The organism is Rheinheimera sp. (assembly GCF_037442525.1).
Taxonomy (GTDB): domain Bacteria; phylum Pseudomonadota; class Gammaproteobacteria; order Enterobacterales; family Alteromonadaceae; genus Pararheinheimera.
In genome coordinates, this window is sequence record NZ_JBBIQD010000003.1 from 113,528 (window position 1) to 171,198 (window position 57,671).

Here is a 57,671-nt window from a genome sequence, read left to right on the forward strand (position 1 = left end):
GCCAGGGGTCGGGGGAAATACTGTTTTCCCCATCGAGGAAATTGTCAAAGTTGGCGGGAACAAAGACTGAACTTGGAATTTTAAACAGCTCAAATTCACCTTTGGTAAACACAGTGCTGTTATCAAAACTGTAGCCGTCGCGGGTCAGGTAAAAACCGCCGCGGCTGAACTGGCTGGGGTTGGCCGAGGCAAACTGGTTCTGGCCTTTGCTTTGTTCCACGTACTGCACACCTGTGCTGAGCTTGGTAAACCAGCTTTGCTCTGGCTGATAATCAGCAAACAGTTTCACATCGTTGATTTCGTCTTTCACCCCGGTGCCAGAGTTGTAGCTGTAATGCGCGCCGTAATCCTGGTCTGCAGTCAGACCTGGGCCAATCACCACGTCCGGCAGCTTGTTGCCCTGGCTGTAGTCAATGTCGATGGAATCAACAAAACCACGGGCCACGATAAAGCGGTTGTCACCGGCGTTTTTATCTTTGGCTTGCGAGTGCGCCGCATCCAGGTTCAAGGTCCATTCGTGGCTCAGGTTGTATTTGGTGTTCAGGCCCAGCTGATAGGTGTCGGTTTTGCGTGGTGTACTGATATTGAGCAGCTCGACCATGGTGTTTTCACCGGTCTGGCGCATTTTCACCACTCTGTCCATCTCGTCAAACAGAGCGTCGGAAAACAGCGGTGTGCCCGGCGTCCAGCTTTCGTCGTAATTGACAAAACCTATCTGGTAACGGTGACCGTCCGTGTTGTAGCGCGAGTACAAGGCGTCGAAGTTGATATCTAATTTGTCTGTCGGCCGCCATTGCAGTGCCAGGGTGGCGCCTAAGCGTTCACGCACGTCCTGCGCATTGGCAAAGTACATATAACTTGGGATCTTGGACGCATAAATTTCACCGTCATCAATGACGCCATTGCCATTCTGATCCACGGGCACACCAGCGCTGTCGACGCCCCAGCCTTCATCTTCATCAAAAAAACCGTCGGCTGAATAGGTATCTGCCCTCAGGGTTTTCTTCGAATAGACGGCCGAAAACAAGGCTCCGAAGCTATTGTCGTCATTGTTCTGGCCAATGATAAAAGACGCATGCGGATGGGTGTCTTCAGTGCGGCTTTCATAAATGCCTTTGGCCGACGCCGACAAGGTCAGGCCATCCTGATCCAAAGGTTTGCGGGTTTCAATATCAATCACCGCACCAATGCCGCCTTCCGGCAGCTGCGCCTCTGGTGACTTGTACACCTTGAGCACATTCACCAGCTCTGACGCTATGGTGTCAAAGTTAAAATCCCGGCCAGCGTATTCAGACGCCAGTTTGCGGCCATTCAGGGTCGTGACGTTGTAGCCACCACCTAAACCCCGCACCAGAATGTTCTGACCTTCACCGCCGTTGCGGGTAATGGTAATGCCCGGAATACGCTGCAGCGCTTCCGCCAGGTTTTCGTCCGGAAACTTACCTATGTCATCCGACACTACCAAATCCACCACGCTGGTCGCATTCTGCTTCTGGAACAGGGATTCCTTAATACTGCTGCGAATACCAGAAACCTGGATCACCTCCACCTCTTTGTCGTCGGCCTGCTTTTTTTTCTGCTCAGTACTGCTGGCTGCAGTGCTGTCCTGCTGTGACCATACAGGAGCGGCCGTCAAGGCCGCGGCAATCGCCAGGCTCAGTAAGGCTGGCTGTAGTGTTGTGTTCATGACTCCCCCATTCTGTGCTGTTCTCTGCTGGTTCGCTGTGCTTTACCGCATTTTATTTGTGATTAATCGAAAGAATTTATAACAGCTGAAACTTTCGATTATTTACTTATAGCGTTAATTTCGAACAATGATCAATATCGAAGCACAAAAAAACTTTTATTTATTTTCAATATCTGCCATGCTGTTTAAAACTGAAGTCAGGCAGCGACCCCGGTTTCGGGCTACAGGCCGCAGCCAGACTGAAAAAAGCAGATAACAGGTACAGGCTGACACTTTCGAAAGCTTTCGAAAGCACAGGCAGCGTGGTATGTTCAGCGCATCTGAACAAAACGGAATGAGCTATGGACCACCTGAACACCATTGAACGACAACAGGAAATAGTGCGGCTGACCCAGCAGCTGGGCAAAGTCTCGGTGAAAGAGCTGGCCGACCGCTTTCTGGTGTCGGAAGTCACTATTCGCAGCGATCTGGCGATGCTGGATCAGAAAAAACTGCTGGTGCGCTCCCGCGGCGGCGCCATGGTGAACTCGGAGCTGAGCCGGGAATTGTCGTTAAAAGAAAAACGCAGCTGCTACTCAGCGCTGAAACAGCAGCTGGGTGAAGCCGCGGCGGCCCTGGTGCGGGATGGCGACCGGGTGATCCTGGACTCCGGCACCACCACCCAGCAGGTGGCGGCCAGTTTAACCGGCCATAAAGACCTGATTGTGATGACCAATGGTCTGAATATCGCGATGGAGCTGGCGCAAAGCGATGAAGTGGAAGTGATGCTGACCGGCGGATTATTACGCAAAAAGTCGATGTCCTTTTACGGCAATATCGCCGAAAAAAGCCTGCGGGATTACAACTTTAACAAGCTGATCCTGGGGGTGGACGGCTTTGATCTGAAAGCGGGTTTAACCACCCACTTCGAAAAAGAAGCCAGCCTGAACCGGCTGATGTGTGACATCGCCAGCGAAATTATTGTGGTGACAGATTCGTCGAAATTTGACCAGAAGGCCTTTCACGTGATCTGCGCCAGCAGCGCTATCCATGCGCTGGTGACCGACACAGGCATACCGGATGCCTATGCCGAAGCCTTAACCAAACAAGGGGTGCAGCTGCATCTTATTGAAAAAACATAAAAGACAACGGGGGACTTATGTCAGGTTTTGATCGTCGTTCATTTTTAAAAGCATCCATGGGTGCTGCCGCTTTAGGTGCTATCTCCGCCTGTGCTCAGGCCAGGAACAGCAGTATGGGCCTGACCACCAAAGCCAAAGGCCAATCGGTGATGGGGCTGGTGGTGCCAAAAATGGACGAGGTCAGAGTCGGCCTGATTGGGGTGGGTGAACGCGGCACAGGTTATATCAGCCACTTCAGTAATATTGAAGGCGCCCGCATTACCGCTATTTGTGACACAGACCCGCTGACCATTGAACGGGCCAAAGGCATTCTGGCCAAGCTGGGCCGTACCGATGTGGCTTTTTATGGCCAGAACAAGGAGTCGTACCTCGAGCTGCTGGCCCGCCCGGACGTTGATATTGTGGTGATTGCCACGCCGTGGGACTGGCACCACCCGATGGCCAAAGCCGCCATGCTGGCCGGTAAACACGCCTTTGTCGAAGTACCGATGGCGCTGACGGTGGAGCATTTGTGGGATCTGGTCAACACCGCCGAAGCCACCCAACGCAACTGCATGATGATGGAAAACGTCAACTACGGCCGCGAAGAGCTGATGGTGCTGAATATGGTGCGTCAGGGCCTGTTTGGTGAACTGCTGCACGCCGAAGCTGCTTATATCCATGAACTGCGCTGGCAGATGAAAGAAATTGAGCGCAAAACCGGCTCCTGGCGCACTTACATGCATACCAGGTACAACGGCAATATCTACCCGACCCATGGCCTGGGCCCGGTGTCGCAGTATATGAATATCAACAGAGGCGACCGTTTTGATTACCTGACCAGCGCCAGCTCACCGGCGCTTGGCCGCGCCGCCTATGCCAAACGCGAGTTCCCGGCGGACCATGAACGCAATTCACTGAAGTACATTCATGGCGATATCAATACCAGCCTGATTAAAACAGTGAAAGGCCGGACCATTATGGTGCAGCACGACACCACCACACCGCGTCCTTACAGCCGCCATAACCTGATCCAGGGCACCAATGGCGTCTTTGCTGGCTTCCCCAACCGTATTGCGCTGGAACAGGGCGGCTCAGGGTCTTACCACGACTGGGATTACGATATGGACAAATGGTTTAAGCAATACGACCACCCGCTGTGGACCCGGATGGGCCAGGAAGCCGAAAAAAATGGCGGCCACGGCGGTATGGATTTCCTGATGTGCTGGCGCATGATTTATTGCCTGCGCAATGCAGAGCCGCTGGATCAGGACGTGTACGACGGTGCCGCCTGGTCTGCCGTGCTGCCGTTGTCGGTGGCCTCTGTGGCCGATCGCAGCAACTCCAAAGATTTCCCTGACTTTACCCGTGGCGCCTGGCAAACCGGTAAACCACTGGGCATAGTGCGCTAAGGGGTCCCTGATGAGCCGTATCCATCAACTGATTGCCAGCGCCAAAGCAGGCCAGCCAAGCGGAATTTATTCGGTCTGTTCGGCCCACCCTTTGGTGCTGGAAGCCGCCATCCGGCGGGCCAAAGCCGATCAGTCGCTGCTGCTGATTGAAGCCACCGCCAACCAGGTGAACCAGTTTGGCGGCTACACAGGCCAGACGCCAGCGCAGTTTATTGCCACAGTGCAGGCGCAGGCGGCCAGTCTGGGCCTGGCCACTGAGCAGCTGCTATTTGGCGGTGACCATTTGGGCCCTGTGGTCTGGCGTAAAGAAACCGCTGAGCAGGCGATGCAAAAAGCCGAAGCGTTGATTGCCGCCTTTGTCGAAGCCGGTTTTGAAAAAATTCACCTCGACACCAGCATGGCCTGCAGCGACGACCCGGCGGCGCTGCCGGATGAAGTGATAGCAGAGCGCGCGGCGCGGCTTTGTGCTGTGGCAGAACGCAGTGCCCGCCCCGGTCAGACCTTGTGTTATGTGATTGGTACCGAAGTGCCGGCACCGGGTGGTGTGGCAGAGCTGGAGCACCAGCTGCAACCCACACCTGTGGCCAATGTGCAGCATACGCTTCACACCCATCAGCAAGCCTTTGCTGCCGCAGGCTTAGCCGCAGAGGTCTGGCAAAAAGTGATAGCCCTGGTGGTGCAGCCCGGCGTGGAGTTTGATAACCAGTCAGTGCATTTGTACCAGCCGCAGCAGGCGGTTGAACTGAGCCGCTTTATCAAAGCCCAGCCGGGTCTGGTGTTTGAAGCCCACTCGACCGACTACCAGAACACCGCGCTGTTAAGCCAGCTGGTGCAGGACCAGTTCGCTATTCTGAAAGTCGGCCCCGAGCTGACGCTGGCGCTGCGCGAAGCCCTGTTTTGTTTAAGCCTGATCGAAGAGGAGCTGCAACCGGCCACCCCTTCCAGGTTAAGAGCTGTCTGTAAAGAACAGATGCTGGCCTCACCCGGCTACTGGCAAAGTTTTTACAGCAAGCCAGACTGGCAGTTGCTGTACAGCTACAGTGACCGGATCCGTTATTACTGGCCAGAACAGCAGATGCAACAGGCGGTGCAGCAATTGCTGAACAATCTGGCGCAGCCTGTGCCCTTGCCTCTTATTCGCCAGTTTATGCCGGACCTGTACCCGGCGGTTAAACTGGGGCAAATTCCGGCGCAGGCCAGGGCCCTGCTGCTCGCCCGGTTGGATGCAGTGCTCGGCAGTTACGCCACAGCCTGTGGTTTTCATTAAGGATACCTATGTCAGTTGACTCTTATTTAACCCTGCCGGTGGCAGCACTGAAACAGGCAGGCGGTTATTGGACAGCCCGTGAGATCAGCCAGCAACCGCAGATCTGGCGGCAAGTGACGGCTGAGCACCAGCCAAGAAGCGCAGCACTGCAACAGTTTTTACAGCCACTGCTGGCAAAGCCGCTGCTGCGCATTATTCTGACCGGCGCAGGCACTTCGGCTTATATTGGCCAGGCCTTAGCAGCCCATTTGCAGCAACAACTGCAACCGGGCCAACGGGTGGAAGCCATTGCCACCACAGATTTAGTCAGCAACCCGACCTCGTATCTGGACCCGGCGCTGCCGACCTTGCTGGTGTCCTATGGCCGCTCTGGCAACAGTCCGGAAAGTGTGGCCGCCGTCGAACTGGCCGAGCAGTTAGTTCCGGGTTGCCGGCACCTGCTGATCACCTGTAATTCACAAGGCAAACTGGCGCAGTTCAGCCAGCACGATCCAGAGCGTTGTTATCTGTATGCCTTGCCAGACGCCACGCACGACCAGAGTTTTGCCATGACCAGCAGCTTCAGCTCTATGTATCTGGCGACCTTGCTGACTTTTGCCCCGGACAACACGCATTTACAGCAGCTGATCAACGGCGCTGAGCAGCTGTTGCAGCACAGGCTGGCCGAGATTAAACAGCAAGCCGAAACGCCGTGCCGCCGTATGGTGTTTTTAGGCAGCGGGCCTTTGCAGGCAATAGCGCGCGAAGCCGCGCTCAAGTACCTGGAACTGACGTCTGGCCAGATCCTCAGCCATTACGAAAGCCCGCTGGGTTTCCGCCATGGCCCCAAATCACTGGTGGACGCCGACACTCAGGTGCTGGTGTTACAAAGCTCAGATGCCTACACCAGCCGCTACGATTTGGATTTACTGGCCGAACTGCAACGCGACCAGAAAGCACTGCGGCTGGATCTGTTATCCGAACAGCAACTGCTCGGCAGCAGCTCGTTGCCGGACGCCTGGCTCGGCTTGCTGCTGATCCTCTGGTGCCAGGCACTGGCCTGCTTTAAATCGATGCAGCTGGGCATCTCCCCAGACAATCCCTGCCCAGGCGGCCAGGTCAACCGGGTGGTGCAAGGTGTCACTTTGTATCCTTTTGTTAAGGCCTGATGATGCAACAGCTCTGTTATGGCCTGGATATTGGTGGCAGCAAAATGGAACTGGCCATTTTTAACGACCAGCTTGCGCTGCAACAAAAGTGGCGGGTCAGTACCCCGACCCGTCACTATGGCGATTTCTTAGCCACAGTGGTGGCGCAAGTCGAGCAGGCCGACCGGCTCAGCGGCCATAAGGCCAGGGTGGGCATTGCCTTGCCCGGCGTGCTGCGCGAAGACCACACAGTGATTTCCAGCAATGTACCTTGCCTGACCGGCCAGCAGGTTGCCGCCGATTTAGCCGCCTTGTTGAAACGTCCGGTGGCCATTGGCAATGACTGCCGCTGCTTTGCCTTGTCGGAAGCCATAGCTGGTGCAGGCAAAGGCCAAAACAAAGTGCTGGGTTATATTCTGGGCACTGGCGCCGGCGGCGGATTTTGCCTGAATGGTCAGTTATTGGCTGGCCGGCTGGCTGGGGAATATGGCCATATGGCACTGTCGGCCAAAGTGGCATTGCAGCATCAACTGCCGCTGTACCCCTGCGGCTGTGGCCTGACCGGTTGTGTCGAACCTTATATCTCAGGCTCGGGCCTGGCCCGGCTCTACCAGCATTACAGTCAGACTGCAGGCAACAGCCACGATTGGCTGAGCGCTTACCGTGCCGGCGAGCCGGCAGCCCAAACCACCTTTGCGGTGTATCTGGATGCGCTGGCCGCTCACCTGGCCAGCCTGGTGCTGGCACTGGAGCCCGACTCTATTGTGCTGGGTGGCGGTATTTCACAAATCCCTGAACTGCTGGAGGCTTTGCCCGCTGTGATGCAACAACACCTGTTTGCCGGGGCTTCTGTACCGCCCCTCTTCGGCGCCGAAGGCGGCGATGCCAGCGGCGTGCGCGGCGCTGCCATTTTAGCGCTGCAGTTGTCAGCCCCATCCACAGGACAGTGCTGATGACGGATGCCTTTTATCTCACAGCGCCCAAGTTGCTGCGGCCAACTGGGTTCAGCACTGGCTGGCTGCGAATTGAGCAAGGTCGCATCGCCGCGATTGAGGCCAACCCAACAGCGGATTTGCCACTGATCCAGCTGCCATCAGGCCTGCTGTGCCCTGGTTTTATTGACGTGCAGGTAAACGGTGGCGGCGGTGAACTGTTTAATACCAACCCCAGCCTGGCTTGCCTGCGCCAGATGATGGCGGCGCACCGGCCTTATGGCACCACCGCCATGCTGCCCACAGTGATCACCGACGATCTGGCGGTGATGCAACAGGCGGCCGATGCGGTGGCAGAGGCCATCCGGCTGAACGAACCCGGTATTCTCGGTATTCATTTTGAAGGGCCGCATTTATCCGAAGCCAAACGCGGCTGCCACCCGCTGCCCTTTTTGCGGCCTCTGTCAGACGCCGAACTGGCCTTGTACTGCCGCGCCGATGTGGGCGTGGTGATGGTCACTCTGGCGCCTGAGGCCGTACCTGCCGCACAAATTCGCCAGTTAGTTGCTGCTGGAGTGGTGGTGGCATTAGGCCACTCCAATGCAACAGCGGCCCAAGTGCTGGCCGCTTTGGATGCAGGTGCCAGCGGTTTTACCCATTTGTATAACGGTATGTCCACTCTGACGTCGCGGGAACCGGGCATGGTCGGCACAGCGCTGGCCGACGACCGCGCTTATTGTGGGCTGATCCTCGATGGCGAGCATCTGCACCCGCTGTCGGCCCGGCTGGCTTACCAAGCCAAAGGAGCCGAGCGCATGGTGCTGGTGACAGATGCCATGTCCCCGGTGGGGACCGATCAGAGCGAATTTTATTTTGCCGGTGGCCGGGTCACCCGGCAGGGACTGAAACTGACCAATGACGCCGGTTCACTGGCCGGGTCCGTGCTGGATATGCAGTCCGCCGTCCGATATGCCATCACCGAATTGGGGATCAACCCGCTGCAGGCGCTGCAAATGGCCAGCCAGACGCCAGCCCACTGGATTGGCGCGGCACAGTTGGGTCAACTTAAAGCCGGTGCCTGTGCAGATATCCTCTGGCTGGATGACCAGTTTCAGGTGCAACAAAGCTGGATTGCCGGCCTAGCCACGCCTTGAGCGTTAAGAAAAAGAATTAAACAAATCTATAAACCCAAGTCATTGACGTTGCGGGGCGGGCTGGTGCAGTCAGCCAAGTCGCAGCCTCAGGTACGACGGGTATAAAACGGGGAATGTGCCATGCAACACGAAGCTGTTACACCAGCACCTCACAGCAGCCTGCTGCCCATGCTGCTGATTGGGGTGTTATTTTTTATCTTTGGTTTTGTCACCTGGCTGAACGGGGCCCTGATCCCTTTTCTGAAAATTGCCTGCCAGCTCAATGAGTTTCAGGCTATGTTGGTGGCTTTTGTATTTTACATTACCTATTTTGTGATGGCGCTGCCGGTCTCTGGCCTGCTGGCCCGTTATGGTTATAAACAAGGCATGGTGCTGGGCCTGGCGGTGATGGTGGCCGGAGCCCTGCTGTTTATACCAGCCGCGCTGACGGGAGCCTTTGGGCTGTTTCTGCTGGCGTTATTTGTGCTTGGTACTGGGCTGACGTTATTGCAAACCGCCACCAATCCTTACATTATCTGCGTCGGCCCACGCGAAAGCGCCGCCATGCGGATCAGCTGCATGGGCATAGTGAACAAAGGCGCCGGTTTTATTGTGCCGCTGCTGTTCAGTGCCTGGGTGCTGACAGGGATGGACGCCTACAGCGACAGTGCATTAGCAGCCCTGCAACCAGAACAAAAACAACTGCTGCTGGCGCAATTATCAGAGCGGTTAGTACAACCCTATCTGCTGATGGCGTTGGTGCTAAGCGCCCTGACCTTGTTTGTCTGGTGGGCGCCTTTACCTAAACTGGATTTTGAACAGCAGCCTGACCAATCAGCGCGCTGGAGCGAATTGCGGCACTATCCGCAAGTCTGGCTCGGCGCCCTGACGTTATTCTGTTATGTCGGGGTGGAAGTGATTGCAGGGGACAGCATAGGTTTATTCGGACAACAGCTGGGTGTAGCTCAGTTCGGCATTCTGACCTCCTACACCATGGCCTTTATGGTGTTGGGTTATCTGCTGGGCATCACCTTGATCCCAAGATGGATCACCCAGCCGCAGGCTCTGCTGGCCTCTGCGGTGTTAGGCTTGCTGTTCAGTGCCGGTGTACTGTACTCCAGCCCAGAACGTACCCTGCTGGCCGATCTCTTCACTGGCTGGCTCGGCATTGCCGCCATTCCGGACCCGGTGTTTTATCTGGCGCTGCTGGGCCTGGCCAATGCGCTGGTCTGGCCCGCCGTCTGGCCGCTGGCATTGCAGGGCTTAGGCGCCTTAACCGCAACCGCCTCGGCATTGCTGATTATGGGCATAGCCGGTGGTGCCGTGCTGCCGCTTTTCTATGGTTATCTGGCCGGACAGAGCAGCAATCAGGCGGCCTATTGGTTGCTGTTGCCCTGCTACGCGATGATTTTTTATTACGCGCTTCTTGGTCATAAAAGGCGCTGATTTTCAGCCAGGCTTCTGATAAATTCGTCTGTAGGGGTAAGGAGTTAAGTAAGGCTAACCTGATGCGCTGGTGCTGGCTGTTCTGTTGTTGGTGGTTGTGCGCTGACTGCTTCGCCGCAGTGCAGAAGGTCGTTTATGCCTGGCCCAAAGCCATGGCTGCTGACGAGCGGGGCCATTACCCCATTGCCTTATTACAGCTGGCGCTGGCCAAAAGTGGCCAGTCCTACGAAGCCATTCCCTCCGAGCTGCTGATGTCGCAATACCGCACCCTGCGCCAGCTGGAGCTGGCTCAGGGGGTGGATCTGGTCTGGACCATGACCTCACCTGAACGGGAACGACAACTTCGCCCCATCCGTATTCCAATAGACCGGGGCCTGATTGGCTGGCGCCTGTTACTGATCCGTGCCGGGGATCAAACACGCTTTTCTGCCTTGCCACCCTGGCAACTGAAAGAGTTAAGCACTGTGCAGGGTCTGGACTGGCCTGACTACGCCATTCTGAAAAGCAATCACTTCAAAGTATTTAACAGCAACAGCTTTGCCGGTATGTTTGATATGTTGCAGTCAAAACGGGTCGATTATTTCCCCCGCTCCGTGACTGAGATTTGGCCTGAACTGCACAGCAGACCCCAACTGAACTTGCAGGTGGCCCCTCAGTTGGTACTGTATTACCCTGCCGCCTTGTATTTCTTTGTGCAAAAAGACAATAAAGCGCTGGCAGACAGTATTGAAAAAGGGCTTCGGCTGGCGATGCAGGATGGCAGTATGAAACAGCTGTTTCTGCAGCATTTCTCTGAGGTCCTGCAAAAGGCCGACCTGGCAAACCGGATTATTGTGCCATTGACCAACCCCTTGTTACCGGCGGAAACGCCGCTGCAAGACAGAGCCTTATGGTTTGACCCACAGCAGGGCTACTGATGATGCCTCAGTTCAGACTTTTACCTTTCAAAGCCACCAACCAGAGTCTGGGTGCCCGCATGGTGTCGGCTGTGCTGGTCTGGACTTTGGTGACTGCCGTGCTGATCACCGCACTACAACTTTCGATTTATTATCAGAACGCCCGACAGCAGGCCGAACAACGGCTGGTCGAAATTGAACAGGTCTTTGTGCCAATGCTGTCCGAAGCGCTCTGGACTATAGATGAAACCCGGATCCAGTCTCAATTGCAAAGTCTGCAAAGATTACCCGAGGTCAACGGCCTGACGCTGCGCGACGAACTGGGCCGTCAGCTGAGGCTGCAGAAAACTCCGGATGATGACGTACTGAACCAGCGCCATTACCAGTTGTATTACACCGACGTCGACAGCCAGCAACGCCATAAAGTCGGAGAGCTGGAGGTTCAGCTCAGTTCAGAGGCGGTGACAGCCCAAATACAGGGTTATGCAGTGGCTGTGGCAGTCAGTACCTTAACCTCTATGGTGTTGGGTGCACTGCTGCTGTGGTGGTTGTTTCATCACTGGATCAGCAAACATCTGGATCAGGTGGCCAATTACGCAGCGCATTTGGATCTGAATCAACCTGAGCATGAACTGAAACTGGACAGGGAACCACCCAAAAAACCGGATGAACTGGATTTGGTGGTGCAGGCCATTAACCAGATGCAACACCGTATTACGCAGGAATTTACCCAACGTGAGCAGGTAGAACATGAATTGCGTCGACATCAGCACCATCTGGAGCAGTTAGTGACGGAACGCACTCAACTCTTGCAGCAAAAAACCGAGCTGTTGCAGCGCCAATCTCAGGAACTGGAAGAACAAAACGCCGAACTGAATGCTTATGCCCATACCGTCGCTCACGATTTAAAACACCCGCTGACCAGCCTGATCGGCGCTTCGACCCTGTTGTCACAACCTGAACTGACGCTGCAACTGGAACAACAAAAGCAGTTTCTGCTGCAGATTAAAAACTCAGCGATGAAGATGAACGACATTATCAATGCACTGTTGCAACTGGCCAGTATCCGCAGTGAACAACAGTTGGAAACCAGTGTGGTCGATATGCAACAGAGCGCTCAGGAAGCCATGCAACGGCTGGCAGATTTTGCCAGCCAGGAAAACGCCTGCCTGTCGCTGACTGCAGAATTACCCTCGTGCGTCGGCCACTCCCAATGGCTGGAAGAAGTTTGGGTGAATTACCTGTCCAATGCGATTAAATATGCTGGCCCTTCAGCTCGTATTGAACTGGGTGCTACAGCTGCAGGCTCGCAGGTGAAGTATTGGGTGCGGGACTATGGCAGTGGCGTACCGGCTGAGAAAGTGGCAGATCTGTTTACTGAATTTAACCAGTTTCAGTCCAGTGCACACAGCAGCCATGGTCTGGGTTTATCTATCGTGAAACGCATTATGCTGAAACTGAAAGGGGATGCCGGCTATGAATCCGCCCCTGGCGGAGGCAGCCTGTTCTGGTTTAGTTTGCCAAAGGCCTGAATACACCGCTGTGCGCACTGGCACTCCTTTTATCCCACGAAGTCAGCCGTCTATTGCAAAACCTGTTTTTTCAGGGCAGCTTTTGGCATACTCGACCAGTTATAGTGTTACATTATTGCAGCTCGTCCATTACAAAAAAATTTAACCTCATTAAGGTCCAAAGGGAGAATTCAAATGCGCAAAACTCTGATTGCCAGCGCCATTGGCGCCGCGGTGGTATTAGCCGCCTGCTCAAAACAACCAGAACAAACCAGCACCACTGTGGCTGAACAGGCAGCACCAGCACCGGAAGCCGCTGCGGCCACCAGCAGCAACCCATTGCTGACCATGAGCCCGCTGCAGTATGAAGCACCACCATTCGATCAAATTAAAGTGGAGCACTACCAGCCAGCCATTGAAGAGGGCATGAAGCAGCACCTGGCTGAAATTGAAGTCATTGCCAACAGCACTGAAGCTGCGACTTTTGACAATACCATTGTCGCGATGGAAAAAAGCGGTGAACTGTTAAACCGCGCTGCCGGTGTGTTTTTTAATATGACCGGTACTATCAGCAACCCTGAAATTCAGAAAATTCAGGCTGAGCTGGCCCCCAAACTGGCGGCGCACTCAGACAATATCAGCCTGAACCCGAAACTGTTCGCCCGTATCAAAAGCATTTATGACGCCCGTGCCACCTTAGGCCTGGACGAAGCCGCCACCCGCCTGGTGGAAGACCGCTATGAGAGTTTTGTCCGCGCCGGTGCTTTGCTGACTGAAGAGCAAAAAACCCAGATCCGCGCCCTGAATGAAGAACAATCCAAGCTGACCAACAAGTATCAGCAAAACCTGATGAAGATCACCAAAGACATCGCAGTCTTTGTCGACAAAAAAGAAGACCTGGCTGGTTTGTCTGAAGCGGAAATTGCCGCTGCAGCTGAAGGCGCCAAAGCCCGTGGTCAGGAAGGCAAATTCATTATTGAACTGACCAACACCACCCGTCAGCCGGTACTGGCTCAACTGGAAAACCGCGAGCTGCGGAAAAAAATCTGGGAAGCTTCGGCCAACCGCGGTACTTCAGGTGAAACCGACCAGCAACCTATAGTGGCCCGTTTAGCTCAGCTGCGTGCCGAACGTGCCAAACTGTTGGGCTTCAACAGCTGGGCAGACTATCAGTTAGAACCCACCATGGCGAAAACACCAAAAGCTGTCTATGACATGCTGGGCTCTATGGTGCCTGCCGTAGTGGAAAACACCAAAAAAGAAGCAGCGGCCATTCAGGAAATGATCAAAGAAACCGGTGGTGACTTTGAGCTGCAACCCTGGGACTGGGAGTTCTACGCGGAGAAAGTGCGTAAAGCCAAATACGACCTGGATGAAAACGAAGTGCGTCAGTACTTTGAGTTTGACCGCGTCTTTAACGACGGCCTGCTGTTCACCATGAACAAGCTGTTTGGTATCACCTTAAAACCACGGCCAGATCTGCCGGTGTACCACCCGGATGTGAAAGCCTATGAAGTGTTCGACGCCGACGGCACCAGCATGGCGATTTTCTATGCCGACTACTTTGCCCGTGAAGGCAAACGTGGTGGCGCCTGGATGAGCTCTTTCGTGGACCAAAGCGAGCTGCTGAACAAGAAACCTGTCGTGGTCAATGTGATGAATATTCCTAAAGGCGCGGCCGGCGAACCAACCCTGGTCAGCTATGACAACGTCACCACCATCTTCCACGAATTTGGTCATGCGGTGCACGGCCTGTTTTCTGATGTGAAATACCCGTCACAGTCAGGCACTTCGGTATCACGCGACTTCGTTGAATTCCCGTCAACCTTCCAGGAAGACTGGGCGGCCCACCCGGACGTGATTGGTAACTACGCCAAACACTACAAAACCGGCGAAGCCATTCCGGCTGAACTGCTGGCGAAAATCATCAAGTCACGCAGCTTCAACCAGGGCTTCGACACGCTGGAATATATGGCCGCTGCCTTAGTGGATATGGAATGGCACTCCTTGCCAGCCGACGCGCCGCTGCAGGACGTACAGCAGTTTGAAGCCGCAGCGCTGAAAAAACACGGCATTGATATTCCGGCCGTTCCACCACGTTACAAGTCGCCGTATTTTGCCCATGTGTTTGCCGGTGGTTACTCTGCCAGCTACTACGCCTATATGTGGTCCGAAATTCTGGCCGCTGATGCGTACGCTTTTGTACAGCAACAAGGTGGTCTGAAGCTGGAAAACGGCATTAACTTCCGTAAAAACATTCTGTCTATTGGCGACACCAAAGACCCAATGGAAGCCTACAAAGCCTTCCGTGGTCAGGAACCGACCACAGACGCGCTGTTAATCCGTCGCGGTTTAAAAACCGGTATTAACTAAAGCCCGGTTCAACCCCAGGGGCAAGCGCCCCTGGTGATTGTGTCTGAAAGCCAGTCATTTACCTGACTGGCTTTTTCTTTGCCTCTGCTGCGGCTTATGATTGAATAAGGCCGCCACCCACTCCCCTGTAGAAGAGAGACCCCATGACCAACAAAATCACCGGATTAGGCCAGTTGGCGATCACCGTCAGCGATGTCAGTACAGCACTGCAGTTTTATCGCGATCGGCTCGGGCTGGATTTTTTGTTTGCACCCAATGAACAGCTGGCTTTTTTGCAAGCGGGCACTACCCGGCTGATGCTCTCCACACCGCAAGGTGCCGGCGAGGTTGGTAAAAACTCCATTCCATATTTTCAGGTGACTGAACTGGAAGCCTTTTATCAGGCTGCGCTAGCTAAGGGCGCTAATGGCTTTCGCGAGCCGCAATTAACCGCCAGAATGCCTGATCACGAACTTTGGATTGGTTTTTTAAAAGACCCGGATGGCAACCTGGTTGGCTTGATGGAAGAAAAACGCTGAAGCTTAAGTGTTTGGCTGTTCAGCCTGGGTCTGGATTTCATCGCTACACTGAATTCGACAACACAGGAGTCCGGCGATGAACACATTAGGTTTTAGCTTGCTGACCCTTTGGCTCTTATGGGCCCTTGCTGGCTGTGGTGGAGGTGGAGAAACAGCATCCACCCCCACAGCGCCTCCAGTGCAGACGGCGGTCAACTGGCAGGTCAGCCAGGCTCCGGGCTGGCCTGTTCTGTCCGCCCAATCTGCGGCCATGGATCCAACGCGGCTCAATCAGGCTTATCAGCAAGCTGCAGGCTTGCCTTCCTGTTTTGCCATGCTGGTGGCACGACGTGGTGCTCTGGTGGCCGAAGCCTATTTCGCCGGAAAATCCCAGCAGGATTTGTTGCAGCTACGCTCAGTGACCAAAACCCTGCTGGGCGCTTTGACCGGAATTGCCATTGAACGGCAGGAGCTGCAGTCGGTGCAGCAGCCTCTAAGCGAACTGATGCCAGCCCGTTACCTGCCGTTACTCAGCGATAAAGCCGATATCCGCCTCTGGCACTTGTTGACCATGACCAGTGGTCTGGATTGGGATGAAAGTACTGCGGCCGGTTACAACAACTGGGTGTTGGCTGCCGAGCCTGTACTCTATGTGCTGCAACGACCGCAAAGCAGTACCGCAGGCAGCCGTTTTAATTACAACTCAGGCGCCAGTGACCTGATTTCCGTTGCATTGCAGCAGCAAACAGGGCTATCGGCCGAAGACTATGCCAGACAGTTTTTGTTTACTCCTGTTGGAATCAATCAATGGAGTTGGGAAAAATTCGCCGATGGCCATAACAATGGCAGTGCAGGGCTCAGTCTGACCGCCAGGGATCTGACCAAAATTGGGGTGGTGCTGATGCAGGGCTACTGGCAACAGCAACAGCTGATCCCGGCCTATTGGCTGGCAGAAGCAAGTGCACCTCAGGTTCAGCTGCAGCGCACTTTGGGGCCAATGCAACTGACTGGTTATGGGTATCTGTGGTGGGTAGGGCAACTGGCTGGACAGCAGGTTCGGGTCGCCTGGGGTTATGGTGGACAGTTTGTGATCCTGGCGCCGGATTTAGACCTGGTGGTGACCATTTTGCAGAATCATCAGAATGTCACGGCCACACAGGAACAAACTGCCCTGGCTCTGGCCGAACTGGTCCTTCAGGCGGCCTTGTAGTTCAGCGGTGCTGTTCTGGTGATGCGCTGAAACAGGAGGCGGGTCTTGTCGTCTGTCTTGAGACACTCAACCCGCCCCCCTTCCAGAACCCGGTTAACGGCCCTGAATTGGCTGCACTATCAGCTCGTCCACATTGACATCTGCAGGTTGAGCTATTGCATAGGCAATTGCGTTGGCAATGGCTTCAGGTTTTAACGCCACTTTGCGAAACTCTTCCAGCCAGGCTTTGGTCGCCTGGTCTGTGGTGGTGTTTGCCAGCTCACTTTCCACCACACCAGGAGACACTGTGGTCACCCGCACCTTAGTCGTCTCCAGCCGCAGCCCGGTTGAAATAGCCCGCACCGCAAACTTGGTGGCACAATAAACAGCCGCTGTTGGAAACACATTATGAGCTGCAATAGACGCGATATTGATAATATGGCCGCCACGCTGCTCCATTCCCGCCAGCACGGCTTCAATACCATTGAGTACCCCTTTGATATTTACGTCGATCATCTGATCCCACTCCTCGGCATGCAGGGCTGCCATAGGAGCCAGCGGCATAATACCGGCGTTATTCACCAGGACGTCCAACGCGCCATGTTCGGCCTGAATGGCCGCCACGACAGCCTTAAAGTTGTCACGGGATACCACATCAAGGCGATAAGCGCTGGCATTGCCGCCTTCTTGCCTGATCCTCTGCACTATGGCGTCCAGGCGGTCTGTCCGGCGCGCGGCCAGCATCACTTTGTGGCCAGCACGGGCCAGAACCTGGGCTGTGGCTTCACCAATACCGCTGCTGGCACCAGTGATCAGAATGACTTTGGATTGATTAGCTGACATAACAAGGCTCCTTATAATTCGCTGGTTATTCGGGGTAAGCTCAGTGCTTCCCGATGGCTGTTATGCTAAGCCCGCAGCGCCGGATGACGGATACCCAAAGCTGCGTTATGATTGCCTAATTCTCCAAAACTGAAGGAAAAGATGATGAACCCTGCGGAACTGCAGCAGCCATTGCTGCATCTGGTGCAACAGACGGCCATGCAGGAAGGGCTGAATGGCACGCCGGTGCCAGGTTTATTCTGTTACAAGGTGTCCAAACCAGGCACAGTGATGCCGGCTGTCTATGAACCTTGTATTTGTATTATTGTGCAGGGTCGGAAGACAGTGATGCTTGGCCCGGAGCTGCTCAGTTATGGCCCCCTGCAGTTTCTGGTGGCCTCGGTGGATCTGCCTGTGATTGGCACCGTCACCCAAGCCTCTGCAGACGCGCCTTATTATGTGATCCAACTCACTATTGATACACGCCTGCTGTCTGAGTTGTTGCTGCAGCTGCCACAGCTGGCCAGAGCCAGTAAAAAAGCCGGGCCGGCCTTGTTTATCGGCGAAGCGGGCCCGGCCATGACCCAAAGCCTGCTGCGGCTGTTCAACCTGGTCCGGCAGCCTGAAGATATTCCGGTATTGGGAGGAGCCCTGGTGCGCGAACTGCATTACCGTATGCTGCAAAGCGAACACGGCCATGCCATAGCACAGATTTCCCTGCACGGAACGCCCACCCAGCGTATTGCAGCCGCCATTCAGAAGTTGCGTAAAGAGTACCACCAGCCCATCCGCATCGAGGAGCTGGCCAGCCAGGCGGGCATGAGTGTGTCGTCCTTTCACGCCCATTTTAAGGCGGTCACCCATATGAGTCCGCTGCAGTTTCAGAAATCCGTGCGGTTGATGGAAGCCCGCACCCTGATGCTGAGCCAGCGCCTGGATGCAACCCGCACCGCTTACCAGGTGGGCTATGAAAGCCCGTCCCAGTTCAGCCGCGAATACAGCAGGATGTTTGGCCAGCCGCCGGCACGGGATATAGCCCTGCTCAGGCCCTGAAACGGATTGGGCATAGGGTAACCCAAGTCCGTGGCAACTGGCACTCCCCCCCCCACGCACCGAAACGAAGTTAATTTAATGTAACAAAATATTGCACCCATACCACAACAGCACCGGCCGTTGTACATTGGTTGCTCAGCTTGCGCTGCAAGCAACAGTCAACCCAAGGATAAAAAATGGATTATTGGTATATTTTCCGCCGCGACCACGTGCACTATGAAGGGGTGCGTCGCATCAATATTTATTTACTCAGATTATTGTATTTGCTGATGTTTGCCGTCATGGGCCACACAGCCTGGTCTTTTATTCTTTACGATATCAGCACTGTTGGGCCACGTGAGGCCGTGATTTGGAGTGTCTGGGGTGCATTCGCGGTAATGGCATTTCTCGGGCTGTTTAAGCCATTAAAAATGCTGCCTGTGTTGCTGTTGGAAATTATCTACAAAGTGACCTGGCTGATCACTGTCGCTTACCCCCTGTGGTCCCGTGACCAATTGGCTGGCAGTGAAGCAGAAGGCCTGGTGGAAGTCTTTGTCCCTGTGGTATTGGCTATTGTCGCTATGCCCTGGGGCTATGCCGTGAAACACTATATTTATCAGCCGAAAGCAGCGGCCACTGCTGCCGCCTGAGTGCCTGATGTTCCGGGCTGGTTCAGCCAGCCCGGCCTGCATTAGTGCCCGGCAATTTGCATCTGGCCCAGCAAGACGGAGCCGGTCAGCACACCGCCGCGCGGGTCCACGTCTTTACCAATGGCCTGAATGTCCATAAACATCTGCTGCAAGGTGCCAGCAATAGTAATTTCCGACACCGGGTAAGTGATCACACCGTTTTCGACCCAGAAACCCGCAGCGCCACGCGAATAATCGCCCGTCACTGTATTGACGCCCTGGCCCATCAGCTCGGTCACCAACAGGCCAGTGCCCATATCGCGGCACAGCTGGGCTAAATCGGCGTCACCATGCTGCACCAGCCAGTTATGAATACCACCGGCATGGCCCGTGCTTGGCAACCCCAGCTTGCGACCAGAATAACTGGTGGTCAGGTAACCGGTCAGTACCCCGGCTTCCAGAATGGTACGGTCTGTGGTTTTCACCCCTTCGCTGTCGAACGGGCTGGACGCCAGGCCACGCCGGATGTGCGGCCGCTCCAGAATGGTCACTGTGTCCGACATCACCGGCTGACCTACTTTATCCAGCAAAAAGCTGGACTTGCGGTAAATAGCGCCACCGCTGATGGCCGACACCAAGTGACCGAACAGACTGCTGGCAATGTCGGCGCGGAAAATGACCGGAACCTTCTGAGTGCCCAGTTTACGGCCATTTAAGCGGGCGACGGTTTCTTCTGCCGCTTGCCGGCCAATCTGTGCCGGGCTCATCAGCTCGCCCAGCTCACGCGCCACGCTGTAGCTGTAGTCGCGCTGCATATCCTCGCCTTCTTCGCCTATCACCACGCAGCTTAAGCTGTGGCGGCTGGACGGGTAGCCCACCATCTGGCCATGGCTGTTGCCATACACCTTCAGGCCCTGGTGTGAGGTAAAGGAGGCACCTTCGGAGTTGGTAATACGTTTGTCCACAGCAAAGGCGGCGTCTTCAGCGGCTTTACACCAGTCAATCGCCTGCTCTGTGCTGACCGCAGCCGGGTGAAACAGGTCCAGATCCGGCGGGTTATGCTCCAGTGCGGCAGCGTCTGGCAAACCGGCATAGGGGTCTTCGGAGGTATAACGGGCAATATCCACCGCCGCTTCCACTGTGCGTTTTAAGGCTGCCGGGCTTAAATCAGCCGTAGAGGCCGAGCCTTTGCGTTGCCCGACATAGACGCTGATGCCGAGGCCACCGTCCTGGTTAAACTCCACCGTTTCCACCTCACCATGGCGGGTTTCTACACTCAGGCCGCGGGTGCGGTTCATCGAGGCTTCGGCGCTGGTAGCGCCCAAGGTTTTGGCATGCTGCAACACCTGCATTACTGCGGCTTTTACTTCGTCCAGTTCCTGCCAAATCTCAGTGCTTGTCGTACTCATAAGGTCACCCGGAAAAAATTTTGCCAAAGCTTACCACAGCCGCCTGCGGGCCGTCATTTGCCTGCTCGCCGCCAGAACGGCGTTGCGGTATACTTAGCGCAATTTTACCGGCGACAGAGCAAGATTTATGGCAGATATGACCGACTTTACCCATGGCGATGACTGGGATGTCGAAGAAGGCAAAAGCAAAACCCAGGTGAAAAAAGAGATGCACCAGTTGCAGGCTTTGGGGGAAGAGCTGATTGCATTAAGCCCGGTGGCCCGCGCCAAAATTGAGATGGACGACGAACTGAAAGACGCGCTGGCACTGGCCGACAAGCTGAAGAGCAAACGTGAAGCGCTGCGCCGCCATGTGCAGTTTATCGGCCGCCTGATGCGCACCCGCGACATTGAACCTATTGAACGGGCGCTGGCGCTGATCCGCAACACCAACCAGGCCGCCACCCGCAAGTTTCATTTAGTGGAAGACTGGCGCGACAAACTGATTGCCGACAGCAATGCAGTGACCGACTTTATTGCCCAGTACCCGCAAGTGGATATTCAGCAGCTGCGCACCTTAATTCGCAACGCGAAAAAAGAGCAGGAAAAAAACCAGCCGCCCAAAGCCTACCGCGAGCTGTTCCAGCTGATTAAACCCGCCATTCTGGAAGAGTAATTAAACGCACAGGGCCGTCTACTCAGACGGCCTTTTGTTAACTGGCGCTCACCCAGTTATCCAGCCGAAGCCCTGGCACCTGTTCAAACTGCTTGGTGTTATTGGTCACCAGTATGAGCCCCAAGGCTCTGGCATGGCCTGCAATCATTTCATCGTAAGGGCCAATTGGCCGGCCGGTTTTTTTCAGTTCAGCTCTTAATTGCCCCGTATGTGCCGCAGCAGCATTGTCATACGGCAACACCTCCAACCGGGCAGCGAACCCTTCAATATCCCGTAAGTTACGCGCAACAGCTGCTGATTTTTCCGCACCGTAAATCAGCTCCATCAGGGTAATTGAGGAAATACAAAGCTGACCATCATGGGCTTTAAATGCCTCCCTGACTTCGAGCGGTTTATTTTTGATGGTATAGATAGCAATGTTAGTGTCGAGCATATATTTCAGCATCAGAATGACTCACGTTCCTGAGCTTCAGCTTGCTCCCTATCCAGCATAAAGTCGTCAGACACTCCTTCACCATCAAACCAGCTATCCCAGGATTCTCCTGCCGGAGTGATAATGCGGGCACGGCCCTGAATCACAATATCTACCTGCTTCACTGAATCCGGATAAGCCACAGGTTTAGGTAAACGCAACGCCTGGCTTTTGTTACTTTTAAAAATACTGGCCCTTTCCATAAACCCCTCTCACTGTATATACCACTGACATATCCCATGCTAGAAGCCGAGCAGGGATATGTCAATGGTATATACCTTGTAAAGGTGACTGGGAATGCACAGCAGGTGGCTGGCAACTGCGGTGTTCGCCCGCTCAAGTTGGCGCAGTAATCACCTCGCCACAACTGGCTAAGCTAACAAAAGCTCCTGTTCAATGGGCACAAATTGGCTGGCGGCGTTTATAAGTGAGGTGGCTGTTAACTCTGGAACGCCATACACCTCAACCTCTTTGCTGCTGTCTGTGCGCACGCGGTCAACCAGCCGGTCAAAGTCGCCATCTCCGGACACCAGCACCACCACATCGGCATCTGCCGAGTAATCGAGCACGTCTATAGTGATACCGACATCCCAATCCCCTTTTGCAGACCCGTCCGCTCTGGTAATAAATGGCTTTAATTTCACGTCGAAGCCAATGGCCCGCAGAATATTCTGAAACTCCCGTTGCTTCTTGTCGCCCTTATCTATTGCATAGGCAATAGCTTTAACCACCTCTCTGTTTTCGGTCACAACAGCCCAAAACTTGTTGTAATCGAAATTACGCCCATACGCCTGCCGTGTGGTGTAGTAGACATTCTGAACATCGACAAAGATGGCAATCTTCTTCAATTTCTATTCCTATCCAGCGTAACTCCCCAAGCAGCGGAGCTAGCTCCGCGTGCATTGGCTTGTTAAGCATTGCGCTTGATCCTCACATGAACTTTTACAATATCTTTGTCTTGCCAATTTCCAGCTCTAAACTCAAAGCGAGAACGCAAATTGCCAAAGACGTTTGACGAACTTCCAAAATTGGCCGCATTCCATTTTTTTGTTTCTATTCGGCCGTCTTTGTAAGTCGTCTCTATTTCTGCGAGCTTTGTTACTAAAAGCTCTTGCTTGAAAAGCTCAGGATCTCCAGGCTCTAGTGTTATCGGTAGATAATCTGTGCGAGATCTAATCACCTCTGAAAGCGGACCTGTAATTTCCTGCCAGTCCGATATGTCTGCTTTATCATTTACTGGAATACTATTGTCGTAATTTTTATGGCAAGGCTGACAAAGAATCAGAATTGATCTCTCTAAAGGAAAATGTTCGTCTTTGAATCGTTCTTCAAACTTTTCAATATCCACGGTCGCAACACCGTTGTAGGTATAATCCTTGAGGATCAAATCTATTATTTCATTCCTATCTCGTCCATGCACATGAGCAGACTCTAGATTTTCCTTTGAACCACAGTGCTCACAAGCGGAAACTTCAGCTTTATGGCTTTTGGTAAATTGCTGCACAAGGTTTCTCAACCTCGGGCCTATATACCTACGGAATTCTTTGTTGGTTCCTACGAACGATGCCATTTTAATTTCCTAACGCCCAAATTTAGCGCGGAAAGCCGCGCAGCGGGTTGACGTCGCAGCCAGCGCTTTTTGCTGGCGATAAAATTTGCTTGTTAGCACATGAATAACGCTATTTATAAGCTTTTTTGATACAAAATACTGTTAGGAGTAATGATGTGCTGGGGGCAAAACCATAAGATCCTGCTTCCATGACTTTATATCTGCAACTCACATTCACAGCATCACCTAGCTGATCAGATAAAAACCCTAGTCGTGTATCCAGCAATTGGTCGACATCATAACTTCTTGCTGTTGAACCCAATCTGCTAATTGCAGCAATATAACCGGTTTCGAGTCGCTTCGATTGATGTTGTTCCGCAGCTAAAGCCTTTAATCTTTTTGACTCTTTAAGTAGCTGTAGTTTACTTAATGAACGCTTCACTTCAATAATATGCCTCAGTTTCCTTGAGTTTCGGCTAATGATTGCTATATCAAATTTTCCATTTATTCTGAGTTCATTTGGATTTATATAATCCTCTAGGCCAAACTCATTTAAAGCCTCTTTAACAGGCATCTCGAGTCTATAACCAAGTGTCGGAAACTTATTGGAAAGCTCATTTGCTATGAAAACATTTAAAAAATACTCTGGCATTTTACGAATATGAACACCGGATTTTTCGAAAGCTTCACTGGAAGCTCTTTCCAAAGCGTCAATGATAGAATCTTGCAATTGAATTTTTGTTGCTCGAGCCAAGCCATAATCTCCGACAAAAATGCTAACGCTTATTCAAAGGCTAAACGCCCGCAAGTCGGAAGTCTTTTTGCCTTCTTTGCTGATTTTTACTTATACCAAGCTAATGCCGAAGTACCTATTTTTCAACCAATTTTTTCGAATCAGCCAAAGGCCAGCCGGGCAAAATACGCACTCGCTGTACGCGAGTTGTCCGGAATTTAATTCATGGTGGTTGGCTGTTTTTTTCATCAGTAGTTTTGGGACTTATCGAAACTATTTAAGGCAATGCCGATCAGTATTAGTCAGTTGTTGGCACAACGTGACCATCCAGCAAAACAGACATTGGTAATTGCGGAGTAAGCAATATAAAAGTGAGCCCAGAGAACAAAAGGGACAGGCGCGAACGGGCGAACGCAGTAGTTGCCGGAGGCTGGTTTGCGCTGCCACCTGATGGGAATACAAACATCAGCGCTGGGTTTAAAGCATTGGTTTAAAGGGCGCAGGATTAAAGGGCGCAGTAAACTGCGCCCCGACTCCGCCCCCTACCACAGCAACCGGATGGTAGCAGCGGCTTAAATCAGCCGCTTGACCACTAAGGTGCCGCCGATGCGGCCGATGCGGGCCAGCAGCTTTTGCACGGCTTCCGGGTAATCGCTTAAGGTTTCGATGTCGCGGTAATGGTGAATGGCTTTGGCGTGGGCGGTGATCACCGCTTTTTCCTGCTCCAGCACCGGCTTTAACTGCTGCAGCTCGTCTTCCACATAAATGCCATTTTCAAAATCCAGCGCAAAAGCGCGTGGGTTCAGGTTATGGCCGGTAAAGAGGTGCTTGTCACCGTCCACACTTAAGCCCTTCAGGTGGTAACTATTGTCTTGATGTTTCCACAGTTTCACCGTCAGCAAACCTGCATCAATAAACTTCTGATTGGCGCGCAGAAACTTACGCAAAATGGTTTCGTACAGATAAGGCAAAGCACCGATACGGCTAAAACGCTGGCCGGGCGGAATGTAGAAATCGTTGGCGGTTTTGTCGCCCACCACAATAGTCACCTGCACCCCACGCTTCAGGCACTTACGCAGCGCACGCGACAAGGCCAGTGGCGGGTTAAAGTAAGGCGTGTAAATAAACACGTCGCGCTGCGCCAGCGCCAGCATGGCCAGAATACTGGTATTGAGCTCATTGTCGCGCCGGCCCAGCCCCATTAACAAAGCCGCACGCAGCGGCGCGTCGGCATTGTCCGCTAAACCGTAGTGCATGGTTTTGGCGTGTTTCAGCCAGTTGCGGCTTTGTTTTTTGGCAGCGTCTTTTAACAGGCTTTCGTCGCTCAGCAACAACGGTGTTTGTTCGGCGTCGCCAAACAACTGCTGGTGGGTGTGTACCACAGCGTCGGTCAGTGCTTTATTGCTCAGCAGCAAATAACGGTCGGCGCGGTAACGGCCTTGTTGCGCCAGGTAGACATTGTTCAGCGAGGCGCCGCTGTACAGCAGCGTCTGGTCAAACACAAACCCCTTCAAATGCAACACACCAAAGAGCTCACGCTTTTTTACCGGCACCCCAATGATTTGAATAGGCAGCGGGTACTCTTTGGCAATATCACGGTAAAAATCGTTATTGGTGCGGGCGCCTTCCTGCCCTATCAGACCACGCCGGGCTCTGTGGTAATCCACATAAACTGTGACATCCAGCTGTGGGTTGCGCTGTTTGGCTTCGAATAAAGCACGCAAAACCTCTTCACCGGCCTCGTCGGCCTGCAAATACAAAGCGGTGATCACAATGCGTTGCTGCGCACTGCCAATCAGCTCCAGCACTTTTTGTTTGTAGTCCAGCGCCGAGTTCAGCACCGACACGGTTTCAGCCACCAGATTGGTTTTGGCTAACCGGGCGAGACGACGACGGTTTAATAGGGTCTGTAACATACAGGCTCTGTTCTCATTCCATAAAAAGTTTGGGGTCAGAGTAGTACTCTGACCCCAGGATCTTGCCGTAAAACAGCGCTTTGGCCCAGCTTTTTTTCGTCAGGCCGTGCCGCCTACCGTCATCGCGTCCAGTTTTAAGGTAGGTTGCCCCACACCCACAGGTACGCTCTGGCCTTGCTTGCCACAGACGCCCACGCCGCTGTCCAGCCGCAAATCATTGCCGACCATCGACACTTGCTGCATGGCCTGCGGGCCATTGCCAATCAGGGTAGCGCCTTTTATTGGCTGGGTAATTTTGCCGTTTTCAATCAGGTAAGCTTCGCTGGCCGAAAACACAAACTTGCCTGAGGTGATGTCCACCTGGCCGCCACCAAAGTTAGGCGCGTAAATGCCTTTTTCCACCGACGCAATAATTTCTTCCGGCGCGTAGTCACCGGCCAGCATATAGGTATTGGTCATGCGTGGCATCGGCAGGTGCGCAAAGGTTTCACGGCGGCCGTTGCCTGTGGGCGCCACGCCCATCAGCATGGCGTTGTGTTTATCCTGAATGTAGCCTTTTAAAATGCCGTTTTCGATCAGCACGTTGTACTGGCTGGCTGTGCCTTCATCGTCGATATTCAGTGAACCGCGGCGGTGCGCCAGAGTGCCGTCGTCCACAATAGTGCAGTGTTTGGACGCTACTTGCTCGCCAATACGGCCAGCAAAAGTGGACGAGCCTTTACGGTTAAAGTCGCCTTCCAGGCCATGGCCAACGGCTTCGTGCAATAACACGCCTGGCCAGCCGCTGCCAAGTACCACTGGCATAGTGCCAGCCGGTGCGTCCACTGCGGTTAAATTCACCTGAGCCATGCGCACTGCTTCACGGGCATAGCCCATCCAGCGCGGTTCGCCGTTGACCTCTTCGTAAAAATACTGGTAATCCAGCCGCGCGCCGCCACCGGCATTGCCCCGCTCACGGCGGCCATTGTGTTGCAGCAGCACTGAGCAGTTCAGCCGCACCAAAGGCCGGATATCGGTGGCAAAAGTGCCGTCGGAGGCCGCCACCAGCATCTCTTCGTACACACCGCTTAAACTGACACTGACCTGTTCGGCGCGGTTATCCAGGGTGCGGATAAAGGCATCCACCTGCTTTAACAGGTCCACCTTGGCGGTGTTATCCAGGCTTTGTAATGGCTCGACCGGTAAATAAATTTGTGGTGTGTTGCCACGGGAAAAAGCCTTCACCTGGCCTTGCTGACCAGCAGCCGCAATACCACGGGCGGCACTGGCCGCCTGGTTTAATGCCTGCAGTGAAATGGCGTCGGCGTAGGCAAAACCGGTTTTTTCACCGCTGATGGCGCGCACACCCACACCACGTTCAATATTAAAAGAGCCTTCTTTCACCAGGCCATCTTCCAGCGCCCAGGATTCGTGCACGCTGGACTGAAAATACAAATCGGCGTAATCCAGCTGATGCGCAAATAAGTAACCCAGGGTTTGCTGTAAGTCGTCTGCTTTCAGCTCGCTGGCTTCTAACAGGTTAAATTCCACATTGCTCATTTCATCAGCTCACTGTTAAATCTGTTGTGTTGCCGCACTGGCATTTTGTCGGCCAGCTGGCGGCTTTGCTGCAGGTCAACCAGCACTGTCAGCACCATCTCGCTGTTGCTGTCGCCCTCTGCCAAAATATGGCCCCAAGGGTCGATAATCAGGCTGTGGCCATAAGTCTGGCGGCCATTGGCATGGGTGCCGGCCTGCGCCGGTGCCAGCACAAAACTTTGGGTTTCTATGGCTCTGGCCCGTAATAAGGTTTCCCAGTGTGCCTGGCCTGTCACCACCGTAAAAGCCGAAGGCACCGCCAGCACATTCATGCCCTGCTGCGCCAGTTGCTGGGCCAGGCCCGGAAAACGCATATCGTAGCAAATCATCAGGCCAAGCTTAAGCTCGTCCGCCGTAGCCAGTGTGACCTTCTGCCCGGCCGCCGTGCTGGCCGATTCCTGATACTGCCTGCTGCTGTCATTGACCAGCGCGTCAAACAAATGAATTTTCTGGTAGTCGGCAATCAATTCACCAGCCGGGTTGAACAACAAACTGCTGGCAGCAAATTTTAGCGGGTCGTCGCTTTGGGTCGGTAAGGTGCCCACCAGTAAATAACAGCCAAATTCACGCGCAAGCTGTGCATAGCCCTGCTGCATGGGTCCGCTGCCCAGCGGCTCGGCCAATTGCAGGTTGAGGCCGTCCGGCCCGGCAAACACCGCCACACCTTCAGGCAGCGCCACCAGATGCTGCTCACAACGGGGTAATTGCGTCATCAGGCTACGCACCTTGGCCAGATTCTGTTGCCAGTCTGGCCCACTGGTCAGCTGCACAGCCGATAAACGCCACTCAGCCATTGGCTTTGTCCTTCTTCGTGCTGTCGGCCTTTGGCGGCTGGTTCTGCTGCTGTTGCTCCTGCAACTGACGGCGTTTTTCCTGCTCCGCTTTTAACAGCTCAGAGCGCGGAATTTCAATTTCAGTGGTGTGACGCGCCACTTCGGTCACCAATGGGGCCGCAAAATTACCAGTGACGGCAAAGTTCACTTTGGACACCACTTCAGCCGACTCCACCAGCTCGTCCAGCGCCAGCGCCGCCAGGCCTGTAGCCGGGTTAAACTGCAGCAGCGCCACCAATACCGGCAGGCTGGATGTGACTTTGGGTAAAAAGGCCATCTGGTAATCCAGCTGGCGGGTGACTAAATCAGCGTAGCCCTGAATTTCAATATTACCTGCAGCCCCTTCCACTTTACTGTTATTGGTGTGAGCCACCCCTTTGTCCAGCTTCAGGTCACCGGTCATTTCGGTAAAGAAAAAGCCTTTGGAGAAAATATCGCGAAAATCCAGCTTCAGCTTACGCACCAGGGACCCCAGGCTGAACACCGACAATAAACGTGCGCCTTTGTCACTGACCTCCGACAAAGAGCCTTCCCCTAAACGCCAGTGCAAATCACCGCCCAGCGTGGCGTAGTTAAATTGGGTCGGTCCGCCAGCCCAGCTCATTTGTTTAAACTGAATTTCACCGTCACTGCCAGCTATGGCCGACGTCAGGTCGTAGTCCTGCATCAGCTCGCCAAAATTCGGGCTTTTAATTTCCGCATCCACAGTGGTCCGTCCCGCCGCTTCGTCTTTCACCCAGCGGCCGGTCAGGTTCAGCTGATGCTTTTTATAACGGGATTCAAACTGGTCGATGCTCAGGCTCTGGCCGTCTGAACGGGTCTTCAACTTCAGTTGGCCTAAATCATAAGGGCCAAAGACACAGCTTTTGCAATTCAGGCTCAGCGGCGGCAAGTCGGCCAGCCAGGGCATCGGCTCCGGCGGCACCACTTCGGCCAGCGCTTTGGCAATTTGCTGTTCTTTACTCAGTTTCAGCAGCTCTTCTGCTTCAGCCAGTGCTTTGGCTTCTGCGGCTGCCGCGTCGTACGGGAAGAGCTTTAAAAACTCCAGCTCTGCCGCAATGCCGCCCTGCTGCAGGTCTTTAGCCAGCATGGCAACGCCTTTGGTCTGGTCCGACTGCAGTTTCATCTGCCAGTGTTGATCCGCCGGTGTCATCTCCAGTTGCAGATTGGTCAGTTGAATATTATCCGTCACAGTCAAAGTGGCCACTTTGGCGGTCACCTGACTCAGCGCTGGCATAGGCGACGGCTCTTCGGTGGCGGCCGCTTTGATTTGGTGCTGGATCAAGGTCAGCCAGGGCACAAATTCGGTTTGCCCCAGCGTGGCGTTAATGCTGAAACCTGCCGGTGCTGCGCCTGGTTCTGTCCGCTGCCCCAGACTCAAACGGGCCTGACTGACCTGATTTTGCTGATGCTGGTAATTGGCATCAAAAAACAGCAAGTCCTGGTAATTCAGTGTGATCACACTGCTGTCCTGATTACCGGACGTGGAGAGAAACATGGACCCCGGCTGCCCAGGCGTTTTCGCCAGCGGGCTGGGCAGTTTCAGTTCAGTGTCGACAAAATCCAGTGCTAAATCAGACTGATACTGATAGCCTTCCCCGGCCAGTTGCAAATCCAGTTTGAACTGCCAGCTCAGCGGCCCCACCGCATAAGAATCAAACTCAGGCGCCAGTGCCAGCAGCAGTTCCTGGCTGTTTTGCAGGCCCTGACTCAGCAGCGACACCTGATAACCCTGCTCCTGCTGCTCGCCCCTCAGACTGAACTGCACCGGAATGGCGGAAATAAACATGTTCAGCTCATTGGCTTCAATGCGGGCATTGTCGAAACTCAAGCGGCCGGTCAGGTTTTCCCCCACCAGCGCAGGGCCGGATAAATTCAGGCCATTTTGCTGAAAGTCGATATCCCCTTTCACCTGCACGCCAGGGTGATCCAGACCAATCGACAGCGACACATCGCCCTGCACCTGTCCTGTCACTCCTAAGTACGCCAGAGTTTCCCCTACTGAATCATGCAAAGGCGATGCTTGCATCAGGGTCGTCACTTGTTCGGCCAGCAACTGCTGCTTAATATCGATCAGTAAATCTGAGGCATGAAATAAGTCCGGGATCCGCACTGTAACCCCTTGCTGCACTGGGGCATCCACCAGATAACCAGCCTGGCTCTGAATGGTCATACTGGCATTTTCAAACAAGAGTTCAGCAGACAGCTCGGTCAGGCTGGGCCAGTCCGGATCAAACTGAAACTCGGCGCCCACTACAGAAGCCAGCGCCTGGAAAGTGCCATTCCGTTCGCTGTATGGGTATTGAGCAAACTCACCGGACCAGAGCACTTTGCCTGAGCTGACATCGCCCGACAACAAGGCGGGCTTTAAATAGCTAATGACGGATTGTGGCATATGGTGCAGCGGGAAAAAGTGTTCAGCCTCAAGTACCGGCACATTCTTCAGCTCGGCCACTAAATCCATATCCGGCTGTTCGTCCAGGTTCAGCACCATTTCGGCTTCCAGACCAAAGCTGTCGCGCCATAAACTCAGTGAGGGTAACAACAGCTGCCAGTGGCCTGCTCTTTTGCGCCAGGCCATCGACAATTCCAGCCCCTGATAAGGCCAGTTTTGACTGAAGGCATTGCCCCAGCTCAACTCCGCGTCTTTGCCTTTCAACTCCAAAGCGCCAAAATAAGGCGACGCCACCAGTTTCCCGGCCAAAGCCCGAACCCCTGGTACATCCGCCACAGCGGCCGATGTCAGGCCATCAAAGTCAGTGGATAAATACCAGTGCTCGCCTTCCATCAGTAAATCGAGCCGGTTCACTTTGGCATCCAGCTGATACTCAAGTACTTGTTTCAGCTGCTCTGAGTCGTCAGCAAACAGTTGAAGTAAAGGTTCCGCTACCGCCAGCTGCAGGTTTTGCAAGGAGGCATGGTAATTGTCCTGAGTCCGGCTCAGCTGAAACTGCAGATCGGGCCATTGCTCTGAGGTATTACTGAGTTGCATGGGGCTTGAGGTTAAAGTCCAGCCGGCTTTGGTCGGTTTCCAGCGCAGGTAACCATCCGACAGCGCCACTTTGTTCCAGACGCCTTCTTTCAGCCAGCCGACATTGTTATCTGACAGCGCCACATCGATTTGTTGCAGCTTGCCCACTTTAATGTCGCCCCAGGCGGCAAAATTCAGTTTGGCGCTGTTCAGCTTGCGGGTTTGTGGCATCAGTTGCTGGAACCAGGGCAGCAAGTCGAGCTGCTGGCTGGCCAGATACAGCTGGCCATTGGCTTCATGGGCTTCGCCATTCAGGTCGACAATAAAAGACAAGGTGTTGGCGGTGACACCGGCCACAGAGACTTCGCCCCAGCCCTGATGGCGGTCGGAGTCGTTTTGCCAGTTCAGCGCTTTGATAGCCAGCTCAATATCCTCGTCCTGCTCTGTGCTGAACACCAGTTTGCTGTGGATCACGGAAAACTGCCGCAGTTGTTTAAAAAACAGATCCTGCAGCGCCTGAAACAATTGTTGGTTGTCAGCAGGAGTGCTGACACCGGACCCGAGCCAGCGGCGGGCTTCGACATGGTAGGTCAGACCGGACAACTCAAAATGAGCAGCGGTCAGTTTCATATTCGACAGGCTGCGCCAGAAATCCAGCCGCACGCCAATTTCATCCACCGTCAGTTGGGGTTGCTGCTGACTGTCCAGTACCTGCAGTTGTTGCAGTACCAAGGCCGGACCTGTGCCCTGCCAGCCTGCGGACAAAGCACCAATCCGCACTTCAGTGCCATATTCGGCTTGTATCCAGTGTTCGATATCGGTTTTATAGCCGGGCGCATAAGGCAGGCCCAAACGCAGCGCAGACACCAGTGCGGCCATCAGCACCACACCGATAGCAAAAACAATCCAGACTTTGTGCAGGCAATACCAAAAGGCCTGTCGGATACTTCGCACTGCGGCTCTCTTTGTTCGCTGTTACATCATGACGACGTCAAATTGTTCCTGACTGTACGCCGGTTCAGTCACCAGACTGATCTGTTTGCCAATAAAGACTTCGAGTTCAGCCAGACTGTGAAATTCATCATTGGTCAGCATATCGCGCACTGAAGGCGACACATAGACCATAAACTTGTCGGCCACGTAAGCCCGGTTGACCCGCACAATTTCCCGTAAAATTTCAAAACAGACGGTTTCCACCGTTTTCAGGCTGCCACGGCCTTTGCAAACCGGGCACTCCCCACAGAGCACATGCTCCAGGCTTTCACGGGTCCGTTTACGGGTCATTTCCACCAGACCCAGGGCTGAAAAACCATGAATATTGGTTTTGGTTTTATCGCGGCCCAGCGCCACTTCCAGGCTGTGCAGCACCCGTTTCTGGTGCTCTTCGCTTTGCATGTCGATAAAATCAATAATGATAATACCGCCCAGATTGCGCAGCCTCAATTGACGGGCTATCGCCTGAGTGGCTTCAATATTGGTGTTAAAAATGGTCTCTTCTAAATTACGGTGACCGACAAAAGCACCGGTGTTGACGTCTATGGTGGTCATGGCTTCGGTCTGATCGATCATCAGGTAACCGCCACTTTTCAGCATCACTTTGCGTTCCAGCGCGCGCTGAATTTCGTTTTCGACGTCAAACAGGTCAAACACTGGCCGCTCGCCCGGGTAATACTCCAGTTTGTCCGTCATTTGCGGCACAAACTCTTCGGTAAAGCTCAGCAATTGCTGGTAGGTCAGTTTGCTGTCCACCCGCACCCGCTCCAGGTCCGACCCGACAAAATCACGCAATATGCGGTAGGCCAGCGTCAGTTCTTCGTACAACATGGTTTCTTTGCGGGCGTTTTTTTTGCGCTTTTGCACCTTGGCCCAGAGTTTTTTCAGAAACTGCGCGTCTTGCACCAGTTCGTCTTCACCGGCTCCTTCGGCCGCGGTACGCACTATATAACCACCGGAATCATCCAGGCAGGTGCTGACAATGTCTTTTAAGCGCTGCCGTTCTGTTTCGCTGTCAATGCGTTGCGACACGCCGACATGGCCGGACCCCGGCATAAAGACCAGATGACGGCTGGGCAAGGTAATGTCAGTGGTCAGGCGGGCGCCCTTGGTGCCCAGCGGGTCTTTCACTACCTGCACCAGCAGGTATTGGCCTTCATGCACCAGCAGGCGGATATCTTTGACGGCATTGGGTTTGACGGACTCAGGTTCAGCAATGTGCAGTTCGCTGGAGATAATGTCGGATGCATGCAAAAACGCCGCTTTGTCCAGGCCAATATCGACAAAAGCAGCCTGCATGCCTGGCAACACCCGGCTGACTTTGCCCATATAAATATTACCAACCAACCCATGTTTGGCCTGCCGTTCAATATGCACTTCCTGCAGCACACCGTTTTCTATCAGCGCCACCCGGGTTTCACTGGGTGTGACGTTAATCAGTAATTCTGCGCTCATGCAGTCACTCCCTGTTGCGCCAGCAAAGTTTCAGTTTCAAACAAGGGTAACCCAACCACGGCAAAATAGCTGCCGCAAAGCCGGGTGACAAAACGACCCGCTTTGCCCTGAATGCCATAACCCCCGGCTTTGTCGGCCGGTTCACCTGTTTGCCAGTACTGCCGTATGTCTTCCTCCGACAAGGCTTTGAAGCTGACTTCTGTGCTCACCAATACACTTTCAGTACGTTCACCGCAGCACAAAGCGACCGCCGTACGCACCTGATGCTGACGACCGGACAACAACTGCATCATGCGCTGAAAATCAGCAAAATCCACAGGTTTTCCCAGCACCTGGCCATCCACTTCGACTATGGTATCGGCCCCCAGAGTGGGCAAAGGTGCGCTTTGGTTGGCATAACCGGCCTGCGCCTTCCCTTTGGCCAGCCGCGTCACGTAAGCTTGTGGGCTTTCCCCTGGGTACTGGCTTTCATCAATATCACCTTTGACCACCACAAAATTCAGGCCCAACTGGGTTAATAATTCACGCCGGCGCGGCGAGGCAGATGCCAGAGCAATCATGGAATACCTCAGTGGATTTTAAATTGCCGGCGGATACGGCGCAGCAACCAGAACAACCAGGGCCAGACCAGAGCACCGGTCAGCACGGGCCACAAATAGGCCGGGTTAAAGGTGACATCGGTCAGGAAGTGGCTGAGCCAGAATACCAGCAGATGGTTAAAGGCCAGAAACAGTGCAACCACCAGACTTTGTTGCAGTACCGAAAAGTTACGGATTTTCAGATGGTGCGACGAGCAGAAATAAATAATCACCGAATAGGCCAGTGCATTCACCCCCAGCACTGTCCCTGCAAGCACATCCAGCACAAAGCCTGTGACAAAAGCTGTCCCTATGGTAACCCGTAAGGGCAGCGCCAGCGACCAGTACAGCAACACCAGTAAAGGCCAGTCGGGTCGGAATAGTTTGACGATAGAATGCAAAGGCACCACGGCCAGCACCAGGGCAAACACCAGCGAGGCATAGACCAGATACAAACGGTTGGACTTATCCATCAATGGCCTCCGGCCGCTGCACCAGCCCCAACTTCTGGTGGTGCTATCTGCTGGTCAATTTCAGGTTTGGCTTTAGGCCAGACCAATAACACATAACGGATACGATCCAGCTGGGCATAAGGCCGGGCATACACCTGCAAAAACGGCTGTTGGGCGTCTTTGTTAATGCGCACCACTTCGGCCACAGGGTAACCTTCAGGGAAAATACCATCCAGACCAGAGGTGATCAGTTTGTCGCCTTGCTGAATATCGGCACTGTGCGGCAAATGAATCAGCCGCAGCTGTTCTGACTGGCCCATGCCTTCAGCCACCACATGGTCACCATTGCGTTCAATCCGCATCGAAATAGCATGGGTGGTATCGGAAATCAGTAAAGCACGGCTGCTGGTGGGCCCCACACTGACAATTTGCCCCAGTACACCTAAATCATCCAACAAAGGTTGTTGGGCCACTACGCCGTCGTTACTGCCTTTGTTAATGACGATCTGGTTGCTGAACGGATGGCTGTACACCGCCAGCACTTCGGCCACCAGGCGTTTGCTTTCGGTCACAGGCACAGAACCAAGCAAGGAGCGCAGTTTGTCGTTTTCCTGCTGTAAAAACTGAAAACGTTGCACCTGGGTGTTTTGCCGCAACAGGGTTTCGCGCAGTTTCTGGTTTTCTTGCAGCAAACGCTGGTGTGAGCTGAACTGGGCTGAGGCATCTGACAACAGCGCCTGCGGCAGGTTGGCCACGTAATACAAAGGGCTGACCAGCGCCGTTAAATAACTGCGCAGCTGGGTGGAACTGTCAGTAAATTTATCCAGCGCCATCAGCCCGACACTGCACAACACTGCAAAAAACAATCGCAGCGGCAGTGAGGGGCCACGCTCAAAGATAGGTTTCATTCAGAAGCCGCCGGGCTGTTTAGTCGTAACTAAACACATCACCGCCATGCATATCGATCATTTCCAGGGCTTTACCACCACCACGCGCCACGCAGGTCAGCGGGTCGTCAGCAACCACCACAGGAATACCGGTTTCTTCCATCAGCAGACGGTCCAAATCACGCAATAAGGCACCACCACCGGTCAGCACCATACCACGCTCAGAAATATCGGACGCCAGCTCCGGAGGCGATTGCTCCAGTGCCACCATGACTGCAGACACAATACCAGCCAGTGGCTCCTGCAGCGCTTCCAGAATTTCGTTGCTGGTCATAGTAAAACTGCGAGGCACCCCTTCAGCCAGGTTACGGCCACGCACTTCAATTTCCAGAATTTCATCACTTGGGTAGGCTGAACCGATTTCGGTTTTAATGCGCTCAGCTGTGGCTTCACCAATCAGGATGCCGTAGTTACGGCGAATGTAGTTGATGATGGCGTCGTCAAACTTGTCACCGCCGATACGCACAGAAGAGGAATACACCACACCGTTTAACGAGATAATCGCAACCTCAGTAGTACCACCCCCAATATCCACCACCATCGAACCTGTGGCTTCAGACACAGGTAAACCGGCACCAATGGCGGCGGCCATAGGTTCATCAATCAGGTAGACTTCACGGGCACCGGCGCCCTGAGCAGATTCACGAATAGCGCGGCGTTCCACCTGGGTAGAACCACAAGGCACACAGACCAGTACCCGTGGGCTTGGGCGCAAGAAGCTGTTGCTGTGGGCTTGTTTGATAAAATGCTGCAGCATTTTTTCAGTCACGTAAAAGTCGGCGATCACGCCGTCTTTCATCGGACGGATGGCTTTGATATTGCCTGGAGTACGACCCAACATACGTTTGGCGGCATGGCCTACTGCGGCCACGCTTTTCGGGCCCCCTGTGCGCTCCTGACGAATCGCCACCACAGAAGGTTCATTTAATACAATACCTTGGTCTTTAACGTAAATCAGGGTGTTGGCTGTCCCCAGATCGATAGACAGATCGTTCGAAAACAGGCCACGTAATTTGTTTAACATGGAACAGACTAATCCTTTTAACTAGGTGTGGTGACGCAAAGGCGGTCAAAAAATGCTGCTTATTTTAAGTAACAATTGGCCGGGAACATAGCTTTATCTTTGCTTTTGTCCAAATTAAACCAAAGCCACTGAAAAGCCAATTGTTTCGATGGATGGACCCTGAAAGTTGTTTAAAGTTTTGTCGGCACCAAAAAAGAATTGGGGTCAGAGTACTACTCTGACCCCAAATTAGTTCAGCTGTTCCTGCCAGTAGATTTGCCGTTTATTGCCTCGATAACGGCCAAACACCGCTTCGGCTGTCGGGTTTTGATTGCTGGTTCCGCCGGACCAGGGGTAACCCAGATACTCAATGTTGCCAGTATTCAGATCGTATTCCAGTGCAGCGCTGCCAGCCACGCCAGGTGCAGGTAACAGGATACTGCGCGGCGGATTCAGGCCATTCGCTATGCTTGTATTGCCCGATGCTGTGGTTACCACCCCGGTTACGGCAAGATGCGTGGCATCAATAGCGGTGCACTGGTCTTCAGCATTGCGCACAAAACTATTTGTCTCCTGATGCCAATACTGAGTCGCAAATTGTATCGGCAGGTCTTCATCTTCAGGGCCAAAGGCATTTTCAATCATCAGACGGCCATAACGAAACAGCAGCGGATTGCCAACAGCCACTGCCCCTATTGCCATATTGGACACTACATCGCGGCCGTCCATTTCATTGTGAGCTTTTAGCCCCAATTGCAACGAACTATAAGGCCCGTCCGGTTGCAGTGTCGCCAGTTTCGCAAAGCTCAGGTTCGACTGAGCCCAACTCCAGCGTCCATCCAGCCAGGAGGATGCGACAAAACCTGTCAGACGAGCCTGTAAATCGACCCCATTCCCTGCATTTTCAGCACGCAGCTGAATGCTCGCCGTACCGGTATATTGTTTATTGCTGGCTTGATTGTAATTGGTCAGCACAGTGGAACCATCTGTCGCCACAGCCCGCAATTCTGCGGAAGCACTGACGGCAGGCTGAGACATATAACTAAAACCACCAGCCACACAGCTATTGATGGCCGTGGGCGCACTGAGCACAAACCGGTCCGGATAAAAACGTCCGACCAGAACAGCCGGATTGGCCGATGCCGTGGAGCCTGCCCCCAGATAATCGTTGTCACTGATTTTACCGCTCAGATTCACTGAACCTGCCTGCAGCCAGCTAACCTCAGAGTTTTCAAAGCGCCCTGCGGTGCCACTCACCCCAGTAAAACCACCGCTACCCAACTGCATATCCGGGTTGGGTGTGCAAGGACTGATACCAGACTGACAACTGATGCCGGTGATCACAGGGTAAGCCAGGGTAGTTTGCAACCCAAGCTGCTCCGGTATTATCTCCTGGCCAAAATTCGGTGTACGGTTGCCTTCCCTGTTCAGTACATCCAGTTGCACTTTGAAGTTCTGTCCTGCCGCAACAAAACCACTGCCTGCAGAAGTGGTGGCCGGGTTTGCAGTCCCATCCAGTCGCTGCACAGCCGTCACGGCAATCCGGTCTGGTTTTACCACAAAGCTGTTCGATTCCTGCACCAGCGTCAGCGCAGGCTCATTGCCAGACGCAGCCAGTGCCAGCCGTGCATGCAGTTTCAGTTGCCCAACGTCAGAGTATTGAATGGTAAATTCAGTTTCTGCACTGCTGTTAAAGCTGCGGTTGATGCTGGTGTACTGACTGACTGAAGACGCTGGATTGGCCGCAATAGCTGTCGTGCCCAGAGTAAAACTCTGGCCAGTAATACAGCTGGTTGGATTGACACACTGATAACCAAATTGCACCGCACTTGTAGGGGTCACCCGCGCCACACAGGCTCCAGTGTTCGTATCGGTGCGTACCACCTGTAACTTCACTGTCGCCGGGCTGGCCAAACCGGCCACCTGATTCGGGATGGTACTGAATCGCAGCCCTGTATTCAGAAAACTATGGCTGCAGGCAGAATCTGTGGTTGTGCCCTCAAGGCAAACTGTTGCTGCACTGGCAGTGACGCTGGTCGCACTGATCCCCACGACCGAATCACCACTGTTGGTTTTACTCAGGTACTTGGTGGCCATACCATTGCTCAGCGTTACCTGATTGCCCCCCCCCCATGCTCCCCCGCCGCTTGCGCTGAGTGTGACCGTCACGGCATCGGTGTACCGGCTTGAGCAGCTTGCATCTGCACAAGCTTCAATCAGCACCGCAGAAGACTGGCAGGTGAGCCCTTGCACTGGGTAACTCAGACGAAAATGGTTCACCCCGGCAGGAGGAGGTGGTTCATCCTGACATAAAGGCTGCGGCTGCACTGTGTGGTAAGTACAGTCGCCGTAGATAGCGCTATTGGGCCAGTTGCCTTCGATGGTCTGCCAGGAGGTGCCTACAGTCACCGAACCATAGACTATCGAATCCTGCAGTTTGACCTTTTGCAGATCGTAATTGGTTTCACCATAGATATTGCCGTACAGTGTGCTGTCATTCAGCGTGACATTAAACCTGGCCTGAATGTTTCCTGTGTAGTCGGTGTCATTTAACACCACATTGTTCGGCCCACCGAGAATATTGGCGTTAATAGTGCTGTTGTTAAACTCCACCCGGTCAGCACCGCAACCGCTGCCTAAGTTTGGCGTGGTCTGAATGGTGCCTGAGGTCATGGTGGTATTGGTCAGAATGACATTGTTGCATCCCGACCTCAGGTCTCCAGCAATGGTGCCGCCAGTGACCTGAATGCCGCTGTGGCCGCTGATGCCATTGCCAACTACAGAGTTGGTGGTGGTTACTTTATTGGAAGTGCTGGTGACTTTGCCACTGACACTGGCATCGGTCAGCACAATATTGCCATTGGCCGTAATATTGCCTTCAAAAACAGTGCCTGTCGCCGTCAGGCTTTGGGCTGTGACTGTCACATTATTTTTCACCCTGCCGCCGCTCAGGGTAATGGAGCTGTTGGACGTACTCAGATTGCTGTGAAAGGTGGTATTGGTGGCGCTGATACCATTATTGGCACTGACGGCGCCATAGATGGTGGCTCCGTCCGCCTGAAAATTACCTGTCACGTTGACGGCCCCCATCACCAGGGTCCCGGTCATCAGCCGCACATTATTGCTGGAACCCAGAATGGAGCCGTACAGGGTCGAGCCTGTGAGCCGGGTGATATTGCCCCCCTGAGCTTCAAGATCGATGCTGTAACTGGCGCTGCCCAAAGTGACATTGGTTAAATTAAAACCGCTGTAAGACAGAATTTTAATAGCGGCAGTTGACGTGACTGTATCGCCGGATGCCAGCGAAAATGGCTGGCCCCAGGTACAGGTATAGACATTGCCACTCCAGCTGCCCTGATTGCCGCTGCAGAGGGCGGGTCTGTTTGGTGGAGTCAGGTTGTAGGTCGCAGCATAGGCCTGGGGCTGCATCAACCACAGCAGCCCACTCAGAGCGAAAAACAGCTGAGCTGACGGGAGTACTCTGATGTCTTTCATGATCCCCCCTACTGCCAGACTTCAATGGTGACAGTACGCTGACTGCTAATCGCGCCAGAAACACACTGCCCCTCGCTGGACAGCTGGTAGTGCACCACAGCGGAAGGCGTTGCACTTTCTCTGGCAGACTTGCAGTTCAGACGGTAGCTGCAACCAGCTAAATCCGCCGTCGACAAGCTTGTCTGCTCTGTCGCACTTCCGGTCAGCTGTCCTGCTCCCACCGCACAATAAGTTCCCGCGCCCGACACTGGGAACAGCTGAACCAAACCGGCTTCCAGCCCGGTCTGTGCCGCAAAAAAGGCCCGGGTTCCCAGTACTTCATAACTTACAGCTTCGGTGCTACTTTGCAGCATACGGGACAACGCAGCCACCAGCAGCCCCATCAGCACAATTACAAAAACTGCGACGAGCAGGGCACTGCCCCCCTGCCTCTGCCTTGCTGCATAGATCTCAGGGCACATTGGGCGTATGGATCTCCTGATTAAACACCAACACATCTCCCATGGCTGACTCAAACGCCAGCCGCAGATGAACGACAGAATTTCGTGTCAGCACCCGACTGTTATCATATTGAAAAGGCTGCTCATTGCGAGGGGGGCCATAAAATGCAGCACTTAAGTGTTCAGCCATCAGCATGCGTCCAGTCAAGGGCTGGTTTAACGCAGTACGCTGGTACCGGTAAAGCTCAGTCCCTTCCAGACAATAGGCCACAGGTAAGGAAAAAAAATACATACGCTGGCTCGGTGAATCGGTAGGAATGTCATTGAAACTGTAAGTCACTGTGAGGCTAGTTCCGCTGGCAGTGAAACTGAAGGACTCCGCCACCCGTGCTTCGCCATAAATATCCCTGCTGGCGTCTGTCGGGTAAATGGTCATCAATAATGGCTGGCTGTACCCTGTGACCTCAGTCCAGCCATCAGGGCTGACCAATGACACAGTGCCGGAAGCAGAGCCTGTAGCGACACCCGGGCTGTAACGACCCGCTTTAATCAGAGGGGCGAACTCAATGCAGTTTCGCCCTGAGTCAGTGAAAGTCCGCACACTGTTTGGCACCACGTTTCTCAGTTCCCGGCTCAGCCGCTCCACGGCAAAACGGCTGCTGCTCAGCAGTGCTTCACGGTCTGCCGCATCGGCATACATTTTTGCGCCCAGGCCCAGATAACTGAAACTGGCTGTCCCCACTATACCCAGCAATAGGATCACCAGTATTAATTCGACCAGGGTAAAACCGGACACTGACCTAGCCATTACCAGTTTCCCCTGTATGAGACAAAACCTATTGGTGAACCAGAAGGGGCGGTAATAGTCACCTGCACCTTTTTCAGTTGTGCATTCGCCAGCCCCAGTTCAGCACCTGCACAACTGACCAGCACAGCTGCGCTGTAACCTGCATACAGCTCATCCAGGCTTTGCTGCTGCCCTGCTCCGCCTGGGCTGGCGAGAATATCGCTGTCATTCAGGCTGAGCCCGTTAAAGTCATCCACATCATTAAAGCTGGTTCTGCTCTCGCCTGCTTCTGAGCCAAGGCTGTCACAGGCAGTGCATACAGTGCCATTTTCGCCGCAACGAAACTCACCACTGACACGATCGGAGTTCTGGTCAAAACTGCGGGCCATAATTTCATTGAGCAGGCTGTGACCCAGTTCTGCCGCCCGCACCTGATGCCAGGGGTCGGTGGATTGTTTGTACAAGGGCCCCAAAGCACCGGTAATGACCACCAGGGCAATACCCAGCACCACAATGCCAATAATAATTTCAACCAGGGTAAAGCCTGAGCTGGCTTTGCTTCGCTTCAGCATGGGTGAATATAGCCCTCTGATTCGATGCAGACCCTGCTCTGCACTGTGCCCTGAATTTCAAAACGCAGACCATTGGCGGCCTGGCTGAAGGTCGCTGGATTGCCGCTGACAAAACCAGGTTGGCCGTAGGCATTAAACCAAAACTCAGAGATCACCGAGCCCGCTGCTGTTTTGTGATTAAAAAGCCGGATCTGCACGCTGCCATCGGCAGGTGTAAGGCCCGCAGCCGCTAAATTAAACAGACGTTTTTGCGACGTGTTTTGCATGGCCTGAGTCTGACTCAGACGCAATAAAGAAATCAGGCGGTCCTGAATGGTGATTTCTTCCACCCCGGCCTTCCCGATAAAACGCGGAAAAGCCGTGGCGGCAAGAACAGCCAGAACCACGACAACAATAATCAGCTCCACCAAAGTGAACCCTTGTTGCCGTGTCAGCTTCGGCATAACTCAGTTAGTTACAGCCAGTAGTCACAACAGTCACTGTTGGTTCACCGTCGACAGTGGCGTCCTCTGCCGCTGTATATTCAACATAGCAGCCGTTATCTTCCAAATCTGCTGAGACAGCACCCATACGAATAACACCACGGGTTGTGATCGCACCTGCAGTGACTGCTTCGGCCACTAAACCCTCATCGGCATCTGCACTAAATACCCAACCTTCAGGTAATTCAACGACTGGAGTAAGATCTACCGCCACTGCTTTAGGATAACCAAATGTCAGATTGACAGCAGGGTTTGTAAGATCGCCGTCAATTCCTGTCGCACTGATTAAAGTAGCTTTGCCATAAACCATTTTGCTGGCAGTTTCCACGGATGCTTTCACTGTATCTAAGACAGCTTTGCGCGCATCACCCGAGAAATTCAAAAACCGTGGCGCGGCCGTTACAGCCAGAATACCTAAAATTACGATCACAATAATCAGTTCCACCAGGGTGAAACCTTGTTGAGCTTTATTGATAGTTTTCATACTTCTTCTACCTCTGATTAACTAAAACCGTTATGCCTTGTTTTTAAATACTGTCACGGCCCCTGTGGCCGGATTGTAGATAAAGCCGTTTAATAAATCGGTGTCTCCCGCAGCAGGAACAGCCGCCAACCCATTGGTCTGGTAGTAATAGCACTGACTGGAATCAACCTGAACAAAGAGGCTGGAGCCGGTAATATCGGCTAAGGCCACACCACCGCTGGTTTGCGCCACCGAAGTTGGTGCATTTTGCATAATCAGATTCAGCACATTGCGGCATTGCTCATGATCCATGCTGCTGATACGGCTGTCCGCTCTTGGCGTGCCCGTAGGGAAACCCGCCACCACCCCTGTGCCAGATGCCGCATTCACCGCCACCTGCACACCATCCACTGTCACAAAAGTGCCATTGGGTGATAAAGTGCCAGCATTATCAAAGTTTCCATTGGGGCGAGCAGCCACTTCCCACTGGCCGCGCACCAGGCCGACCGCAGAAGCGAAACCACCGGCAATACCGTCGATTGACGCATCTTCCGCCTGCTCAGTCACATTTAAAAAACGTGGCAGAGCCGTCACGGCCAACAGGCCCAGAATGATCACAACTATGATAATTTCAATAATAGTGAAACCACTTTGACGTTTCATTTTTTTCACTTCATACCCCTAGGTTATAAATTTATGGTTTTTGCGCATTCTAACCGGTCTTTGTGACCAAAGTTATAAATCTTTCAATTCAATTGCAACTTTTCTAACCTTTTTTATAAGCGTTCATCATGTCCCACATGGGTGTAAAGATCCCCAGCGCCAACACCAGTACCATGGCCGCCACAATGCAGATCAGAATGGGCTCAATTTTGGCCGTCAGACCTTTTAAATCATAGGCCACTTCCCGCTCGTAAAAACTGGCCACTTCACTGAGCATGTCATCGACCTGACCGGTTTCTTCTCCCACCGCCAGCATTTGCAACACCAGCGGCGTAAACAGCTCACTTTGCACCGACACCCGCAATAAGCTTTCGCCCCGTTCAATGTTTTTGCGCATCTCACGGATTTTGTCGGCCATATAATCATTGTCCACTGCTTCCGACACCAGGGTTAACGCCGAGGTTAAGGGGACACCGGCCCTGAGCATCATGGCAAAACTGCGGCTGAAACGGCCCAGGGTGGCGCGTTTGATAATGGAGCCCATCAGGGGCAGCCGCAGTTTCCAGTAACTCCACTGATAACTGCCCTGTGCACTGGCCACATAAAGTTTCAGTGCCCACACTGTGCCTGCCAGCGCGGCCAGCATCAGTTTCCAGTAATTGAGAAACAGATCGGAGCTGGCCAGCAGAAAGCGGGTGGCCCAGGGCAATTCAGTGCCAAAACGGGCAAACATGGCCGCAAACTGCGGGATCACCAGAATATTCATCAGCACCATAGCCACCACTATGGCGAATAACACAAAACTGGGGTACCGGGTGGCCTGCTTAATTTGTTTGCGGGTTTCCAGCTCCTGCTCGAAATAACCGGCCAATTGCAAAAAAGCTTCATCCAGCCGGCCGGTGTTTTCCCCCACATGCACCAGAGACACCACCAGACGGCTGAACATCTTCGGGTGCTGCGCCATAGCTGCAGACAGAGTCCGGCCTTTTTCCAGCTGCTCTGCCAAGTCGAATAACACCTTATTCAGGGCTTTTGAACTGGTGCTTTCGGCCAGGCCGACTATGGCACGAATAATGGGAATGCCAGCTTTGGTCAGCGAATACATCTGGCGGGCAAATACAATCAAATCGGCCAGACTGACCCGCTGCCAGGGCCAGACCAAGGCGGTTTTTTCCGGCTCATCCTGCTGCAACTGAATGCGGACAGGAATGTGGCTGCGTTTGAGCAGCAGGTCTGCCGCCGCCGCTTCGCTGCTGGCTTCCAGAGTGCCGCTGACAGACTGGCCTTGCCGGTCCCGCGCTGTGTAGCTATAGGTTGCCATCAGTCAGCCTGTAGCCTGTTCACCGCAAGCCCTTCATCCAGTTCCAGGTATTCGGACACTTTAATCACTTCTTCCAGACTGGTCAGGCCCGCCAGGGCATATTCCAGCGCCATATCCCCCAAAGGTTTAAATCCTTCGTTGGCACGGGCCGCCTGCGCAAAGCCATCCAGATCCTGACGCCGCAAGGCATCCGCCAGCTCGCGGTTCATCACCAGCAGTTCAAACACCCCAATCCGGCCTGAATAGCCGGTGTGATTGCAACTCTGACACCCCTCGCCGCGCCAGAACTGTTGGCCGGCAGCCATAGCTTTGTGCGCCAGCCAGCTCAGCTCAGCGGCATCCGGCAGGTAGGGCTTTTTGCAATGAGGACACAAACGCCGCACCAGGCGCTGCGCCAGAATAGCGCGCAGTGCGCTGGCCACCAGATAATCCGCCGCTCCCATATCAATCAGTCGCAGTGTACTGCTGACAGCGTCATTGGTGTGTAAGGTCGACAACACCAGGTGGCCTGTTAAAGCGCCACGCAGACCAATTTCGGCCGTTTCATGGTCACGCATCTCACCGACCATAATAATGTCCGGGTCTTGCCGCAGGCTGGTTCTTAATACATGACTGAAGGTCAGGCCAATTTTTTGGTTCACCTGCACCTGGTTAATCCGGGGCAGGCGGTATTCCACCGGATCTTCCACTGTAATAATTTTATTGCCGGACTGATTCAGTTCGCTGAGCATGCCATACAGGCTGGTGGTTTTCCCCGAGCCTGTGGGCCCTGTCACCAGGATCATGCCATGTGGGGTTTTCAGAATACGCCGCAGCCTTTTCAGCAGCGGCTCCGGCATACCGGTTTGCTCCAGGGTCAGCAGACCGGCTGACTGGTCCAGCAAACGCATCACCACCGACTCACCGTATTGCACCGGCATGGTCGACATCCGCACGTCTATGGTGCGACCTTTAATTTTGATCTGAAAACGGCCGTCCTGTGGCAAACGTTTTTCCGAAATATCCAGCTGTGCCATCAGTTTCAGCCGCAGTACCAGCGCTGGCACAATGGACACTTCTTTTAACACGTTTTCCTGCAACACACCGTCGACCCGCTGACGGATCCGCAACAGTTTTTCGTCCGGTTCAATATGAATGTCCGACGCCCGCACCTGCACTGCGTCTTCAAAAATCGACTGCAGTAATTTGACAATGGTGTTGTCACTGTCGGTGGGGTCGTTCAGCGCACCAAAATCCAGCTCTTCAGTTTCGGAGTATTCCTGTTTCAGCTGGGTGGCAAAACTTTCTATCTCTTTGGTGCGGCGGTACAAACGGTCAAAGGCGCTGATTAACTGAGTTTCCGGCACTATCGCAATGGCGATATTTTTGGGTGCCAGCATAGGGGCTATCTGGTCCAGCACCGACAAATCCGCCGGGTCACTCATCCCCAACAACACTTCATTGCCCCTATCTTCCAGCACCAGAGCACGGAAACGGCGGGCATGCACTTCAGGCAACAAGGCCACGGCTTTCGGGTCGATCTGGCGCTGGCGGATATCCAGCAAGTCCACTTTCAGTTGCTGCGCCAGAAACCGCAGCAGTTGATCTTCGGACAGCAACTGCAGGTCAATCAGACTGCTGCCCAGCTTGCGGCCGGTCTTTTGCTGTTGTGCCAACGCCTGCTGCAGCTGGGCTTCACTAATGATGCCCTCGTGAACCAGCAAATCGCCCAAGCGCATTTTGAGTTTGGGTTTAAGCATCTGTTACTCCAGTTCCGCAATGCGGCTACGGACAAAATTCAGGCTGTCAGCCGCCAGATTTTGCCCCTGCTTTTCAGCCTGACGGTAAGCCAGCAATGCTTGTTCCGGTTGGCTCATTGCATCAAAACTCAGTGCCATGCCCAGCCACCAGCGAGCCTGCTGCGGCTGTAAACGGGCCAGCTGCTGAAACAGACTGACCGCCTGGGCATGCTGACCGGTTTTCTGCAATGCCGTGGCTTTAAGCGCATAAAAATCCGGGTAAAGGCTGAGCTCAGGTTCGGTGTTTAACAGACGTATGACGTCTGGCCAGCGCTGTTGCCTGACCGCAAGAGCGGCCAGCGCCATGACCAGCGCCGGATCCGTGACGCCCCATTCCAGCCCCTGCTGCAGTGCCTGCTCAGCCGCAGCGAAATTGGCCTGCAATTGCCAGAGCCTGGCCTGTTGTAAATAGGTTTCGGCCTCTGTCGGCAGCACTGTGCTGGCTTTTTGCCACAGCTGCAGTGCCAGGGCCGTCTGGCCTGCACTTTCAGCTTTACGGGCCTGCTGGCTCAACAGCGCCAGCTGTTCTGCCGGACTTAACTGCACTTTTTCAATGGCAAGGTGGGTACTTTTGGCAACAGGTTCAGGAGCCAGCGCAGACTCCTGCAGCCAATCAGCATCAGGTTCGTCCTGCTCAGTCCCCACAGTCTCAACTGCTGTCACCTGTTGCTCAGCCTCAGCAGGAACTGCGACCAGCGGCGCAGAATCTGGCATTGCCGGCGGCTCTTGAGCCACACCTGGGGCAACAGCCGCAGACTGAGGCTCTGCAGCCAAAGGCTCCGTCAGGGCTGGCGCCGTATTTTCTGCCTGAACGGTTTGGACCTCCGCAGGCTTCGCAACAGGTTGTTGCTGCAGAGGCTCTGCTGTTGCAGCCACTCCAGGCAAGGGACTTAACTGAGCAGGCGGAGTTTGCTGGTCAGCCACCACAGGCATGGCTTTGCGGACCTCGTCGCGGGAAAACCAGGCCTGACCCCACCAGCCCGCCAGCAAAGCCAGCGGAATAATCAACCAGGGCAACCAGTTCAGTCGTGTGCTGTTTTGCAGGACCAGCGGGCTATGGCCGCGTTGCTGTTGCTGCTTGTCTAAATCACGCAGCATTTTATTGATCACACTCATAACCAGCCCGCCCACCTGACATAAGCCGCAGCACCAACCATGGCACCTGCCAACAGCAGCGGCAGCAGCCAGCGTTTTTTGTGACCCGGACTCAGTTGTACATCTTCAGTGTCTTTGGCGGCATAACGCAGATGACTGCCACTGATTTGAAATTTATGTTCGCCAAACGCCAGCATCAGGCCTTTGTGGCACAGTACATTGACCAGCCTCGGCACTCCCCGGCTGTAACGCCATAACGCCTTCAGCGCCGAATCAGCAAATAAAGGTTGCATTACACCTGCAATTTCCAGCCGGGCCCGGACATAAGCCCGTACTTCCTCAAACGACATGCCCCGTAAATGGTAAGAAAAACTGACCCTTTGCCTGAGCTGACGGAATTTGTGGCTGGCCAGACGCTCATCCAGCTCTGGCTGGCCGAACAGCACCACCTGCAGCAGTTTGCGCTGCTCCGTTTCCAGATTGGTCAACAGCCGCAGCGCTTCCAGCGTATCATCCGGCAGCGCCTGGGCTTCATCTATTACCAGTATGGCTCTTTTGTCCTGACCGGCCAGCATCATCAGATGCCGCTGCAGCAGTTGCCCCAGCTGCTGATGATCAATATTGTCTGAGTGTTTTAAACCCAGTTCACAGGCGACTGCCCAACGCAGTTCGGACGGTGACAGGAAGGGATCCGGAATGTAGGCAACCACCCAGTCGGGCTGGGCCTCGTTCAGCAGTTTGCGGCATAACATGGTTTTCCCAGTGCCGACTTCCCCTGTGACTTTGATAAAACCTTCGCCTGCCTGCAGTGCTGTGGTCAGTACCTGCAAGGCCTCGTGGTGCTGCGGCAGGTCCACGTAAAAAGCGGTATTCGGCGTTAAACCAAAGGGACTTTGCTGCAGACCAAAATGCTTCAGATACAACATGGTCAGTTCTTCTTCGGATACCACTGGTCAATCAGCTCGGCAGATTGCTGCACCTGCTGCTGCATCACACCTGAGCTGACCACAGTGGGTTTGATCAGAATGATCAGTTCTTTTTTACGTTCTACTTTGCTGACCCGGCTAAACAGTTTACCCACCACAGGCACAGACCCCAGAACAGGCACTTTCGACTCGGAATCTGTGATGGTCGACTGCATCAGGCCGCCAATCACCACAATCTCACCATTGCGGGCTTTGATAATGGTGTCGGACTCCCGCACATTGGTCTGGGCAAAATCCACCTGAATATCCTGGCCAGAATCATCCCGGCCTATGGAACGCGGCAGTTCGGTAGTTTCACTGACCGAAGGGTGTACATGCAGAATGACCTCATTATTCGGGCTGATCTGCGGGGTGACATCCAGGGCTATGCCCGAGAAGATAGCCGAATATTCAGCCGTGGCCTGCTGCACTGTGCTGCTGGTGCCCCCTGTGGAGGCATACCCCGGGTTAACCCCGACGGCAAAATAGGCGTCAGTGCCCACTTTGATCACCGCTTTCTGGTTGTTAATGGCTGTGACTCTGGGGCTGGACAACACCTGGGCATTGCCCTGACTTTCCAGCAGTTCAATGACACCGCTAAAGTCCGGGCCACTGAAATCAATGCCGGTACGGCCACTGGCCGTTGATGCCGAGCTGCTGACCACGCCAAAGCCGGACGTGCTGAAATTAAAGTCGGTATTGCCAATGGAACCGGCAATTTCAGACCAGTTAATGCCTTGCTGGTAGTCGTCATTCAGCGTCACTTCGACAATTTTGGCTTCCAGCACCACCTGACGCTGCAGGCTTTGTTCGGTTTGCCCCAGGTAGGCTTTGACGGCGGCAATTTCAGCCGGCATTGCCCGTACCGTAACCAGACCAGCCTGAGGGCTAATCACCACAGCCCGGTTCTGACCTGAACCAATAATGCCGGTAATGGCCTCTTTTAAATCTTTCCAGAAATCGGTTTTATTGGAGCTTTGAATCGAGCTGCCAGCAGTCTGGCCAAATTGTGATTGGCTGCTGTATTCACTGCCATTATCAGTTTGCTGTAATTGAGATGACCGACTGTATCCGCTATTGCTGCTGTTATTGTTGCCTTCCGCAGCAGAAATACCACCTGCGGTCACCTGCAATGACGAGTTACCGGAGCGTTGCATCAGCAGATAATTCACCGCTATGGTTTCAGTCCGCAAGCCACCTGGCATCACTTTGTAAATCTGGCCGACCTGCTCAATATGAAAACCATAGAGTTGCTCAACCACCGCAAAAGCTTCCTGCAGTGTCACCTGTTTCAAATCCAGTGTGATCTGGCCTTTCACTGCAGGGTGCAGTGCCACACTGTAGTCCGTGTCGGCCACCAGCGAGGTAAAAAAGTCGCTGACATCCACATTGGCTGCGGCCACATTAAAACGCGGTAACACCGGAGCGGCCATCTGCATCGGACTGGTCATCGCCAGTAAATCCTCAGTCACGCTGTCTGGCACAGTCGCAGCTGGTTTGGCTACAGGAGCCGCGGCTTTGGCCAGCTCGGCACTGGCTTCCCTGGCAACCTTGCTTTGCTCCAGCCCCTGGCATCCCAGTAAGCTCAGGCAACTTAACGTGATCACTAAGCTTGTTTGTTTAATCATTGGTTTTCATCGTTTTAAACAGCTGTAAAATTTTTTGCTCTGACCCCTGACGCAACACCACCTGTTGTGGCTCAATGGCCTGCACTTTCCATTCGCCCAGACTGTCGCCCTGGCGCAGCGTCTGACCGTTAATCAGGGCTATCGGCTTGCCCTGCACTGTTCTGATCAGGCTCAGTTTCAGCTCAGGACCCGCCTGCTCTGCCTCAACCGGCGCTTCGGTCGCTGTGCTAAGCCTGAGCTCAGGTTCTGTCGGGTCTGGCATGGCCTGAACCAGAACACTGATGCACAGCAGACTAAAGCTTAATATAACTTTCATTGTCACTTACCGTTAACAAGTCCAGAGTTAGTTCTGCATTGGGATAGTCGGTCACTTTATACTCCAGCTGCTGCCAGCCCAGGGACCAGGGCAACTGATCCAACCGGCGCAGTACTTCAGTTAAAGCCGGGTAGGTTCCTGCCAGCACCACCACAGTCGAATGACGATACACTACAGCTTTTTGCTCAGACGCGGAATCCGCAAAGGTCAAAGGCACCGGAGGCGTCACTTTAACCTGTTTCACAACAACCTCGTCACTGCTTTTCAAGACGTCCTGCAGCACCACCGCCATTCGCTCTGAACCAATAAAATAGCTGGTCAGCGCTGAAATACGCTGCTGCAGCTGCAGTTCTTCCTGCTCAAGTTGCTGGATCTTTTCTCTTAAACTCAGGTCAGGATCAACCCCTTCCTGCTGAGTCAGGGTCTGGATTAACTGTTGATTCGCATTGAACTGGCTGGTCAGGCTCTGTACCTGCTGCTGATCTTTCCACTGCTGTTCCAGACCGGGCAGCAGCCACTGCAGCAGAAACAGCCACAGACATAACAACACAGCACCATAAAGGGTGATTAATTTTTCTCTCGGCTTCAGCGCCCTGAATTTTTCCTGCCACAACAGCCATTGATTCATGGTGCATCCCCTGCGGTGGTTTCAGCTGCTGTGGCTTTTTCTGACTGCACCACAAAAGACAGGACCTGACTTTGATGTTGTTCAAGCTCGAACTGGGCAAAACTCTGGCCTTTAAAAAACGCATTCTGCCCCAGTTGATTCAGCCAATAAGGTAATAGATCCGCCTTCAGCACATAGCCTTTAAAGGTACTGCTTTGTGCCGACAGCTTAAAGGACGTCAGCCAGAATCCCTGCGGATCAATCTGCGCCAGATAATCAAACACAGGCCCATATTTTACTGCGGTCTTTTTTTGCTCGTTCTGAACAAAGTTCAGCAGTTTATTTTTCTGAGCCAGCATCTGACTCAGTTCACTGTGCTGCTTTACCAGTAAAGGGGACGGAGTTTTCGCCTGCAGCCTGGTGCGCAGTTGCTCAATCTGATGTTGTTGTGCCGCAGTTTTCTGCTGCATCGCCGCCAGTTCTTCAGTAAGCGACGCCGCACGGTAATCCAGCACCAGCCCCAGCAGTGTCAGGACCAGCACCAGACTGAGCACAGTCTGCAGCACCAGTTTCAGGCTGACTTTCTCCCGCTCCGGTTGGATCGCCTGGGTATAGAGGTTAAGGCGTAACTTCATCTGACGCCTCCACAGCGGCCATCACAGGTTCTATCGCCCCCGCCAGCGCCTGACCATAGCGCTCAAAATCATCCGCGTTGATCTTCAGTTGCAGGGCATCCGCAGTGACACTGAACACCTGAGTAAAACCATTCTGACTAAAGAGCTGCACTATCTGCTGCTGGTGAGGTCCACTGAGCCAGAGCCCTATTTCCCTGACCGGAGCCTGTTTGAGCTGGCCTTCGAAAAAATCGATAGAGCGTTGTAACTCCAGTAACAAATTGTCAAACAGCCCTTGTTGCAATTCATCCGGGCTGAATTGATCCAGCCGGTTAAACCCCCGCAAACGCCGGGAGAAGTACAGGCTGCCATTTTGAATGATCTGCACGCTGAGGTCCTGCCCTGGCTGGTGACAAACCAGCATGACCGCATGGCTCTTTTTGGGCAATAAATTGCGCGCCAGCCATTCTTCGGGCTGAATACCAGTCAGCTTGAGTTTGTTTTGCACAAACAAAGCCACCAGTTCTTTTAACCAGCTTTTTGAGCTGACCACCACATTCACTTTGGCGCTTTGCAATTGGTTTTGCAGTGGCAGATCCAGATAATCCACCACCAGGTCATCATCAGGCAAAGCCACTAAATCTTTGATAGTCCAAGGTAAAGCCAGCATCAGCTCTTCAGGTGGTACCGGAGGTTTATCAATCTGCAGCACCATATAACGTTCAGGCGGGATCACTAAAGTGCAGTCACAATGAGGGGGGAGTTTTTCGGCCAGTTGGCGAAAGATCGGAGCCAGTTGGGCAGGCCCCGTCACGGCAAAGCTAAAGTACTGAGGATTCGCCCATTGCCCGGCCAGATGTTGCACCACAGCCACTTTTATTTGTTGGGGTGACCAGTGAACACCGGCATAATAGCCAGCTGGCTTCTTTTTAAGGTTCAGGCGTTCCAACCAGGCTGCTAACATAAATGCAAATACTACCCTTCACTTAATCCAGTTATTGCAACGCTACGTTATCACAGAAACGATAAAAATGATAAAAATATTCATCTACTCCTGTAACACCGGGGCTATTGTATGGTGTTAACCACAGAATGGCAGCTTTTATCTCATCCGGTACTGAGCAGATTTCAGCATCAGCTTTGGGTTTGTCAATTGAATAGCCCAGATCCGTATGTTTCCGGGAATAAAGCACTCAAACTCAAATACCCACTGCAGCAGGCACTCAAAGAAAAAAAGACCGGGCTCCTGACGCTTGGCGGCGCATTTTCCAATCATCTGGTGGCCACAGCGGCCGCCTGCGCTCAGTGGGGTCTGTCCAGTGTCGGTCTGGTCCGGACTGACCAGCTGGACCCGCGCAACCCAAGCCTGAAACTCTGCCTGCAGCTGGGCATGCAGCTGATTGCTGTCAGCCGCGAAAGCTACCGTCAACGCGACACCCCGCAATGGCAACAGCACTGGCAGCAGCAGTTTGCGGATTTTCTCTGGGTGCCAGAGGGTGGAACCTGTGAAGCCGCAGTGCGGGCCGTCAGTGAGTTTCCTTTGGGGCAAACCCCGGCAGGCCAGGCGGACTGGCTTGTCAGTGCCGTTGGCAGCGGTGGGACCTTGGCGGGTTTAATTCGCGGTGCAGGCCCGGCCTCCGTAGTGGGTATTCAGGTGGTCAAGGATGCAAGGCTCAGGGATAAGATCAGCAGTTTGGCCGGGGACCTCAGTTGCCACTGGCAACTGCAGCAGGCGTTACATTTGCCTGGTTATGGCAAAACCGACCAAAAATTATGGGATTTTTGTTGCGGGATCAAAGAACAAGGGATCATGCTTGAACCCGTCTATACCGGCAAAGCCCTGTACAGCCTGTTACAGATGATTGAGCAGGGCCAATTCAGTGAGGGGCAGCGCCTCAGTTTTTTCCATACAGGTGGTTTACAAGGCCTGGCAGGGCTGGCCTATCGCGGTCTTATTCCATCAACTGATTCTGGGCAATGATGCGGGCCAGCGGCTGACTGAAATAGTACCCCTGAGCCCCGGCAACCCCGAGTTTTTTCAGGCAATACCATTCAGCTTCGCTCTCCACGGCCGTTGCGATGACCAGGGTATCGGTGCCACTGCTGCTGGCCAGCAAGCCCCGCACAAACAACTGCTGCTCCAGCTGCTGGTCAATATGCCTGACCACAGCCGGATGGATTTTCAGCATGCTGATCGGCAGCTCATCACTGTAAGGAGCGGGCGTCAGGCTCAGGCCTACATGATCAACAACTAAAGCAAAGCCCCAGCGCTGCAATTGCAACAGCCTTGGTTTCAGTTGCCGGTAGTGCTGATGCAGATGATGTTCATGAAATTCCAGTGCTATTAAATCCACCGGCAACAGCCGTTGTTGCACCTGGTCCTCCAGCCAGCGCCACCAGCTGTTGTCCAACACGGAAGCCACGGCAATATTGACACTGCAGCGCCGCCCCTGATAGCTCTGGCGCTCACGGATACAGACCCCAGCCACCTGGGCAAGCACAAACTGATCGATAGCTGCTGTCAAACCACAGTTGGCCGCCATCGGCAGAAAAACCCCGGCAGGCAGTTTGTCGCCATCACTGCTTTGTAACCTGACCAGCACTTCATGCTGCAGCACATCTTCATCCTGCCAGGAGAACACAGGTTGAAAACTCAATAAAAAGCGTTTGTCCCGCAGTGCATTGTTCAGCTCAGTGCGCCACCAGACAGAACCTTTGATTTTTGGCTTTTGCGGATCGATAAAACCATAAGCCGCATTGGGTCCTTGCAGCTGAGCGGTTTTCAGTGCCATATCCGCTTCCGATAACAACTGATAGCTGCTTTGACCTTGTTCATACAACACAAATCCGACATGGATCAGATCAAAATCCTGCAACTCACTGAAACAATTGGCCTGACTCAGCACCAGCGCCAGCCGATCACCAAAAGCCTCAGCTTCTTTACCTTGCATACCTGGGATCAGCAGTGCCAAATCATTGTCGGCCATCCGGGCTATCACCATTTGTGGCCAGACCGAACAGAGCTCGGTCAGCAAATCAATGCAGCTGCGTAATCTTGGTAACTTCACTGTGCTGAGCAGTACGGCTTCCGGATGGCTGATTTGTAATAAAAACAGAGCTCCGGAAGCAGGTTCAGCACTATCGGTCAGGTAATGCTGCAGCCGGCTTTCAAAATACAGCCGGTTGCCAACCGCCAGCTCGTGATCCACCAGACCTTGCACCCGCACCAACTGGCGGGTTTCTGCATCGCGTTTTTGCCAGTTTTTCAGCTTCAGTGTGGCGCGCTGCAACTGGGAAGCTACAGGCACAGCGTCCTGATAGTCCATCTCCAGTTGATTCAGCAAGGCCCTGGCCTGGACTTCTGTTTGCTGCCAGAGCTGTAATTGTTCACGCATAAAAGGTTGCCACCACAGCCACCAGGCCGTAATCAGCACAAAAGGAAGATTCAGACAAAGTGCCAGCGGTAGATAGCGGTCTGGCATGGCCGGTGCTGCAACCGCCAGCAAAGCGTTGAGCGACAACAAGGCGCCCAAAAACAAGATGATTTGCCAGCGCTGCTTGCGTTTAAGTAATTCAAAAAGTCCCATGGCCAGCTCCTGCGTCGCTATCCGTTTGCCTGCCCGACAGTTTAGTTAAGTGTTAACCAGGAGCTGCTGTATTGCTTAAGTTTTTTCAGCTGAAGCTCTGTTATCATGCAGTCAGCTTTTTCCCCAGGAGAATTTATGCAGTGGCAGCATTGTCGTTTTCATGAATTGAGCGCAGAGACCCTGTACCAGATACTGCAGTTGCGGGTGGATGTTTTTGTGGTTGAACAGAATTGCCCTTACCCGGAGCTGGACGGCAAAGACTTACTGCCAGGTACTGTGCATTTGTACCTGCACAACGCGCAAAAAGTGCTGGCCTATGCCCGTATTTTACCGCCGGGCGCCAGCTACCCGGATACCCCTTCGTTGGGCCGGATTTGTGTGGCACAGAGTGCCCGCCAACTGGCGCTAGGAAAGGAACTGGTGCGACGCGCCATGGAACTGGCTGCACAGCACTGGCCAGCCACCCCTATTCGTATTTCAGCTCAATGTTATTTGCAGCGCTTTTATGAAAGTTTTGGTTTTATTGCCTGCAGTGAAGCCTACCTGGAAGACAATATTCCACATCTGGAAATGCTCAGACCCGCCTGACGGCTAGCCGGCTTGGCCATAGAGCTGTTCGGCGCGGTTAAACAGCACCCAGCTGGTCAGAATGTATTTATCCCCAGAAACCGGAATACAGCCCCTGTGGGTATGAGTAAAGTAGGCCGGCGCTATCACCATGCGGCCGGTTTTCGGCTGAATGGCTTTGTTCTGGTAATAAAATTCAGTCTGACCACCTTCGGCCACATCATTCAGATAAAACATAAACAGCAGCACCCTGTGCAGTGCTTCGTTATGCGGTAATTGGGGGTACACCTCTGAATGCCAGTAGTTGTAGTTGCCTTGACCCTGTTGGTACTTCTGCATCTGAACAGGCCCAAGCCGGTAAATGGTCTGTGTCAGCTGCGGCACCTGCGGCATACCAAATTCATTAAAATTATCTGCAGTAAGAGTGACAGCCCCATGACCGGAAGGATGCGGCAAGGTCATACTGATGGGCCCGATCAGGGCAAAATAGTACTTGCGAAAGTAGTCCATCACGTACTGGCTGGTAGGGCGGCAAATGTCATTCAACGCCTGCTGATACTCAGCATGCTGGTTCAGGTACAAATCTGTGCTGATTTTTTTGCTGGTATCCACCCCTCCGCCCGTGCGGCCAGCTGTGGTATAAGGGCTGTGTTCAAAAACACGGATGAGCTGCTGGCAGAATTCAGCGGACAGCACATCATCATAAACTTCAATAAAATCGTGCATAAAAAAACCAAACGGCCTCGGGTGATAGCAGTGACGACCTTGCGCGTCATGGTCAGACACAATACAACCGCAGCCGGATGATTAGCAAAAGTTTTGCTCGTCCATACCAACTTTGCGCTCTACCCATAAAAAGCAGCCTTTAGTCGATGTCAGGTGGTCAACCCGCATCGAACCGGGTAGCGTGAAGTGCTGAAGACACAGAGGATAACCAGAATGAAAAAACTCGTTTTATGCAGCCTGTTGGCTTTAAGCCCCCAGTTGCTGGCCTATGACCGTATCACAGGTGCTGATTTTGCCAGCCGCTCAGAAGTGATTGCCCCCCATGCAATGGCGGCCACCAGCCAGCCTTTGGCCACCCAGATTGCACTGGATGTGATGAAACAAGGTGGCAGTGCCGTCGACGCAGCCATAGCAGCCAACGCAGCCTTGGGGCTGATGGAACCTACAGGTTGTGGTATTGGTGGCGATTTATACGCCATTGTCTGGGACGGTAAAACCAAACAGCTGTATGGCCTGAATGCGTCAGGCCGCTCACCAAAAGGCCTGAGTTTTGACAGACTGCAACAAGAGCTGAAAAAACAGAACCTGACGGAACTGCCGCCGCACGGCATGTTGCCGATCAGTGTGCCTGGCGCGGTCGACGGTTGGTTTGAGCTGCATCAGAAATTCGGCAAACTGCCAATGCAACAAGTACTGCAACCGGCGATCAACTATGCCGAGCAGGGGTTTCCGGTCAGCGAACTGATTGCTTATTACTGGGATCGGTCAGTGCCAAAATTATCGGTTCAGCCCGGCGATTTTAAAGGCACTTTTACCATCAATGGCAAAGCCCCGGCCAAAGGGGAACTGTTTAAAAATCCGGATCTGGCCAAGACGTACCGTGCTATCGCCACAGGCGGGCGGGATGCGTTTTATAAAGGCGAAATTGCCAGGCGCATCGACGCTTTTATGACAGCCAATGGTGGCTA

General features: G+C 53.6%; 53 protein-coding genes (2 of these 53 running past the window's edge). 18 read left to right on the forward strand and 35 right to left on the reverse strand.

What is annotated here, in order from left to right; translation table 11 throughout:
• Positions 1-1,687, reverse strand: partial view of a TonB-dependent receptor gene (locus WKJ03_RS06915; RefSeq protein ID WP_337841443.1) — the 5' portion only. The gene continues 1,148 nt to the left of window position 1, outside the view; the window shows 1,687 of its 2,835 coding nt (coding positions 1-1,687); the start codon lies at positions 1,685-1,687; the stop codon falls past the left edge of the window.
• Between the two features lie 341 nt (positions 1,688-2,028).
• Here WKJ03_RS06915 and agaR point away from each other — a divergent pair, with 341 nt between their 5' ends.
• The 12 genes from agaR to WKJ03_RS06975 all read left to right on the forward strand — a co-directional run bounded on the left by agaR (position 2,029) and on the right by WKJ03_RS06975 (position 16,591).
• Positions 2,029-2,808, forward strand: a complete 780-nt coding sequence (agaR, locus tag WKJ03_RS06920) for a transcriptional repressor AgaR (RefSeq protein WP_337841444.1) — start codon at positions 2,029-2,031, stop codon at positions 2,806-2,808.
• Between the two features lie 17 nt (positions 2,809-2,825).
• A complete protein-coding gene (locus tag WKJ03_RS06925) occupies positions 2,826-4,199 on the forward strand; it encodes a Gfo/Idh/MocA family oxidoreductase (RefSeq protein ID WP_337841445.1) in 1,374 nt (457 codons plus the stop codon).
• Between the two features lie 10 nt (positions 4,200-4,209).
• A complete protein-coding gene (locus tag WKJ03_RS06930; protein ID WP_337841446.1) occupies positions 4,210-5,466 on the forward strand; it encodes a class II D-tagatose-bisphosphate aldolase, non-catalytic subunit in 1,257 nt (418 codons plus the stop codon).
• Positions 5,467-5,474: 8 nt separating this feature from the next.
• On the forward strand, positions 5,475-6,614 hold the full coding sequence (locus WKJ03_RS06935; protein ID WP_337841447.1) for an SIS domain-containing protein: 1,140 nt from the start codon (positions 5,475-5,477) through the stop codon (positions 6,612-6,614).
• A gap of 2 nt (positions 6,615-6,616) precedes the next feature.
• On the forward strand, positions 6,617-7,546 hold the full coding sequence (locus tag WKJ03_RS06940; protein WP_337841448.1) for an ROK family protein: 930 nt from the start codon (positions 6,617-6,619) through the stop codon (positions 7,544-7,546).
• A complete protein-coding gene (nagA, locus tag WKJ03_RS06945) occupies positions 7,546-8,679 on the forward strand; it encodes an N-acetylglucosamine-6-phosphate deacetylase (RefSeq protein ID WP_337841449.1) in 1,134 nt (377 codons plus the stop codon). Before WKJ03_RS06940 ends, nagA begins: the two co-directional genes overlap by 1 nt.
• A gap of 120 nt (positions 8,680-8,799) precedes the next feature.
• On the forward strand, positions 8,800-10,104 hold the full coding sequence (locus WKJ03_RS06950; RefSeq protein WP_337841450.1) for a sugar MFS transporter: 1,305 nt from the start codon (positions 8,800-8,802) through the stop codon (positions 10,102-10,104).
• 119 nt (positions 10,105-10,223) lie between these two features.
• A complete protein-coding gene (locus WKJ03_RS06955; protein ID WP_337841451.1) occupies positions 10,224-11,021 on the forward strand; it encodes a transporter substrate-binding domain-containing protein in 798 nt (265 codons plus the stop codon).
• On the forward strand, positions 11,021-12,532 hold the full coding sequence (locus WKJ03_RS06960; RefSeq protein WP_337841452.1) for an ATP-binding protein: 1,512 nt from the start codon (positions 11,021-11,023) through the stop codon (positions 12,530-12,532). Before WKJ03_RS06955 ends, WKJ03_RS06960 begins: the two co-directional genes overlap by 1 nt.
• Positions 12,533-12,706: 174 nt before the next feature.
• Complete coding sequence (locus WKJ03_RS06965) at positions 12,707-14,884, forward strand: M3 family metallopeptidase (RefSeq protein ID WP_337841453.1); 2,178 nt, start codon at positions 12,707-12,709, stop codon at positions 14,882-14,884.
• 143 nt (positions 14,885-15,027) lie between these two features.
• Positions 15,028-15,402: a VOC family protein gene (locus tag WKJ03_RS06970; protein ID WP_337841454.1), complete on the forward strand. Its 375-nt coding sequence runs from the start codon at positions 15,028-15,030 to the stop codon at positions 15,400-15,402.
• Between the two features lie 76 nt (positions 15,403-15,478).
• Positions 15,479-16,591: a serine hydrolase gene (locus WKJ03_RS06975; protein WP_337841455.1), complete on the forward strand. Its 1,113-nt coding sequence runs from the start codon at positions 15,479-15,481 to the stop codon at positions 16,589-16,591.
• A gap of 93 nt (positions 16,592-16,684) precedes the next feature.
• Here the strand turns inward: WKJ03_RS06975 and WKJ03_RS06980 are convergent, their stop codons facing one another.
• Complete coding sequence (locus WKJ03_RS06980) at positions 16,685-17,413, reverse strand: SDR family oxidoreductase (RefSeq protein ID WP_337841456.1); 729 nt, start codon at positions 17,411-17,413, stop codon at positions 16,685-16,687.
• A gap of 141 nt (positions 17,414-17,554) precedes the next feature.
• On the opposite strand from WKJ03_RS06980, the gene WKJ03_RS06985 reads away from it, so the two are divergent.
• Entirely contained in the window at positions 17,555-18,445 is an 891-nt protein-coding gene (locus tag WKJ03_RS06985; protein ID WP_337841457.1) for an AraC family transcriptional regulator, read from the forward strand.
• A 176-nt stretch (positions 18,446-18,621) separates the two neighbouring features.
• Positions 18,622-19,074, forward strand: coding sequence for a hypothetical protein (locus WKJ03_RS06990; RefSeq protein ID WP_337841458.1), 453 nt, complete (start codon positions 18,622-18,624; stop codon positions 19,072-19,074).
• Positions 19,075-19,115: 41 nt separating this feature from the next.
• Here the strand turns inward: WKJ03_RS06990 and pmbA are convergent, their stop codons facing one another.
• Positions 19,116-20,462 carry a metalloprotease PmbA gene (pmbA, locus tag WKJ03_RS06995; protein WP_337841459.1) on the reverse strand — a complete coding sequence of 449 codons (1,347 nt, stop codon included), beginning with the start codon at positions 20,460-20,462 and terminating at the stop codon, positions 19,116-19,118.
• A gap of 127 nt (positions 20,463-20,589) precedes the next feature.
• On the opposite strand from pmbA, the gene yjgA reads away from it, so the two are divergent.
• Positions 20,590-21,117 (forward strand): ribosome biogenesis factor YjgA, encoded by a 528-nt coding sequence (yjgA, locus tag WKJ03_RS07000; protein WP_337841460.1) that lies wholly within the window; start codon positions 20,590-20,592, stop codon positions 21,115-21,117.
• 37 nt (positions 21,118-21,154) lie between these two features.
• Here yjgA and vapC read toward each other — a convergent pair whose 3' ends face one another.
• The 30 genes from vapC to WKJ03_RS07150 form a co-directional block, all read right to left on the reverse strand.
• Positions 21,155-21,562 (reverse strand): tRNA(fMet)-specific endonuclease VapC, encoded by a 408-nt coding sequence (vapC, locus tag WKJ03_RS07005; RefSeq protein ID WP_337841461.1) that lies wholly within the window; start codon positions 21,560-21,562, stop codon positions 21,155-21,157.
• Positions 21,562-21,792 carry a type II toxin-antitoxin system VapB family antitoxin gene (vapB, locus tag WKJ03_RS07010; protein WP_337841462.1) on the reverse strand — a complete coding sequence of 77 codons (231 nt, stop codon included), beginning with the start codon at positions 21,790-21,792 and terminating at the stop codon, positions 21,562-21,564. Before vapB ends, vapC begins: the two co-directional genes overlap by 1 nt.
• Positions 21,793-21,960: 168 nt before the next feature.
• Entirely contained in the window at positions 21,961-22,437 is a 477-nt protein-coding gene (locus tag WKJ03_RS07015) for an NYN domain-containing protein (protein WP_337841463.1), read from the reverse strand.
• A 62-nt stretch (positions 22,438-22,499) separates the two neighbouring features.
• The gene (locus WKJ03_RS07020; protein WP_337841464.1) at positions 22,500-23,093 is read right to left on the reverse strand and encodes a hypothetical protein; all 594 of its coding nucleotides are present in this window, start codon (positions 23,091-23,093) and stop codon (positions 22,500-22,502) included.
• Between the two features lie 175 nt (positions 23,094-23,268).
• Complete coding sequence (locus WKJ03_RS07025; RefSeq protein WP_337841465.1) at positions 23,269-23,892, reverse strand: hypothetical protein; 624 nt, start codon at positions 23,890-23,892, stop codon at positions 23,269-23,271.
• Between the two features lie 551 nt (positions 23,893-24,443).
• Positions 24,444-25,787 (reverse strand): CDP-diacylglycerol--serine O-phosphatidyltransferase, encoded by a 1,344-nt coding sequence (gene pssA, locus WKJ03_RS07030; protein ID WP_337841466.1) that lies wholly within the window; start codon positions 25,785-25,787, stop codon positions 24,444-24,446.
• Positions 25,788-25,886: 99 nt separating this feature from the next.
• Entirely contained in the window at positions 25,887-27,326 is a 1,440-nt protein-coding gene (gene tldD, locus WKJ03_RS07035) for a metalloprotease TldD (RefSeq protein WP_337841467.1), read from the reverse strand.
• Complete coding sequence (locus WKJ03_RS07040) at positions 27,323-28,159, reverse strand: carbon-nitrogen hydrolase family protein (protein WP_337841468.1); 837 nt, start codon at positions 28,157-28,159, stop codon at positions 27,323-27,325. The genes tldD and WKJ03_RS07040 overlap by 4 nt, the downstream gene beginning before the upstream one ends.
• Positions 28,152-32,123 (reverse strand): YhdP family protein, encoded by a 3,972-nt coding sequence (locus tag WKJ03_RS07045; protein WP_337841469.1) that lies wholly within the window; start codon positions 32,121-32,123, stop codon positions 28,152-28,154. The genes WKJ03_RS07040 and WKJ03_RS07045 overlap by 8 nt, the downstream gene beginning before the upstream one ends.
• A 21-nt stretch (positions 32,124-32,144) precedes the next feature.
• Positions 32,145-33,617: a ribonuclease G gene (gene rng, locus WKJ03_RS07050; RefSeq protein ID WP_337841470.1), complete on the reverse strand. Its 1,473-nt coding sequence runs from the start codon at positions 33,615-33,617 to the stop codon at positions 32,145-32,147.
• A complete protein-coding gene (locus WKJ03_RS07055) occupies positions 33,614-34,177 on the reverse strand; it encodes a Maf family protein (protein WP_337841471.1) in 564 nt (187 codons plus the stop codon). Before WKJ03_RS07055 ends, rng begins: the two co-directional genes overlap by 4 nt.
• Before the next feature lie 8 nt (positions 34,178-34,185).
• The gene (mreD, locus tag WKJ03_RS07060) at positions 34,186-34,668 is read right to left on the reverse strand and encodes a rod shape-determining protein MreD (protein WP_337841472.1); all 483 of its coding nucleotides are present in this window, start codon (positions 34,666-34,668) and stop codon (positions 34,186-34,188) included.
• The gene (mreC, locus tag WKJ03_RS07065; protein WP_337841473.1) at positions 34,668-35,555 is read right to left on the reverse strand and encodes a rod shape-determining protein MreC; all 888 of its coding nucleotides are present in this window, start codon (positions 35,553-35,555) and stop codon (positions 34,668-34,670) included. The genes mreD and mreC overlap by 1 nt, the downstream gene beginning before the upstream one ends.
• A gap of 19 nt (positions 35,556-35,574) precedes the next feature.
• Positions 35,575-36,618, reverse strand: a complete 1,044-nt coding sequence (locus WKJ03_RS07070) for a rod shape-determining protein (protein WP_046521342.1) — start codon at positions 36,616-36,618, stop codon at positions 35,575-35,577.
• A 228-nt stretch (positions 36,619-36,846) separates the two neighbouring features.
• Complete coding sequence (locus WKJ03_RS07075; protein WP_337841474.1) at positions 36,847-40,092, reverse strand: polymer-forming cytoskeletal protein; 3,246 nt, start codon at positions 40,090-40,092, stop codon at positions 36,847-36,849.
• Positions 40,093-40,100: 8 nt separating this feature from the next.
• Positions 40,101-40,553, reverse strand: coding sequence for a type II secretory pathway component (locus tag WKJ03_RS07080; RefSeq protein ID WP_337841475.1), 453 nt, complete (start codon positions 40,551-40,553; stop codon positions 40,101-40,103).
• A complete protein-coding gene (locus tag WKJ03_RS07085; protein ID WP_337841476.1) occupies positions 40,543-41,340 on the reverse strand; it encodes a prepilin-type N-terminal cleavage/methylation domain-containing protein in 798 nt (265 codons plus the stop codon). The genes WKJ03_RS07080 and WKJ03_RS07085 overlap by 11 nt, the downstream gene beginning before the upstream one ends.
• Positions 41,340-41,891, reverse strand: coding sequence for a prepilin-type N-terminal cleavage/methylation domain-containing protein (locus WKJ03_RS07090; RefSeq protein WP_337841477.1), 552 nt, complete (start codon positions 41,889-41,891; stop codon positions 41,340-41,342). Before WKJ03_RS07090 ends, WKJ03_RS07085 begins: the two co-directional genes overlap by 1 nt.
• Positions 41,885-42,334, reverse strand: a complete 450-nt coding sequence (locus tag WKJ03_RS07095) for a prepilin-type N-terminal cleavage/methylation domain-containing protein (RefSeq protein ID WP_337841478.1) — start codon at positions 42,332-42,334, stop codon at positions 41,885-41,887. Before WKJ03_RS07095 ends, WKJ03_RS07090 begins: the two co-directional genes overlap by 7 nt.
• Positions 42,335-42,341: 7 nt before the next feature.
• Positions 42,342-42,857, reverse strand: a complete 516-nt coding sequence (locus tag WKJ03_RS07100) for a prepilin-type N-terminal cleavage/methylation domain-containing protein (RefSeq protein ID WP_337841479.1) — start codon at positions 42,855-42,857, stop codon at positions 42,342-42,344.
• Between the two features lie 30 nt (positions 42,858-42,887).
• Entirely contained in the window at positions 42,888-43,499 is a 612-nt protein-coding gene (locus WKJ03_RS07105) for a prepilin-type N-terminal cleavage/methylation domain-containing protein (protein ID WP_337841480.1), read from the reverse strand.
• A gap of 103 nt (positions 43,500-43,602) precedes the next feature.
• Positions 43,603-44,820, reverse strand: coding sequence for a type II secretion system F family protein (locus WKJ03_RS07110; RefSeq protein WP_337841481.1), 1,218 nt, complete (start codon positions 44,818-44,820; stop codon positions 43,603-43,605).
• Positions 44,820-46,559, reverse strand: a complete 1,740-nt coding sequence (locus WKJ03_RS07115; protein WP_337841482.1) for a GspE/PulE family protein — start codon at positions 46,557-46,559, stop codon at positions 44,820-44,822. The genes WKJ03_RS07110 and WKJ03_RS07115 overlap by 1 nt, the downstream gene beginning before the upstream one ends.
• Before the next feature lie 3 nt (positions 46,560-46,562).
• Positions 46,563-47,714, reverse strand: a complete 1,152-nt coding sequence (locus WKJ03_RS07120) for a hypothetical protein (protein ID WP_337841483.1) — start codon at positions 47,712-47,714, stop codon at positions 46,563-46,565.
• Positions 47,711-48,643, reverse strand: a complete 933-nt coding sequence (locus WKJ03_RS07125; RefSeq protein ID WP_337841484.1) for an AAA family ATPase — start codon at positions 48,641-48,643, stop codon at positions 47,711-47,713. The genes WKJ03_RS07120 and WKJ03_RS07125 overlap by 4 nt, the downstream gene beginning before the upstream one ends.
• Positions 48,622-50,286 carry a pilus (MSHA type) biogenesis protein MshL gene (gene mshL, locus WKJ03_RS07130; RefSeq protein ID WP_337841485.1) on the reverse strand — a complete coding sequence of 555 codons (1,665 nt, stop codon included), beginning with the start codon at positions 50,284-50,286 and terminating at the stop codon, positions 48,622-48,624. The genes WKJ03_RS07125 and mshL overlap by 22 nt, the downstream gene beginning before the upstream one ends.
• The gene (locus WKJ03_RS07135; RefSeq protein ID WP_337841486.1) at positions 50,279-50,602 is read right to left on the reverse strand and encodes a hypothetical protein; all 324 of its coding nucleotides are present in this window, start codon (positions 50,600-50,602) and stop codon (positions 50,279-50,281) included. Before WKJ03_RS07135 ends, mshL begins: the two co-directional genes overlap by 8 nt.
• Complete coding sequence (locus tag WKJ03_RS07140; protein ID WP_337841487.1) at positions 50,580-51,230, reverse strand: hypothetical protein; 651 nt, start codon at positions 51,228-51,230, stop codon at positions 50,580-50,582. The genes WKJ03_RS07135 and WKJ03_RS07140 overlap by 23 nt, the downstream gene beginning before the upstream one ends.
• Complete coding sequence (locus WKJ03_RS07145) at positions 51,227-51,844, reverse strand: PilN domain-containing protein (protein WP_337841488.1); 618 nt, start codon at positions 51,842-51,844, stop codon at positions 51,227-51,229. Before WKJ03_RS07145 ends, WKJ03_RS07140 begins: the two co-directional genes overlap by 4 nt.
• Positions 51,828-52,787: a hypothetical protein gene (locus tag WKJ03_RS07150; protein WP_337841489.1), complete on the reverse strand. Its 960-nt coding sequence runs from the start codon at positions 52,785-52,787 to the stop codon at positions 51,828-51,830. Before WKJ03_RS07150 ends, WKJ03_RS07145 begins: the two co-directional genes overlap by 17 nt.
• Before the next feature lie 111 nt (positions 52,788-52,898).
• Between WKJ03_RS07150 and WKJ03_RS07155 the strand changes: the two genes are divergently transcribed.
• Positions 52,899-53,804, forward strand: coding sequence for a pyridoxal-phosphate dependent enzyme (locus WKJ03_RS07155; protein ID WP_337841490.1), 906 nt, complete (start codon positions 52,899-52,901; stop codon positions 53,802-53,804).
• Here WKJ03_RS07155 and WKJ03_RS07160 read toward each other — a convergent pair.
• A complete protein-coding gene (locus WKJ03_RS07160; protein ID WP_337841491.1) occupies positions 53,776-55,410 on the reverse strand; it encodes an EAL domain-containing protein in 1,635 nt (544 codons plus the stop codon). The genes WKJ03_RS07155 and WKJ03_RS07160 overlap by 29 nt on opposite strands.
• A gap of 135 nt (positions 55,411-55,545) precedes the next feature.
• On the opposite strand from WKJ03_RS07160, the gene WKJ03_RS07165 reads away from it, so the two are divergent.
• On the forward strand, positions 55,546-55,998 hold the full coding sequence (locus tag WKJ03_RS07165; protein ID WP_337841492.1) for a GNAT family N-acetyltransferase: 453 nt from the start codon (positions 55,546-55,548) through the stop codon (positions 55,996-55,998).
• A gap of 3 nt (positions 55,999-56,001) precedes the next feature.
• Here WKJ03_RS07165 and WKJ03_RS07170 read toward each other — a convergent pair whose 3' ends face one another.
• Positions 56,002-56,703 carry a 2OG-Fe(II) oxygenase gene (locus WKJ03_RS07170; RefSeq protein WP_337841493.1) on the reverse strand — a complete coding sequence of 234 codons (702 nt, stop codon included), beginning with the start codon at positions 56,701-56,703 and terminating at the stop codon, positions 56,002-56,004.
• Positions 56,704-56,916: 213 nt separating this feature from the next.
• Here WKJ03_RS07170 and ggt point away from each other — a divergent pair, with 213 nt between their 5' ends.
• A protein-coding gene (ggt, locus tag WKJ03_RS07175) for a gamma-glutamyltransferase (protein ID WP_337841494.1) crosses the window boundary here: on the forward strand, positions 56,917-57,671 show its beginning. The gene runs 958 nt beyond the window's last position; only the first 755 of its 1,713 coding nucleotides appear in the window; it begins with the start codon at positions 56,917-56,919; its stop codon lies beyond the right edge, outside the window.

Coding starts and splice junctions, on each gene's coding strand:
- agaR (WP_337841444.1), top strand. CDS start 2,029: ATGGACCACCTGAACACCATTGAACGACAACAGGAAATAGTGCGGCTG.
- WKJ03_RS06925 (WP_337841445.1), top strand. CDS start 2,826: ATGTCAGGTTTTGATCGTCGTTCATTTTTAAAAGCATCCATGGGTGCT.
- WKJ03_RS06930 (WP_337841446.1), top strand. CDS start 4,210: ATGAGCCGTATCCATCAACTGATTGCCAGCGCCAAAGCAGGCCAGCCA.
- WKJ03_RS06935 (WP_337841447.1), top strand. CDS start 5,475: ATGTCAGTTGACTCTTATTTAACCCTGCCGGTGGCAGCACTGAAACAG.
- WKJ03_RS06940 (WP_337841448.1), top strand. CDS start 6,617: ATGCAACAGCTCTGTTATGGCCTGGATATTGGTGGCAGCAAAATGGAA.
- nagA (WP_337841449.1), top strand. CDS start 7,546: ATGACGGATGCCTTTTATCTCACAGCGCCCAAGTTGCTGCGGCCAACT.
- WKJ03_RS06950 (WP_337841450.1), top strand. CDS start 8,800: ATGCAACACGAAGCTGTTACACCAGCACCTCACAGCAGCCTGCTGCCC.
- WKJ03_RS06960 (WP_337841452.1), top strand. CDS start 11,021: ATGATGCCTCAGTTCAGACTTTTACCTTTCAAAGCCACCAACCAGAGT.
- WKJ03_RS06965 (WP_337841453.1), top strand. CDS start 12,707: ATGCGCAAAACTCTGATTGCCAGCGCCATTGGCGCCGCGGTGGTATTA.
- WKJ03_RS06970 (WP_337841454.1), top strand. CDS start 15,028: ATGACCAACAAAATCACCGGATTAGGCCAGTTGGCGATCACCGTCAGC.
- WKJ03_RS06975 (WP_337841455.1), top strand. CDS start 15,479: ATGAACACATTAGGTTTTAGCTTGCTGACCCTTTGGCTCTTATGGGCC.
- WKJ03_RS06980 (WP_337841456.1), bottom strand. CDS start 17,413: ATGTCAGCTAATCAATCCAAAGTCATTCTGATCACTGGTGCCAGCAGC.
- WKJ03_RS06985 (WP_337841457.1), top strand. CDS start 17,555: ATGATGAACCCTGCGGAACTGCAGCAGCCATTGCTGCATCTGGTGCAA.
- WKJ03_RS06990 (WP_337841458.1), top strand. CDS start 18,622: ATGGATTATTGGTATATTTTCCGCCGCGACCACGTGCACTATGAAGGG.
- pmbA (WP_337841459.1), bottom strand. CDS start 20,462: ATGAGTACGACAAGCACTGAGATTTGGCAGGAACTGGACGAAGTAAAA.
- yjgA (WP_337841460.1), top strand. CDS start 20,590: ATGGCAGATATGACCGACTTTACCCATGGCGATGACTGGGATGTCGAA.
- vapC (WP_337841461.1), bottom strand. CDS start 21,562: ATGCTGAAATATATGCTCGACACTAACATTGCTATCTATACCATCAAA.
- vapB (WP_337841462.1), bottom strand. CDS start 21,792: ATGGAAAGGGCCAGTATTTTTAAAAGTAACAAAAGCCAGGCGTTGCGT.
- pssA (WP_337841466.1), bottom strand. CDS start 25,787: ATGTTACAGACCCTATTAAACCGTCGTCGTCTCGCCCGGTTAGCCAAA.
- tldD (WP_337841467.1), bottom strand. CDS start 27,326: ATGAGCAATGTGGAATTTAACCTGTTAGAAGCCAGCGAGCTGAAAGCA.
- WKJ03_RS07040 (WP_337841468.1), bottom strand. CDS start 28,159: ATGGCTGAGTGGCGTTTATCGGCTGTGCAGCTGACCAGTGGGCCAGAC.
- rng (WP_337841470.1), bottom strand. CDS start 33,617: ATGAGCGCAGAATTACTGATTAACGTCACACCCAGTGAAACCCGGGTG.
- WKJ03_RS07055 (WP_337841471.1), bottom strand. CDS start 34,177: ATGATTGCTCTGGCATCTGCCTCGCCGCGCCGGCGTGAATTATTAACC.
- mreD (WP_337841472.1), bottom strand. CDS start 34,668: ATGGATAAGTCCAACCGTTTGTATCTGGTCTATGCCTCGCTGGTGTTT.
- mreC (WP_337841473.1), bottom strand. CDS start 35,555: ATGAAACCTATCTTTGAGCGTGGCCCCTCACTGCCGCTGCGATTGTTT.
- WKJ03_RS07070 (WP_046521342.1), bottom strand. CDS start 36,618: ATGTTAAACAAATTACGTGGCCTGTTTTCGAACGATCTGTCTATCGAT.
- WKJ03_RS07075 (WP_337841474.1), bottom strand. CDS start 40,092: ATGAAAGACATCAGAGTACTCCCGTCAGCTCAGCTGTTTTTCGCTCTG.
- WKJ03_RS07080 (WP_337841475.1), bottom strand. CDS start 40,553: ATGTGCCCTGAGATCTATGCAGCAAGGCAGAGGCAGGGGGGCAGTGCC.
- WKJ03_RS07085 (WP_337841476.1), bottom strand. CDS start 41,340: ATGGCTAGGTCAGTGTCCGGTTTTACCCTGGTCGAATTAATACTGGTG.
- WKJ03_RS07090 (WP_337841477.1), bottom strand. CDS start 41,891: ATGCTGAAGCGAAGCAAAGCCAGCTCAGGCTTTACCCTGGTTGAAATT.
- WKJ03_RS07095 (WP_337841478.1), bottom strand. CDS start 42,334: ATGCCGAAGCTGACACGGCAACAAGGGTTCACTTTGGTGGAGCTGATT.
- WKJ03_RS07100 (WP_337841479.1), bottom strand. CDS start 42,857: ATGAAAACTATCAATAAAGCTCAACAAGGTTTCACCCTGGTGGAACTG.
- WKJ03_RS07105 (WP_337841480.1), bottom strand. CDS start 43,499: ATGAAACGTCAAAGTGGTTTCACTATTATTGAAATTATCATAGTTGTG.
- WKJ03_RS07110 (WP_337841481.1), bottom strand. CDS start 44,820: ATGGCAACCTATAGCTACACAGCGCGGGACCGGCAAGGCCAGTCTGTC.
- WKJ03_RS07115 (WP_337841482.1), bottom strand. CDS start 46,559: ATGCTTAAACCCAAACTCAAAATGCGCTTGGGCGATTTGCTGGTTCAC.
- WKJ03_RS07120 (WP_337841483.1), bottom strand. CDS start 47,714: ATGAGTGTGATCAATAAAATGCTGCGTGATTTAGACAAGCAGCAACAG.
- mshL (WP_337841485.1), bottom strand. CDS start 50,286: ATGATTAAACAAACAAGCTTAGTGATCACGTTAAGTTGCCTGAGCTTA.
- WKJ03_RS07135 (WP_337841486.1), bottom strand. CDS start 50,602: ATGAAAGTTATATTAAGCTTTAGTCTGCTGTGCATCAGTGTTCTGGTT.
- WKJ03_RS07140 (WP_337841487.1), bottom strand. CDS start 51,230: ATGAATCAATGGCTGTTGTGGCAGGAAAAATTCAGGGCGCTGAAGCCG.
- WKJ03_RS07145 (WP_337841488.1), bottom strand. CDS start 51,844: ATGAAGTTACGCCTTAACCTCTATACCCAGGCGATCCAACCGGAGCGG.
- WKJ03_RS07150 (WP_337841489.1), bottom strand. CDS start 52,787: ATGTTAGCAGCCTGGTTGGAACGCCTGAACCTTAAAAAGAAGCCAGCT.
- WKJ03_RS07155 (WP_337841490.1), top strand. CDS start 52,899: ATGGTGTTAACCACAGAATGGCAGCTTTTATCTCATCCGGTACTGAGC.
- WKJ03_RS07160 (WP_337841491.1), bottom strand. CDS start 55,410: ATGGGACTTTTTGAATTACTTAAACGCAAGCAGCGCTGGCAAATCATC.
- WKJ03_RS07165 (WP_337841492.1), top strand. CDS start 55,546: ATGCAGTGGCAGCATTGTCGTTTTCATGAATTGAGCGCAGAGACCCTG.
- WKJ03_RS07170 (WP_337841493.1), bottom strand. CDS start 56,703: ATGCACGATTTTATTGAAGTTTATGATGATGTGCTGTCCGCTGAATTC.